The sequence below is a fragment of the Bradyrhizobium sp. LA6.1 genome, assembly GCF_040547805.1.
Taxonomy (GTDB): domain Bacteria; phylum Pseudomonadota; class Alphaproteobacteria; order Rhizobiales; family Xanthobacteraceae; genus Bradyrhizobium; species Bradyrhizobium barranii.
Map to the genome: position 1 here is coordinate 221,610 of NZ_JBEPQK010000004.1, position 56,049 is coordinate 277,658.

Genomic DNA, 56,049 nt, shown 5'->3' on the forward strand with positions numbered 1-56,049 from the left:
GGAAACAGCGCGTAGCTCTGGAACACGATGCCGAGCCCGCGCTTCGCGGGATGGATCGCGGTCAGGTCCTTGCCCTCCAGGCGGATCGCGCCGCGTGTGGGATCGAGGAAACCCGCGATCATCTGCAGGGTCGTGGTTTTGCCGCAGCCGGACGGGCCGAGGAAGGAGATGAACTCCCCCTTCCCCACCGACAGACTGAAGTCTTCGACCACAGTCTGCGCGCCGAACTGTTTTGCGACCCGATCGAGCTCGAGATAGGCCATGCGCTGTCTCCGCAACGATCAGATCAACGCTCGACCTCGCGATTCCAGCGCTTGGTCCACTCCTCGCGCTTCTCGTTGATCACAGTCCAGTCCGGATTATAGAGCTTTGCCGCGCGCTCGCCGATCGGCGCCATCTTGCCGAGCTCCGGCGGTACCACCAGTGATTTCAGCACCGGGCCGTAGCCGTAGTCCTTCAGCATCACGAGCTGGATTTTTGGATCGAGCAGCATCTTGACGAAGTTCGATGCAAGCGGCGAGGCATTCGGCTTGGTGATCGGACACGCCGTCGTCAGCAGCGTCGCCGCGCCTTCCTTCGGATAGACGAAGTCGACGGGGAAGCCGGTGTTGGCGAAGCTCTGCACGCGGCCCGTGCCCCACACCGCGATCACGGCCTGGCCGGACTGGAACAGCTCGGTCATCTTGCCCGGCGACGGCTCATAGGCCAGCACGTTCGGATTGATCTGCTCCTTGAAGATCTTGAAGCCGGAATCGACGTTGGTCTCGCCGCCGCCGTTCATCTTCGACAGCATCACCAGCGCTTCGAGGCCGTAGGTGTTGTTGATCGGCGGGATCACGAGCTGCTTGGCGTATTTCGTGTCCTTCAGATCGTTCCACGAAGTGGGTGGCGCCCAGCCTTTCTCGGCGAACACCTTGGTGTTGTACATCAGGCCAGTCGCGACGATGCCGATCGCAACGGCGCGATCGTCCTTGAAGCGGGCGGTGTCATAGAGATCGGCGGCCGGCAAGCCTTCGAGCTTGCCGCAGAAGCCGAGCTGGATCGCCTGGTACATCGGGCCGTCGTCGACGATGGCAACGTCGATCTGCTGGTTGCCCTTCTGCGCCTGAAGCTTGGCCAGCGTATCGGTGGAATTGCCGGCGACGTACTCGACCTTGACCCCGTTCTCCTTCTCGAAGGCCGGGATCACCTCGTCGCGGATGGTCTTCTCGAACGAGCCACCGTAACCGGCGACATAGAGCGTTTTCTGCTGGGCCGAGGCGGCAGACGGGACGGCGATGAGCGCTGCGATGCTGACCGCGGTCAGAAGGCTGAGAGTCTTCATATGGACCGATCTCCAATACCGGGATGAGGTGACGTGCCGAAAAATCTCTGACTGAGGCGCCTTCCGCATTTCCTTCCGCGCCAACCCTCTCCGGACAGGGCTCCGGCCCCTGTTCGGTAGGTTTTGGCGCGATTCGGAGGTTTGAACCCCTCCAATCTGCCGAAAAAGCGGGCTGTCTCCAGTCCTGATGAAAAAGATCGCAAACCCGAGCTTCCATCGTCCAATGAATAATGGCACCCTCTGCATGCATAAATGTTATGGATGGAATTGGGGATGGCGCGGATCAATTCGCGGCAGGTGGAGGCCTTCCGCGCGACGATGCTGACGGGCAGCGTGACTGAGGCGGCGGCGCTGATGACCGTGACGCAGCCGGCGGTCAGCCGGCTGCTGCGCGACCTCCAGGCGCTGCTGAAAATGGAGCTGTTCGAGCGGCGCGGCACTGGCCTCGTGCCGACCGCCGCGGCGATGGCGCTCTATACCGAGGTGGAGCGCTCCTTCGTCGGGCTCGAACGCATCACGGCGGCCGCCGAGGAAATCCGTGGCCGCCGCACCGGCTCGCTGCGCATCGCCGCGCTGCCGGCGCTGTCGAACGGCTATCTGCCGCGGCTCGCCGGACATTTCCTGAAAGAACGGCCCAACCTCAACCTCGCCTTCTTCGGCGTGATCTCGCCGATCGTGGTCGATTGGGTGCTCAACAATCAATGCGACATCGGCTTTGCCGAGGTGCCGATCGCCCATTCCGGCCTGCCGAGCCAGCGGCTGCCCGCTTTGGCGCGCGTCGCGGTGCTGCCGACCGGTCATCGCCTCGCGGAGAAGCAAGTTCTGGAGCCGCGCGATTTCGAGGGCGAGACGTTCATCTCGCTGTCGGCGGGATCGTCGAGCCGGCATCTCGTCGACCAGGTCTTCCATCGCCACGACGTCCGCCGTGTGCTCAGGGTCGAGACCACGCTGTCGGAGATCATGTGCGGCATGGTGTCGTCGGGATTAGGCGTCGCGATCTGCGATCCCTTCACCGCGCAGGAATTTTCCACCCGCGGCGTCGTCGTGCGCCGCTTCCTGCCGCGCATCGACTTCGAATTCTCCGCCGTTTTTCCGGCGCAGCGCAGCCCCTCGCCGGTGGCGCTCGATCTCGTCGAGACCATGCGCAAGGCGCTCGTTGAATTCGAGGACGACGCAACGCTCAGCCGTTGAACGCGGCCTGCGCCTCCGGCAGGTCCCAGATCTTGCCGATCGCCGCACTGCCCGCCGCCGTGATCGCCGCTTCATCGGCGCCGAGATAGCCACCCTCATCGACCAGCATGCGGCCGTCCACCATGACCTGATCGATGTTGGCGCGGTTGGCGAGCGCGATCAGCGCGCGGCGTGGGTCGAACAGCGGTTGAAGATGCGGATGGGTGAGATCGACGACGGTGAGATCGGCGGTCGCGCCGGGCTCGATCCGGCCGAGATCAGGCCGATTGATGACGTCGGCGGCGACTGCCGTATTCGCTTCGATCAGCTCCGGCGAGCTCGCGACATCGGCGCGGGCTGAGGTGACCTTGGAGATCAGCGACGCCGCATTGAGCTCGCCGAGCAGGTCCATGTTGTAGCCGTCGGTGCCGACCACGGTGCGCACGCCGTGCTCGGCGAAGCGGCTGAACGCCGCGGTGACGCCGGCGCGCGCGAACACGCGCGGGCAATTCAGCACGGTCATACCGCGCGCGGCCATCAGCTTGAGATCGTCGTCGGTGCTGAACATGCAGTGCGCGGCCATCAGGTCGGGCGCGAGCAGGCCGAGCCAGTCCAGATATTGCGCCGGCGTGCGGCCGCCATAGCGCTTGCCGATGGTCTCGACCTCGGCACGGCTCTGCGCCATGTGCGTCGTGATGGGCACGCCAAGCTCGCGCGCCCGTGCGGCGCAGGCCTTCAGCAGATCGGGGCCACAGGTGTCCGTGGCGTGCGGGCTCATCGCAAGACTGATGCGGCCGTCGCCGCGATTATTCCAGCGCTGATAGAGCGCGTCCCACGTTGCCATGTCGGCGGTGCCGTCGTCGCCGGAATAATGCACCACGCCGTCAGGTCCCGCCTTGGCGTCCGACGTCGAGAACAGATACGGCGCGCCATAGAAGCGGATGCCCATCTCTTCGGCGGCATCGAACATCTCCGGGATCGAATTGCGGAACGGCTCCATCACGGTGGTGGCGCCGCCCTTGAGGAGCTGGAGGATGCCGAGCCGCGCGACCGCGATGCGCTCTTCCGCCGACAGGATATCGGCACCGCGCTTGGTCAGCGGCAAGAGCACCGTATAGACAATGCTCTGGTTGTTCTTGCGGCCGTTGCCGTCCTCGGTATGGCTGCGCGCCACCGCTTCGGAGAAGCAGTGATTGTGCAGATTCAAGAGACCGGGCAGCACGAAGCGGCCGGGGCGATCGTAGATCTCGTCCGCGCGCGGCCTGTCGCGCGTGACCGCGGCAATCTTTTTGCCTTCGATCAGGACCCAATGGTCGCGCAACACGTCCTGCGCGCCGTCTTTCCGTGACAGCACATAGCTGCCGAAAATTGCTGTGGTGCTCATGCGGGGCGCACGTTCCAGAAGACGGCGGTGCCGTCGAGAATGCCGGTGATGGCTTTGCGATAGGCGGTCGGCTGCTTGTACAGGCCGATCGGAATATAGGGGATTTCGTCGAACGCGACCGTCTGGATTTCGCGGCAGATGCGCTGCTGCTCGGCAAGCTCGGAGGCGGCCAGCCACTGGCTGCGCAAGGGCCCCATCCTCTCGCTCGCGTACCAGCCGGCGACCTTGCCTTCGCCGCGGATGTTGGTGTTGCCGGCCGGATTGAGCCAGTCGATGCCCTGCCAGTTGCCGACCGCGGCGCTCCAGCCGCCCTGCCCGATCGGGTCCTTCTTGAGCTGGCGCTGCAACACGACGGCGAAATCGAGCCCGGCATATTCGACGTTCATGCCGGCCTTGCGCAAGCTGTCGACCGCGATCTCGCCCAGCGGCTTCTGCGCCAGCGAGTTGGTGGGGACCAGCACTACGATCTTCTCGCCATTGTAGCCCGCGGCCTTCAGCTCGGCCTTGACCTTGGCGTAGTCGCGCGGCCCGCGGAACACGTCGAGGCCGACGTCGCTCGCCATCGGGGTATCAGGCGCGAAATAGCCGATCGGCGAGACCTGGAACGCCGGATCGGTACCGGCCACGGCCGTCATGAACGCGGATTGATCGATCGCACCCAGCAGCGCGCGGCGCACGGCAGGATTGTCGAAGGGCGGCTGCAGATGATTGAGGCGCAGCATGCAGGCGTAGCCTCTGGGGTCAAGGATGCGCGTCTCGATATCGCCGGCGGCCTTGATGATCGGCAGCAGATCGTGCGGCGTGGTCTCCTGCCAGTCCTGCTCGCCGGTCTGGAGCGCGGCGACGCCGGTGCCGGCATCGGGCGTGGTGGTCCAGACCACGCGGTCGTAATGCACGATCTTCGGACCCGCGGTCCAATCCGGTTTGCCGTCGGTGCGCGGCTGGTAGCGCTCGAATTTGGCATAGGCGTTGCGGGCACCCTGCACGCGCTCGTCGGCGAGATAGCGGAACGGGCCACTGCCGATCACCTCGGTCAGCGGCTTGAACGGGTCCTGGCTCGCCAGCCGCTCCGGCATCATGAAGCAGGGATTGATCGCCGCTTTGCCGAGCGCCTGCGGCAGCAGCGGGAACGGACGCTTGAGGCGGAAGCGGATGGTGCGGTCGTCGGCGGCCGAGAGCTCGGCGGTCGCCTCCAGCAGCTCGCCGCCAAAGCCGTCGCGCGCCGCCCAGCGGCGGATGCTGGCGACGCAGTCGCGGGCCAGCACACGTTCGCCATCGTGCCAGAACAGGCCATCGCGCAAGCTGAGGTCCCACTGCAGCAAGTCAGCGGAGATGGCGTGGCCCGACAGCATCTGCGGCGAGACCTGGAGCGAGGAGCTCATGCCGTAGAGCGTGTCGTAGACCATGAAACCATGGTTTCGCGACACCTGCGCGGTCGAATAGATGGGGTCGACGAAGGCGAGGTCGATGACGGGAATGAAGCGCAAGGTGCTCTGCGCTTCGGCGCGGACGATGCCCGGCAGCGACAGCGCCGGCATTGCTGCGGCAGCCTTGAGGAGCGAGCGGCGGGAGATCGGCATGACAAAAGGCTCCTGAAGGATCTTACGTGTTCAACAACACCGCGCCGATTGCAGCGGCGACCGCCTGCTGCGCCGGCTCGATCACGGGCACACCGATCGCATCCGCGATCGCCGCGCGGTGCGAGGCCATGCCGGCGCACCCCATCACCACGACATCGGCGCGGCATTGAGTGACCAGCGCGCGGCCGGCATCGACCAAGCGGCCGCGGATATCGGCGCCTGCCGTTTCCGCCGCACTCGCGCCGACCGACCAGCTTCCGGCGTAACGGCTATCGACGCCCATCACCCGCGCCATGCGTTGCTGGCGGCGGATGCTCGACGGCGACAGCGCGATGATGCCGAAGCGTTCGCCCAGCATCAGCGCGCGAAAGATTCCGCATTCGGCGATGCCCAGCACCGGGCGTCCGCCGGCGGCCTCACGCACCGCATGCAGGCCGGGATCGCTGAAGCAGGCGAGCACGAAGGCATCCGCATCGTCACGCGTGACGCGGTTGACCAGCGGCATGACCACGCTATCGGCATCGCGCTGCGAGCTGATGCCCGGCGGTCCTTCGGCGAGGCCAACCACCTCGATGTCAGGCCCGCCGGCAATGCGCAGCGGCGCGACCGCCTCGTCGATCGCCGCCGTCACCGACGCCGAGGAGTTGGGGTTGATGACGAGGATGCGACGACGGGTCATGGTGCTGCTCAGCGACTACCGGCTTCGTGGCGCAGGAAGTTTTCCGCGATCTTCTCGCCGGTTGTGATCCAGACATCCGGGCACGACTTTGCGTAGGTCAGGAACTCGCGCAACAGGCGCAGCCGCATCGGGCGGCCGCTACATTGCGGATGCAGCACGGTCGTCACCATGGCGCCCCAGTCCCTGGTTTCGTCGAGCTCGTCCTTCCAGATCGAGAGCACATGCTCCTTGGGGAAGATCGAGCGCGGGCTGAAGCGGGCGGAGAGGCCGTGCATCCAGTCGTCATAACTCGCTGTGACCGGCAGCTCGATCGTGCCGGGCTTGCCGTCGGCCAGACGATGGCGATAAGGCCGCACGTCGTCGCGGAACGACGACGTGTAGACGATGCCGTGACGTACGAGTGCTGCGCGCAGCTCCTCGGTGAACTCGCCATAGGGCGCGCGATAGCCGGTCGGCCTGACGCCGAGCCGGCGCTTCAGCGCCTCGAAGCCGCGCTCCAGCTCCTCCTCGATCCAGGGATCGCCGGGATCGGGCAGCAGATGGTGATAGCCGTGATGGCCGATCTCGTGGCCGGCCTTGAGGATCGACTCGGCCATCGCCGGATGCGCGTCGACCGACCATCCCGTGACGAAGAAGGTCGCCTTGAGATCGAGCTGGTCGAGCAGCTCCAACAGCTTCGGCGTGCCGACGCGCGCCTCATAGCCGCCATAGCTCATGGTGATGAGCCGCTGCGCGTGCACCGCGTCCTTGCTGGTCCACGCACTCTCCGCGTCGACGTCGAAGGAGAGGAACATCGCCGAAGTGTAGGGTTTCGGCCAGGGATATTCCGGCGCGGGATCGGCGGTGTTGGCCGGAACGAGCGGGATGCTCTTGAGTGCCTTACTGTCCAGCATTGATGGTCGCCTTCTCTAATCCGTTGTCGTTCAGTTTCCACTTGGCAAGCAGGGTCTTGTAGGTGCCGTCGGCGATCAGCGCATCGACCGCTTCGAGAATGGCCTGCTGCAGTGCCTTTTCCTTGACCGGCAGGGCGATGCCGGTGAATTGCTGCGCGATGGGCTCGCCCACGGGCGCATAGGCGCCGGGTTCGAGATCCATAATGTAGGGCAGCGTCTCGTTGCCCTGGGCCGCGGCATCGATGCGGCCCTGCCTCAGCTGGGTGCGGGCGTCGGCCGAGCCGTCGGTGCCGATGAACTGGATCGGATTGCTGCCGCAATTCTTCTCGCTCCACGCCGCGATCTGCGCCGGGAACATGGTGCGGCGGCTGGCGCCGACCTTCTTGCCGCAGAGCGATGCCGCGTCCTTGAACTCCGCCTTGCGCGACTGCTGCACGAAGAACTGCGGACCGCTCCTGAGATAATCGACGAAGGACGCGATGTCGTGACGGCTCGCGTAGTCCGTGAAACCGGACAGGATGGCGTCCACCCGCCCGGTCGAGATCGACGGCATGAACTCGGCAAAGCTCGTCTCCTGCCATTCGATCTTGACGCCGAGCTTGCGGCCGATGGCTTCGCCGAGATCGATGTCGAAGCCGGATAGCGCGTTGGTAGCGGGATCGCGGAATTCCATCGGCGGATAGTTCGGCACCAGCGCCACCTTGAGGCTGCCGCGCTTGGCGATCTCCGCCGGCAGCTCGATCGCCAATGCCGAAACGGTCATGACGCCGAAAAGCGCCGCCGCAACCCAAAGTCTCTTCATCAACACGCCCCCATCTCAGATCACCGCCGAAAGAAATGCCCTGGTGCGCTCCTCGCGCGGCGCACCCAATACGTCCGAGGCGCGCCCCTGCTCGACGATCGCGCCCTGGTCCATGTAGACGACGCGGTCGGCGACCTCGCGCGCGAAGCCGAGCTCGTGCGTCACCACCATCATGGTCATGCCGCTCTTCGCCAGCTCCTTTATGACCGCGAGAACCTCGCCGACGAGTTCCGGATCGAGCGCGCTGGTCGGCTCGTCGAACAGCATCAGCATCGGCTTCATGGCGAGCGCACGCGCAATCGCCACGCGCTGCTGCTGGCCGCCGGAGAGCTGCGCGGGATACCAGTCCGCCTTGGCGGACAATCCGACGCGCCGGAGCAGTTCGAGCGCCTCCGCGCGCACCTCGTCGGACTTGCGCCCCTGCACCTGAAGTGGACCTTCGATGATATTCTCCAGCGCGGTCTTGTGCGGAAACAGGTTGAAGCGCTGGAACACCATGCCAGTCTTCAGCCGCTGCCGCCCGATCTCCCGCTCGCTGAGACGGTAGAGCTTGCCGCTTTGCTCGCGCACGCCAAGCAGCTCGCCGTCGAGCCAGATGCCGCCGGCATCGATCGCGGCAAGCTGGTTGATGCAGCGGAGCAGCGTGGTCTTGCCGGAGCCGGAGGCGCCGATCAAACACATCACCTCGCCGGGCCAGACGTCGAGCGAGACGCTTCTGAGAGCCTGGAACTCTCCAAAGCTCTTGCTGACGGTGCGGATCGCGACGAGGGGGTTTGTCATCGCGCCAGCCGCAATGTGCCGCGGGCAAAACGGCGTTCGAGCAGCATCTGGAGCGGCGTCAGGATCGAGACCACGAGCAGGTACCAGAGCCCGGCAACGATCAGCAGCTCGATCACGCGCGAATTGGCGTAGTAGATGTTTTCGGCGTTGTGCAGCAGTTCCGGATACTGGATGACGCTCGCGAGCGAGGTCGCCTTCACCATGCCGATGAACTCGTTGCCGAGCGGCGGGATCACGACGCGCATCGCCTGCGGCAGGATGATCCGGCGCAGCGCGCGCAGCCGCCCCATGCCGATCGCCTGTGCCGCCTCGTATTGCCCGATGTCGACCGACAGCATGCCGGCACGCATCACCTCGGACGTATAGGCGCCCTGGTTGATGCCGAGCCCGAGCAGCGCGGCAAGGAACGGCGTCATGACGTCGACCGCGCGCGCAGACCACAGGCCGGGAATGCCGATGGTCGGAAACACCAGCGCGAGGTTGAACCACAACAGCAGTTGCAGGATCAGCGGCGTGCCACGGAACAGCCAGGTGTAGCCGGCCGCGACCGTCTTCAGCACCGGATTGGGCGACAGCCGCATGACCGCGACGACGACGCCGAGGACAATGCCGAGCGCCATCGCCAGCACCGCCATCACCATCGTGTTGACGATGCCTTCGAGAATGACTTTTGCGGTCAGGAAGCGGCTGACATAGGACCATTCGATCTGACCGCCGGCGAAGGCGCGCACGATCACCGCCAGCACGAGGACGATCAGCGCCGCGCTGAGCCAGCGAAACCAGTGCGGCTCGCGCGCGACCCGCATCCCCGACAGATCAGGGAAACCCTCCGCGAGTGCCGGCACCGGCTTCATTGCGGCGCCGCATTCAGCATGGGCTGGGCCACCGCGTTGGCCCCCAGGCCCCATTTGTCGAGAACGGCCTTGTAGGTGCCGTCGGCGATCATCGCCGTGAGCTTCTCCGTCACCACCTCGCGCAAAGCCGCATCGTCCTTGCGGAACATGATGCCCTGGTAGCCTTTGGCGAAGGGCTCGCCGACGACGCGATATTTGCCGGGCTCCTGCGTCTGCGCGTAAGGCAGCGTCTCGCTGCCCTGCACTGCGGCGTCGATGCGGCCCTGCTTGAGCTGGTTGCGGACGTCGATCGAGTTCTCGCCGGGGACGTACTGAATGGCCGGCTTGCCGGCCGGCTCGCAGTTCTGCTTGCTCCACTTCTCGATCTCGACCGGGAAGCTGGTGCTGCGGGTGGTGCCGACCTTCTTGCCGCAGAGATCGGTCGCGTCCTTGGCCGCATTGTCCGCCATCACGAAGAACTGCGGGCCGGTCGCGAGGTAGTCGACGAAATCGGCGGTCTCGCGCCGTGAGGCGCGGTCGGAGATGCCGGAGATGATGAAGTCCGCGCGCCTGGTCTGGAGCGACGGGATCAGCTCGGCGAACGGCGTCTCGCTCCAGACGATTTTTACGCCAAGCCGCTTCGCAAGTTCGTTGGCCAGATCGACGTCGAGCCCGACGAGCTCGTTGGTGGCGGGATCGCGGTACTCCATCGGCGCGTAGGTGGAGTTGACCGTGAGCTTCAACGCGCCCGCCTGCTTGATCTCCGCGGGAAGCTCCGCCGCTTGCGCCGACGTTACGGTAGCCAGTACTGCGAGACCGAGAGAGAGCGAGAGGCGTATCATGTCAGCTCCTTTGCCAACGTTTTGCTTTGAGTCCTTTGCCAGCGCCGTGCCAGTCAGTCCGCGTCGAGAACGGCCGGCTCGATGACGCCAGCGCGTTCGGTGATCACCCTGTATTGCTCCGGCCGCCGGTGGGCGGCGAAGTTGAACATCTTGTCCTTGCCCTGGCGGCAGAGATCGAGATCGATGTCGGCGACGATCACCTCGTCGGCCAAAGTCTGGGCTTGCGCAACGATGCGGCCATTGGGATCGACGATGCAGGAGCCGCCGATCAACCCGGAGCCGTCCTCCTCACCCGCCTTCGCCACCGAGATCGCCCAGGTCGCGTTCATGTAGGCGTTGGCCTGCGTCACCAGCGTCGAGTGGAAGGTGCGCAAGGACGCGTCTTCGGTGACGCCGCCATTGGGATCGTAGGCGGCCGAATTGTAGCCGATGCAGACCAGTTCAACGCCTTGCAGGCCGAGCACGCGCCAGGATTCCGGCCAGCGGCGGTCGTTGCAGATCATCATGCCCATGATGGCGTGGGCCCAGGCTGATCCGGCGCGGAAGGCGGGGAAGCCGAGGTCGCCATATTCGAAATAGCGCTTCTCGAGCTGCTGGTAGCGCGCGCCTTCGCGCGGCTCGACCGAGCCCGGCAGATGCACCTTGCGATAGCGGCCGAGGATCTCGCCGTCGCGATCGACCAGGATCGCGCAATTGTAGCGGCGGCCGTCCGGCGTCAGCTCGGCATAGCCGACATAGAAGCCGACACGCAGCGCGCGCGCACGGTCGAACAGCTTTGCCACCGCCGGGTTCGGCATGCCGCGCTCGAAGTAATGGTCGAGCGCGGCGCCTTCGAGCAGCCAGCGCGGGAAGAAGGTGGTGAAGGCAAGCTCGGGAAACACCACGAGGCTGGCGCCGCGGCCGGCGGCCTCCTCCAGCATGTCGAGCATTCGCGCCAGCGTATGCTCGCGCGTATCGGCTTTTTGCGTCGGCCCCATCTGTGCGGCGGCGGCGCGAAGGACACGAACCAAGATTGCCTCCAATATGTGCGCAGTGCTGCCTCAATGGGCGAATGAACCCTTTGATGCGACGTGCAAATCCGCAGCCATTACGCGGAAGCGGGGCTGCAAAATCAATTCGTTCTGCTATGATGTTTTGGCCCAGAGTATAATCGGCAGTGATATGAACCTGCGTCAGCTCGAGATCCTGCGTGCCGTCATCCGCCATCGCACCACGGTGGCGGCGGCGGACGAACTGGCGCTGTCGCAGCCCGCGGTCAGCAACGCGCTGAAAACGATGGAGACGCAGGCGGGCTTTGCGCTGTTCGAGCGCGTCAACAACCGGCTGTTTCCGACCGCGGAGGCGATGGCGCTCTACAAGGAGAGCGAAGCGATTTTCGCGCTGCACGCCAAGCTCGAGAACCGCGTCCGCGATCTGCGCGAGAACCGCTCCGGCCATCTCGCTCTCGTCGCGACGCCGCCGCTGGCCTACAGCATCATCCCGTCGGCGCTCTCAAGCTTCCTTCGCCGCCGCCCGGAGACGCGGGTGTTCTTCGACGTGCGGCGCTATGAGGGCATCATCGAGGGGGTGCTCAGCCGCGTCGCCGAGCTCGGCTTCGCGCTGGGGCTGACGCATCATCCCGGCATCGCGCATGAGGTGGTGCACACCGGCGAGATGGTCTGCGTGCTGCCGCCGCGGCATCCGCTTGCCGACAAGCCGGTGATCTCGGCCGCCGATCTCTCCGGCATGCCCTTCATCGGGCTCGAGCGCGGTACGCGCCTCGGTGAGGCCGTGCGCGACAGCTTTGCCCGCGCCGGTGCGCCGTTCCAGCCGACCGTCGAGGTCCGCTACTGCAACACGGCTTGCGTGCTCGCCGCCGCCGGCGTCGGCGCCGCCGTGGTCGATCCGTTCTCGCCGCGACAGAACGGCGGCAGCGGCCTCGTGGTGCGGCCGTTCACGCCCACGACGCACGCCGTCGCCTATATGCTATGGTCGGAAGCCGAGCCGCTGTCGCGCCTGGCCAAGGCGTTTCTCAACGAGGTCCGGAAAGAGAGCGCACTGCTGGCGCGCCCAGCGCCACACCAGCAACATGGGGCAGAAAGCGACTGAGCTTCGCAACCTTTTGACCCGGGGGGCACATGGCACGCATCACCATCATCGAGACCGGACAGGTCCCGCAGAAGTACCGCGAGCAGCACGGCTCGTTTCCCGACATGTTCGAGCGCATGGTCCGCGCCGAGGATCCGACCGCCACGGTGGACGTCGTCAGCATCCCCAATGGCGACGCACTCCCCGACCCGAGCAAGCTCGAGGCCGTGCTGATCACCGGTGCTGCCGCCGGTGTCTATGACGGGCTCGACTGGATCGCGCCGCTGGAAGATTTCGTGCGCACGGCTTACGCCAACAAGACGCCGATGGTCGGTGTCTGCTTCGGCCATCAGCTGATCGCGCAGGCGCTCGGCGGCACCGTGCAGAAGTCGGAGAAGGGCTGGGGCATCGGCCGCCACGTCTATCAGGTGCTGCCGGAGAACGGCGTCGTCGACGGCAAAGCGGTTGCGATCGCCGCCTCGCATCAGGACCAGGTGGTCGAGCCGCCCAGCGATGCGCTGACGATCCTCTCGTCCGAATTCACCCCGCATGCCGGCCTGCTCTACGCCAACGGCACCACGCTGACCGTGCAGCCGCATCCGGAATTCGACGTGGAGTTTGCGCAAGTGTGCTGCGAGCTCCGCGACGGCAAGGCGCCGGAGGATGTCGTTGCGACCGCGAGGGAGTCGCTGGCGGAGCCGATGGACAACGCGAAGCTGGGTGGGGCAATCACGCGGTTTTTGGCGCGGCGCGCGGCGCCTTAATTCAAGGTCCTCGCCACGCGCACCTCTTCCCTTCTCCCCTTGCGGGAGAAGGTGGCGCGAAGCGCCGGATGAGGGGTTGCCTCAGCGCACTCAATAAGAGTCGGACTCGCGGAGGGAGACCCCTCACCCGTCTCGCCGCTGCGCGGCGAGCCACCCTCTCCCACGGGGGGAGAGGGTGCAGCGTGCTCGCTGCACTATCTCCGCAAGCCTCAGAACGGATCCGTCCCCAGCCCCGGCACATCCGCCGGCCGCGGTCCCGGCGCCGGCCAGTGAAACCGGCGGTCCTTCTCGGCAATCGCGATATCGTTGATCGACGCCTCGCGCCGCCGCATCAGCCCGTGCTCGTCGAACTCCCACTGCTCGTTGCCGTAGGAGCGATACCACTGGCCGCCCGCATCGTGCCATTCGTACTGGAAGCGTACCGCGATGTGGTTGCCGTCGAAGGCCCAGAGGTCCTTGATCAGGCGGTAGTCGTGCTCCTTCTCCCATTTGCGGGTGAGGAACGCGACGATGGCCTCCCGGCCCTGAAAGACCTCGGAGCGGTTGCGCCAGCGGCTGTCCTCGGTATAGGCGAGCGAGACTTTCACCGGATCGCGCGAATTCCACGCGTCCTCGGCCATGCGCGCCTTTTGCGCGGCGGTCTCACGGGTGAAGGGTGGAAGTGGCGGGCGCGACATGGTGGCCTCATCGGTTGGTCCGGGCCGCAATCTATCGCTGCAATTGCTGGAGTCGATAGGCCATCACCTATCGGCCGATCACTTATCGGGTGATCAGGAAATCAGATCGGCCCTCATCAATGACCGGATCGATTTCGGGATCGGCTGGGCGCGGCCGCCGCTGATGAAGGCGACGCGCACCTCGGCCTTCACCAGCACGTCCTCGGCTCGCCGCACCTCCTGCGCCAGCATGATGGAGGCGCCCTTCACCGCAACCGGCCACGTCACGACGTCGAGCACGTCGTCCATCCGCGCGGGCTTCAGAAAGTCCAGATGCATCGAGCGCACCACGAAGGCAAAGCCCGCGCCCTCTGTTTCGACCTGGTCGAACAGCGCCTGCTGCTCGGCGCCCATCAGCCGCAGATGGTTGGTGCGCCCGCGCTCCATGTATCGGAGATAATTGGCGTGATAGACGATGCCGGAGAAGTCCGTATCCTCGTAGTAGACGCGGACCTGCATGTGATGGCGGCCGTCGCGGATCTCGCCGTCGAGATGGGCTGTCACGTCGCGAGCCTCTTCGCTTTTTGCAACCGGTCCGTTTTGCGCAAAAACAGCCGGCCGCGCAAGCGCAGGTTATGCCACGGCCGGCGTCCTTCCCAGCGTCACCTCGACGATTTCCGGCGGCACGCCGACGCGGACCGGCATGATGCTGCAACCGAGGCCGCCGGAGACGATGACGTCGCATTTCAGCCGGAAGTGACCATAGGCGAGCCGCAGGCCGTGCTGAGGCGAAACAGCCGGCGACCAGCCGAACAGGCGGACCTGGCCGCCATGGGTATGGCCGGACAGTTGCAGCGCGACGCGCGCGGGTACGAGCGGCGCGATATTGGGCTCGTGCGCGAGCAAGATGACCGGCGCATCGTCGGTGACCTTCGCCAGCGTACCCGCGAGATCGTCGGCGCCAAGCCGGTGCACGCGGCCATAGCGCTTCGCGGGATAGTAGGCGAGCTGATCGCCGAGGCCCGCGAGCCAGAAGGAGCGTCCGTCCTTGGTGAGACGCACGACGTCGTTCTCGTAGACGGGAATACCGGCCGCCTCCAGCGCGCGATGGGCGGCTGTCGGCCCGTGCCCGGCCTGCTGCACGGCCCTGTCCACCCAATAGTCGTGATTGCCCATGACGGCATGGACGCCGAGCGGTGCCTTGAGGCCCGCGAGCACCTTGGCCCATTCGCTCGACGGAATGATGCGCGTGACCTGGTGAACACCCGCGACATAGTCGCCGAGCAACACGATGACATCGGCGTTGAGCGCATTGGTGCGATCGACGATGCCCTCGATCCGCTCCAGCGACATCCAGGGATCGCAGGCATGAATGTCGGTGACGATGGCGATCTTGAGCGGAAAATCCGCCGGCCATTGCCGCGGGGTCGGGTGATAGCGGGTGACGCGGAGCCGCAGCGGCTCGATGCCGACGCCATAGGCCGCGGTCGAGACGCCGAGCGCGGACAGGCCGCCGATGGAATGGATGAGATGACGACGCGTGATCATGGAAGCCCGATGGTGATGCACCTTTGTGATGCGGTCCGATTGGAGCGGAATTGGGGTCCGCTCGTGCAGACGGCCTGCATTCGCGTGCAGACCGTTTGCACAAAGGTTACCGGAAGTTCATGACAACCGACGCACCTTGCATCACCGCAATCAGTCGTCGCTCTCATCCGTGCCGAACAGGCCGAACTGTGCCGCGGCATCGCGCGAGGGCTCGGCGATGCCGAGATGGCGGAAGGCGTGCGAGGTGAGCAGGCGGCCGCGCGGGGTGCGCTGGAGATAGCCGCACTGAATGAGATAAGGCTCGATGATGTCCTCGATCGCATCGCGCGGCTCGGACAAGGCGGCGGCCATCGTCTCGACGCCGACCGGGCCGCCGCCATAGTTCTGCGCGATGGTCGTGAGGTAGCGGCGGTCCATGGCGTCGAGGCCGGCGGCGTCGACCTCGAGCGCGCTCAGCGCATGATCGGCGATCTTGCGGTCGATCGAGGCGGCATCGGCGGCGGAGGCGAAATCGCGCACGCGCCGTAGCAGACGGCCGGCGATGCGCGGCGTGCCGCGGGCGCGACGCGCGATCTCGTTGGCACCGTCGGCGCTCATGCCGACACTGAGCACGCGCGCGCCGCGGGTGACGATGCTTTCCAGCTCTTCGATGGTGTAAAAATTGAGCCGGACCGGGATGCCGAAGCGGTCGCGCAAGGGATTGGTGAGGAGGCCGGCGCGCGTGGTAGCGCCGACGAGCGTGAATTTCGACAGCTCGATCTTGACCGAGCGTGCTGCCGGGCCCTCGCCGATGATCAGGTCGAGCTGAAAGTCCTCCATCGCGGGATAGAGCACTTCTTCCACCGCCGGGCTCAGGCGATGGATCTCGTCGATGAAGAGCACGTCGCGCTCTTCGAGGTTGGTGAGGAGTGCGGCGAGATCGCCGGCCTTGGCGATCACCGGACCCGAGGTGGCGCGAAAGCCGACGCCGAGCTCCTTGGCGACGATCTGCGCCAGCGTGGTCTTGCCGAGGCCGGGGGGACCTACGAACAGCACGTGATCAAGCGCCTCGCCGCGCTTGCGCGCCGCCTCGATGAAGATCGAGAGGTTCTTGCGCGCCTGCTGCTGGCCGACGAAGTCGGACAGCGATTGCGGACGTAGCGCGGTGTCGCCGACGTCATCGGAGCGGCGCTCGGGCGTGACGATGCGTGGGGGAGTGGTCATGCGGGCAGGATAACACGATGCAGCGGTTTCGCGAGCCACCAGCACAGGCTGGCCGGAATGACGGCGACGACGGCGAGCATCGCCGAAAGCTTCAGCGCCTCGGGCGCGGAACGGACACTCGGCACGATCACCGCCGAGGTTTCGGAGGGCACGACGAACATGCCAACCATGACGAAGCCGGCCGCGCCCACCGCCGCGGCGAGCCACGCCATCCAGATCATATTGAGATCGGCGTAGACCGCCGCCAACGCAAATATCAGGCCGGCGACGACTGCAGGAAGGAACGCGGCGAGAATCGTGACGATGGCCAACAGCACGACCGCGATCGAAACCAGGGCACGCAGTGCTTCCAGTTCGAGGAACACGAGAAACATCTGCAGCACCGCGGCGCCGAGCGCCGTTACCGTCACAGCAACCAACGCGGCGGTCGTCAGCGGCCCGACAATGGAGAAAATCACGACGATACCGGCCACGCGCGAAAGGCGACGAAACAGGGCGGCGACGGGATTGGCGTGGGCCGCGCTCACTTCGACAGCTCCTTCAGGCCTAGCCGGATGAGTTGCGCGGTCTCGGCGCTCTCGCCCGCGCTGCGCGATGCGGATGCAATAGCGGCAGCCGCCTGCGGCTGGCCGTAGCCGAGATTGACCAGCGCAGAGATCGCATCTGCCACCGGGCGCGGCGCGCGCTGGTCGTCGACGGCGCCGGCGAGATGCACGACGGCGGGATCGACATTGGCGAAAGCAGGCGCCTTGTCCTTCAGCTCGGTAACGATGCGCTCGGCAACCTTGGGGCCGACGCCCGGCGTGCGTGCCACCGCGGCCTTGTCGCGCAGCGCGATCGCGTTGGCGAGATCGGAAGGCGCCAGCGTGCCGAGCACGGCTAGCGCGACTTTTGCACCGACACCCTGCACGGTCTGGAGCAGGCGAAACCATTCGCGCTCCTGGTCGGTGCGGAAGCCGAACAGTTTTATTTGATCCTCGCGGACATAGGTCTCGATCGACAGCACCGCGGCCTCGCCGGGCGAGGGTAGATGCTGCAGCGTGCGGGCCGAGCAATGCACCTGATAGCCAACGCCGCCGACGTCGAGGAGCACATAATCCTCGCCGTAGGAATCGATCAGGCCCTTGAGCTTGCCGATCATAAGCCCACCACCTTTAGCCTGAGCGCCGTGCTCTGGCGGTGATGGGCGTGGGTGATGGCGATGGCGAGCGCGTCGGCAGCGTCCGCGGACGGCGGCTCGGCTTTCGGCAGCAATATCTTCAGCATCATCGCGATCTGGTGCTTGTCGGCGTGGCCGGCGCCGACCACTGTCTTCTTGACCTGGTTCGGCGCGTATTCGGCGACAGTAATGCCGAACATCGCGGGCGCCAGCATGGCGACGCCGCGGGCCTGGCCGAGCTTCAGCGTCGCGACGCCGTCCTTGTTCACAAAGGTCTGCTCGACCGCGGCTTCCATCGGCTTGTGACCGGACAGGACGGCGGCAAGCCCCTCATGGATCGCGAGCAGCCGGCTCGCCAGCGGCAAATCGTCCGGTGGTTCCACCGAGCCGCAGGCGACGTAGATCAAACGATTGCCCTCGGCCTCGATCACGCCCCAGCCGGTGCGGCGCAGGCCGGGGTCGATGCCGATGATGCGAACGGGGCCACGAATCGGGAGCGCAGTCATGGGCCAGTGATAGCGGCTGGCTGCGGTGGGGGAAACAGAAACAGAACGGAAGTAACAGGGGAAGTGGGGTGTCGCGATTGGGTGCCCGCGATGACGACCACAAGACACGCGGTCATACCCCGCGAAAGCGGGGTATCCAGTATGCCGCGGCTTCTCCGTTTCCCTCAGACGTCTCTGGAATACTGGGTCGCCCGGTCAAGCCGGGCGACGACAGCGGAATCCGGGGCTGGTGGCGACCTCAGCCGCCCATCTTCGCCATCAGCGCGTCCGACACCTCGAAATTGGCGTAGACGTGCTGGACGTCGTCGTGCTCGTTGAGCAGGTCCATCAGCTTCAAAAGCTTCTCGCCGGTCTCGTCGTCGACCGCGACCGTATTCTGCGGCTTCCAGATCAGCGTGGCCTTGCGCGGCTCGCCGAACTTGGCTTCCAGTGCCTTGGCGACGTCGCGATAGCCTTCGGTCGAGGCGTAGATCTCGTGTCCGCCTTCGCTCGATACCACGTCGTCGGCGCCGGCCTCGATCGCGGCATCCAGCACCGCGTCGTCGGAGGCGACGCTGCGGTCGTATTCGATGATGCCGGTGCGGTCGAACATGAAGGAGACCGAGCCGGTTTCGCCGAGATTGCCGCCCGACTTGGTGAAGAAGGAGCGGATGTCGGAGGCGGCGCGGTTGCGGTTGTCGGTCAGCGCCTCGACGATGACGGCGACGCCGCCGGGGCCGTAACCCTCGTAGCGGATCTCGTCATAGTTCTCGCCCTCATTGCCGAGCGCCTTCTTGACGGCGCGCTCGATATTGTCCTTCGGCATGTTCTCCTGGCGCGCCGCGATGATGGCGGCACGCAGGCGCGGGTTCATGTTGGGATCGGGCGTGCCCAGCTTGGCCGCGACGGTGATTTCCCGCGCCAGCTTGCCGAACAGCTTCGACTTCTGGGCATCCTGCCGCCCCTTGCGGTGCATGATGTTCTTGAATTGGGAATGTCCGGCCATGCGTGTCTCGTCAGGAATCGTGCGCCAAAGGTGAGCGTGGGAAGCGCGGCCTTATAGGCCGCCAACCCACCGGAATGAAAGAGGCTCTACGACTTTAAGGTAATACCGTAGTGCCCCGTGCCTAGGAGTCAGGCACCGTTAACCCTGATTTCATTCCGGCCTGCGAAAATAGCAACCGCCCGTTCCCCGACAAGAGTGACCTGATGGCGTTCGCATTGTTTCGGAAGCGTCTGCCCGACTTGTCCGCGCCCGTGGCACCCCCGCAGGCCGCGCCGTCGTCGGTCGATCCCGGGCTCGCCCCGGCTGCCGAGGGCGATTCCGCCCGGGAAATCCTGGAACTGCTGGAACTCGAGCTCGGCGCCATGATCCGCCAGCTCGAGCGGGCCGCCAACTCGGTCGCCGGCGGCGCGGAGGCGACCGCGGCAACACTCGCGGATATTCGCGAGCGCACCGACGCCCTCACCGGCCGCACCAATGCAGCGCAATCGACCGCCTCCACCTTTGCCCATGCCGCCGACAAATTCACCCAGTCCGCGCAAGACATCGGCGCGCAGGTGCGCGAGGCCGGCAAGCTCGCCGACGAAGCCAGCGCCGCGGCGCAGGAAGCCCGCGCCAATGTCGACCGCCTGCGCGAATCCTCCGCCGCCATCGGCAATGTCGTCAATCTGATTGCGCAGATCGCACGGCAGACGACGCTGCTCGCGCTGAACTCCACCATCGAGGCCGCGCGTGCGGGTGCGGCCGGCAAGGGCTTTGCGGTCGTCGCCACCGAAGTGAAGGCTCTCGCGGTACAGACCCAGGGTGCGACGGAGGAGATCACCAGGAAGATCGACGCGCTCCAGCGCGACGCCGCCGGCTCGGCCGACGCCGTGCACCGCATCGCGCAGGCGATCGAGGCGATCCGCCCGGTGTTCGACACCGTCAACGGGGCGGTCGCCGAGCAGAATGCCACCACCAGCGAGGTCTCCGGCAACGCGGCCAGCGCGTCGCAGTTCATCATCTCGGTCGGCGAGAGCGCGGCCGAGATCGATGCCGCGACCAAGGCGGCCGAGACCCACGGCGAGAACGTCGCCAGCGCCGGCAAGGCCGTCACCACCTTCGCGCGCAAGCTGAAATCGCGCTGTGCCGTGCTGCTGCGCCAGAGCGAGCACGACGACCGTCGCAAGACCGAGCGGCTGCCCTGCCATCTCAAGTTCGAAACCGTGCGCGGCGTGTTGCAGGTCTACGAGATCGCGATGGACGGCGTGCTGATCGGCGGCGCGGAGGCGGCGAAGCTTGCCACGCAGGCCGTCGTCGACGGCACCCTCGAAGGTGTCGGGCCCTGCCGCCTGCGCGTGATCGAGCAGACCAAGACCGGCGCCCGCGCGCAGTTCGTCAACCCCAACGCCGATCTCAGCGAGAAGATCGAAGACAGGCTCTGGTCGATCCACGAGGAGAACACCGAGTTCGTCACCCGCGCCATGGAAGCCGGCACCGCGCTGACCCGGATCTTCGAGCAGGCGGTCGCACGCGGCGAGGTCAGGATCGACGACCTCTTCGACACCGATTATGCGGAGATCGCCGGCACCAATCCGCAGCAATACCGCACGAAATATCTGGACTGGGCCGACCGCACGCTGCCGCCGTTCCAGGAAGCCTTTCTCGCCAAGGAACCGCGCATGGCGTTCTGCGCCATGGTCGACCGCAACGGCTTCCTGCCGGTGCACAACAAGATCTATTCGCATCCGCAGCGGCCGGGCGACACCGCCTGGAACACCGCCAACAGCCGCAACCGGCGGATCTTCAACGATCCGGCAGGGCTCGCCGCCGCCCGCAACCTGCGCTCGTACCTGGTCCAGAGCTATGCCCGCGACATGGGCAACGGCAACACCGTGATGATGCGCGAGATCGACGTTCCGATCCGCGTCCAGGGCCGGCACTGGGGCGGATTCCGCACGGCTTACAAGCTGTAGTGCACGCTCAGGCAAGACGCCGGCCGCGAATCATCCTTTAAGGCTGGAATTGGAATTGGAATGGGAATGCCGCGGGGAGCCGGCGCACGGCTCTGACTGGAGGACTCTCAAAACATGTCCGTCGCACAATTTGCAGTCCTCGACACCGGCTCCAACCGGACACTTGCCGAACGTCTGATCGACCAGCTCGCCGACCGCATCGGCGGCCTCGGGGTCGAGCTCGCCGACATCGCCGGTAACGTCCAGGAAGTCGCAAACCGTGTCGCGAACCAGTCCGAACGGTTCCATCACCTCCAAGAGACGGCCGAGACGATGGTCTCGGCCAACCATGACATCGCCAATGCATCGCAGGCGGTGCAATCGACCGCATCGGCGGCGGTCGGCGAGATCGCGCAGTCGCGCGGCGCGGTCGACACCGCGGTCAGCCACATCTCCGAGCTCGTCGCGGCGGTGGAGCGGATCGAGGCGCGCTTGAGCGCCGTCGGCTCGGCGCTGGCGCAGGTGGCAAAAGTGTCCGGCTCGATCGAGGCGATCGCCAAGCAGACCAATTTGCTCGCGCTCAATGCCACCATCGAAGCGGCCCGCGCCGGCAATGCCGGCCGCGGTTTTGCGGTGGTCGCAAGCGAGGTGAAAAACCTTGCGGAGGCTACCCGTGCGGCCACGCATCAGATCTCCGACACCGTACGCGATCTCGACGGCCAGATCGAAGGCCTGATCGGCGAGAGCAGCGACGCCTCGCAACGCGCCAAGACCGCCGGCGAAGGCGCCCAGCAGATCTCCGGCATCATCTCGCGGGTCCAGCAGGGTTTTGCCTCGGTGGAAGCGGAGATCGACAGCGTCACGCGCGCCGCGACCTCCAACCTCGGCCATTGCGACACGGTCATCAGCGAGCTCAACGAGCTCGCCAAGGGCGTCGACCTGTCCTCGCGCGATCTCAAGAACGCCGATCAGCGCGTAACAAAACTGCTCGACACCTCCGAAGCGCTGATCGCAATGATCGCCGACAGCGGCGTGGAGACATCGGATGCGCCGCTGATCCGCGCCGTCGTCGAGACCGCAAAGCGGATCTCGGACGAGTTCGAGGCCGCAATCGACCGCGGCGAGATCACGCTCGACCAGCTCATGGACGAGAACTACCGGGAGATCCCCGGCACCGATCCCAAGCAATACAAGACCAACTACGTCGACTTCACCGACCGCGCGCTGCCCGCCATCCAGGACCCGATCCAGAAGTCAGACCCCCGCATCGTGTTCTGCGTCGCCTGGGCCAAGGGCGGCTATCTGCCGACCCACAATCCGAACTACCGCCTGCCGCAGGGCAAGGACCCCATCTGGAATAACGCCAATTGCCGCAACCGCCGCCTGTTCAGCGACCGCGCGGTGAAGAAGGTCGCGGCCAACACAAAACCGTTCCTGCTCCAGACCTATCGCCGCGACATGGGCGGCGGACAGTTCGTGCTGATGAAGGACCTGTCCTCGCCGATCGTGATCCGCGGCAAGCACTGGGGCGCCTTCCGGATGGGTTTTCGGCAGAGCTGACGCCCGCCGCGACGGCCGCGCCTACGACCCTGAATCAAAAATCTGGAAAACAACCCCATGCACTGTAGCCGGGGCGTGGAGAATCAATGGCTTTCGCCGGCAGGCCAGGACGCAGTTTGAGACGCAGTTTGACTCGTCGGGCAAAACAGAGGCATAATACTATTATTCCGAAATTTCCATCTCCTCCTCTTCCCTTCTCCCCTTGTGGGAGAAGGTGGCGCGAAGCGCCGGATGAGGGGTCTCTATCGGCGGGCAAAGCTGCTTCGGAATGAGAGGATCATACGCGGAGACGGACCCCTCACCCGAGTGAGTCTGCGTCTACCGGCGTCGCTGCCCTCTCCCACAAGGGGAGAGGGCACAACAATGAGCCGTTGCAATTGATCCCGTGCCCGCGCTCGCCACGGCCCGACTTTCCCAATCGCACGAATTTCGTCATCGCACGAGTTTCCGCATTCGCACGACCATTTGCGGCGATCAACGATGTCTGCGACGAAAATGCGTCAAAACATGACGGTTGTCATATCAATTAGCCCAATTCCGCTGCAGCGATCGCCGCACAAATTCGTGAACGTCATGGCCTGAGGCGTCGGCAGCGCAAATATGCATCGCCAGAAATTCTGGCGCTTCATCGTTTCGCATCAGTATGATTATTGTCGCGCACGAATTCGCCGACGAGATCGCCGCAAGCGATCAAGCGAGCAAGGGGATGCTTATGGCAACAACTCTCACCATCAACGGCGAAACCAAATCGTTCGACGCGCCGCCGGAAATGCCGCTGCTGTGGGTGCTGCGCGACATCCTCGGAATGACCGGCACCAAATTCGGCTGCGGCATCGCGCAATGCGGCGCCTGCACGGTGCATGTCGACGGCAAGGCCGTGCGCTCCTGCGTCCTGCCGGTCAGCGCGGTTGCGAACCGCGCCATCACCACCATCGAACATGTCGGCAATACGCCCGCAGGCGCGAAGGTGCAGAAAGCCTGGCTCGATCTCGAGGTGGTCCAGTGCGGCTATTGCCAATCCGGCCAGATCATGGCGGCCGCCGCTCTACTGGCAACCACCTCTCATCCGGATGATTCCGACATCGACGCCGCGATGGCTGGCAACATCTGCCGCTGCGGCACCTATGTCCGCATCCGCGAGGCCATCAAGCAGGCCGCCAACGGCCGTCAGTCGTGAGGTCCGCCATGAATGCACACAACAGCCTCTCCCGCCGCACGCTTCTGACCAGCGGTCTCGCAACCGGTTTCCTGCTCGCCTTTCACCTGCCCCTACGGGCCGCCGTCAACGAGCCGGAGCAGCCGAAGGATACGACCGACGGCAAGTTCGCGCCCAACGCCTTCATCCGTATCGACGAGACCGGCCAGACCACGCTGATCATGCCGCAGGTGGAGATGGGCCAGGGCATCTACACCTCGATCTCGATGGTTCTGGCCGAAGAGCTCGACGCCGATTGGGCAAAGGTCGGGGCGTTGCACGCGCCGCCAAACGACAAGTTCTACGCCAATCCCGCCTTCGGACTGCAGGCGACGGGTGGTTCGACGTCGATCCGCGCCTGGTGGAAGCCGCTACGCGAAGCGGGTGCCAGCGCGCGCGCGATGCTGGTGCAGGCCGCCGCCGCGCAATGGCAGGTCGAGCCCGCGAGTTGCACGACGTCCAAGGGCGAAGTCATTCATGCGGCAAGCGGCCGCAAGCTCGGCTATGGTGAGCTCGCGCTGGCGGCACAGAGCCAGACACCGCCGAAGGATGTCCCGGTCAAGGACCCCAAGGACTTCGTCCTCATAGGCCAACCGCTGAAGCGGCTGGATACACCGGACAAGGTCAACGGCAAGGTCGTCTACGGCATCGACGCGATCCTGCCCAACATGAAGATTGCCGCGATCGCCAATTGCCCGGTGTTCGGCGGCAAGGTCGGCAAGGTCGATGACAGCGCAGCGATGAAAGTCGCCGGCGTGCGCAAGGTCGTCGTGCTCGACGACGCCGTCGCCGTGATCGGCGATCACATGTGGGCGGCCAAGAAGGGTCTCGAAGCGCTCAAGATCGAGTGGAACGAAGGACCGAACGCCAAGATCTCCACCAAGGACATCTGGGACGATTTACGCAAGGCCAGCGAGAAGGATGGCGCGATCGCGAAATCCGTCGGCGACATCGCCAAGGGGCTTGCCAGCGGAGACAAGTTCGAGGCGAGCTTCGAACTGCCGTTCCTCGCGCATGCCTCGATGGAGCCGATCAACGCCACCGTTCACGTCAGGCCGGATGCCTGCGAGATCTGGACCGGCACACAAATCATGACGCGCGTGCAGTCGGAGGCGGCGAAGGCCGCCGGCCTTCCCGTCGAGAAGGTGATCGTCAACCAGCACCTGCTCGGCGGCGGTTTCGGCCGCAAGCTCGAACCCGACATGGTGGTTGCGGCGGTCAAGATCGCCAAGCAGGTCGACTATCCCGTCAAGGTGGTATGGACCCGCGAGGAGGACATCCAGCACGACGTCTACCGCCCGGTCTATCGCGACCAGGTCAATGCGACCCTGGTCGACGGCAAGGTGGCGGCCTGGAAGTACAAGATCGCAGGTTCTGCGGTGATTGCCCGCTGGCTGCCGCCAGCGTTCCAGAAGGGCGTCGATATCGACGCGGTCGACGCCGCCGTGGAGACGCCCTACGACTTTCCCAACTTCCACGTCGAATATGTCCGTGCCGAGCCACCGGCTGTGCCGACCGGCTTCTGGCGCGGAGTCGGCCCGAACAACAATGTGTTCGCGTTCGAATGCGCGCTGGACGAACTTGCGCGCAAGGCCGGCAAGGATCCGGTCGAATTCCGAAGGTCGATGCTGACCAAGACTCCGCGTGCGCTCGCGGTGCTCAACCTTGCCGCGGAGAAATCCGGCTGGGGCCAACCGCTGCCGGCCCGCGTTGGCCGTGGCGTCTGCCTGCAGCCATCGTTTGCGAGCTTCCTCGCAACGGTTGTGGAAGCCGAGATCGACGACATCGGCGAGATCACGCTGCGCCGCATCACCTCGGTGGTCGACACCGGCATTGCGGTCAACCCCGATACGATCAAGGCGCAGATCGAGGGCGGGCTGATCTTCGGCCTCACCGCCGCGCTCTATGGCGAGATCACCATCGACAAGGGCCGCGTACAGCAGTCGAACTTCCACGACTACCGCATGATGCGCATCAACGAGACGCCGAAGGTCGAGGTCATCGTGGTCAAGAGCGGCGAGGCGCCCGGCGGCATCGGCGAGGCCGGCGTCAACGCCGGACCGCCGGCGCTGCGCAACGCGATTTATGCTGCAACCGGCGTGGCGCTGCGGCGCCTGCCGATCGATCGGAAACTGCTGGCTGCGGGGAAGAAGACATGAGCGGCAAGATGCGTATTCTCGCTGGCATCGTCGTGATCGGCATTGTGGTCGCGGCGCTTGGCGTCTGGATCATCCGGGGGCCCGGTCCGCTCGACTTCGCCGGCGGCACCAAGGTGGCGCTGGCGGATTATCGCGAAGGCAAGCCCACGGGCGTGCCGGCAAAGCTCGAGAAGGCAAGCCTGGTCGAGCGCGGCGAGTATCTCGCGAAGGCGGCCGACTGCATGGTCTGCCACACCAAGCCCGGCGAGAAGGAATATTCCGGTGGGCTCGGCTTCAAGCTGCCGTTCGGCACGCTCTATTCGACCAACATCACGCCGGACAAGGACACCGGCATCGGCAATTACAGCGACCAAGATTTCCTCAACGCGGTCCAGCGCGGCACGCGTCATGACGGCGCGCGGCTCTATCCGGCCATGCCCTACACGTCCTACACCTACATGACGGACGAGGACGTGCTGGCGGTGAAGGCCTATCTGTTCAGCCTGCCGGCAGTGCGCGCGAAAGCGCCCGACAACACGCTGTCGTTCCCGTTCAACCAGCGCTGGGCGATGATCTTCTGGTCGGCCGTGTTCAATCCGGACACGCGCTTCACGCCGGATACCTCGAAGAGCCCGGAATGGAACAGAGGTGCGTATCTCGCCGAAGCGCTGGCGCATTGCGGCGAGTGCCACACGCCGCGCAATCTCGGCTTTGCGCTCGACAACCGCAAGAAGTTCGGCGGCGCGATCACGGCGGGCTGGCGCGCTTTCAACATCTCCTCCGACAAGGCCACCGGCCTCGGCAATTGGCGCGACGAGGACCTGATCTCGTATCTCTCGCTCGGCCACGCGCCGGGCCACGGCTCGGCCTCGGGTCCCATGGGCGAAGCGGTCGATCGCAGCTTCAGCCAGTTCGCTCCCGAAGACATCCGCGCGGTCGTCGCCTATCTGCGCAGCGTGCCGCCGGTGGCCTCGCCCGACCTGCCTGCGACCACGGCGCCGGTCGCGCCCGCCTCGCACAAGGACGGCGTCACGGCCGACGCACGCGGCAAGATGGTGTTCGCCAGCGCCTGCGCCAGCTGCCACGGCTGGAGCGGCGAGAGCCCGGTCTCGCCGATGGCGACGCTGACCGGCACCTGGGCCGTCAACGACCCCGCCGCCACCAACGTCGCGCAGATCGTGCTCTCGGGCACCAAGCGGCATACGCCCGACGGCGCGCTCTCGATGCCGGCGTTCGGCGATGCGTATAGCGACGACGAGATCGCGGCGGTGGCGAACTACGTCACGGCACGGTTCGGCACCAAGGGCTCGAAGCTGACGGCGAAGGATGTTGCGGAGCTGCGGGAGCAGACGGCGGAGTAGTGTACGACGAGATTGACGCGTGATCGCGCGCCAATCTCCGCCGTCGTCCCGGACAAGCGAAGCGCAGATCCGGGACCCATACCCACAGGGCGGGGTTTGGCGAAGATTCGGTGTGGGAGCTGTGCCCCACTCTACTCCCTGGGGTTATGGGTCCCCGCCCCCGTGCGCAATTGAGCACTAGGCGGGGACGACGGCGAGTGTGTGGCAACGCTTTCAGCCCAACCAAAACTTCGGCGTGGGCTTCCCTCACCCACGCCGATGCGTATCGTCACGTAATCGCAATCGGGCAGCCGTTGCTGCCCGTTGCGCCCTTGATTGGGGCCGGGGTGAAGGAATAGACAAACTGGTATTTCTTGTCGGCGATCAGATCGTCGAAGATCAGGTTCTCGTGGTTGTGGATGCCGTGCTTGGTCTGCAGCTCGGCGTGGACCACGAAAGCGAGCGACTTGTCGGGATTGGGCACCACCTCGACCGCCCAGGTGTCGGCGCCGGTCAGCGCAAGATCCTTTTCGACCACCCACTTCGCAGCATCGAGGCCGATGCCCGGCTCGCCGCTGTTGAAGCGATCGTTGTTCTTCATCCACAGCGAGCCCCAGCCGGTGTGGAACATGATCGCGTCGCCAGGCTTGATGTCGCTCTCGGGGATGTTCTGCTTCGCCAGCGCCGCTTTGATGTCAGCCGAGGTGATCTCCTGCCCCGCATCCATCATGCCGCCCTTGAGCGCGACCATGTCGAGCAGATGCGCGCGGGTGAAGATCGGCTTAAGCTTCTCGACGCCAAGCTTCTTGAGCCCGTATGCGTCGCTAATTTCTGCGGCTGTGAAGCCATTGTAGAATCGCATCTCGCTCTTGTCGCCGTCCTTGCCCATCTGGATGCCGATATGGCCGAGGCCGTCGAACTGCGTACCGGTCTGGCCGATCTCGGTGGCCAGGAATTCGTCGTGATAGACCATCTTATTGTCACCGAACGGGCCGCCGGTCGGGCTGCCGGGAATGCGCAGTGCGAATATACGCGCACCAAACAACGGCATGGCGGCTTCGTAGACGCGGCCGATCTTGTAGATCTTGCCGTCCTTGATCCATTTCGCCGCGTCGAGGACCTTCGCCGGGGTCATGTGGTTGGATGCGCCGGACTCGTCATCCTTACCCCATTTCGATGGCCACCAGGGCTTGTCGGTACCCTTGGGCATGGAGGTTGCAGTCTGCGCCTGGGCCTCACTGATCGGTGCAAGCGCGAACTTGCCGTGCATCGAGCCGGCGAGCGCGGCTCCAGCAACGCCGGCGATGCCTGCGGTGCGGAGCAGGGTCCGGCGATCCGTCGTGGAGCCGCCGCCGTCTTGATCTACGTTATTGATCTCGTTAGACATTCCACCCTCCCAGGCTGTGGTCAGAACAATGTCTGACTCTAAAATTGTTTCCGCTAGCCTCCTCCTCCGCTACGCTGCTGTCCAGCGACAAAAATAAGACGGCCGACGCGAGAGCTTCCCATGGGCCTGTTCGAAAGCGATAAATCCGCGCAGCGACTTCCGGTATCGCTGATCACCGGCTTTCTCGGCAGCGGCAAGACCACGCTGCTCAATCGCTTGCTGCGCCACGACGGCATGAAAGACAGCGCCGTCATCATCAACGAGTACGGCGAAGTCAGCCTCGACCATCTCCTGGTCGAACGCGTCGACGGCGAAGTCGCCGTGCTTGCGAGCGGATGCATCTGCTGCACCATCCGCAGCGACCTGGAGCAGACGCTGCGAGACCTTCTGGTGAAGCGGGACCGCGGCGAGATTCCGCCGTTCCGCCGTATCCTGGTCGAGACCGCCGGGCTCGCCGACCCCGCGCCGATCGTGCAGCTCCTGCTCAACAATCCGCTCGTCTCGCACTTCCTGCGGCTCGACACGGTCGTGACCACGGTCGATGCGGTCAACGCGCCGCATCAGCTCGACCGGCAGTATGAGGCGGTGAAACAGGTAGCGTTGGCCGACCGGCTGTTGATCACCAAGAGTGACCTGGTCGAGGACATCGCGGCGCTTGAGCTGCGTCTGCGGCGGCTCAATCCCGGCGCCAGAATCGAAAGCGTCAGTCACGGCGAGATCGATCCCGCGCAGCTATTCGGCGCCGGCCTGATCGATCCCGAGCTGAAAAGGATAGACGTTGAGCGCTGGCTCAACGAGCGAGCCTTCGCGGAACCAGATGCGCACGCCGGCCATGCGCATCACGATCATCACGCGCACCATGATCATGGCCATCATGATCACGATGCGTCGATCGCGAGCTTCATGCTGGCGTTCGACGAGCCGCTCGACTGGATGGCCGTGACGCACTGGCTTGCGCATTTACGCAACGCGCGCGGCCAGGATCTGCTGCGGGTGAAGGGGATCCTCAATCTCCGTGACGAACCGGCGCCGATCGTGATCCATGGCGTGCATCACGTCTTCCATCCGCCGGTCGCGCTCAGCGGCTGGCCCGACAGCGATCGCCGCTCGCGCATCGTCTTCATCACGCGCGGGATCTTGCGGGCGGACGTGCTTGAGCTCTGGCAGGCGGTTCTCGCGGCGGCCTGAGGCGCGTCGAAATGAGCGACGCTGCTCTTACCCTCCCCTGGAGGGGGAGGGTGGCCAATACCGTGAGACTTCAGCTCAACCAGAATTTCGGCGTCGCTGGCTCCAGCCGGCCGCCGACGCGCACCGGCGCAATCTTTAGCGCAAGGCCCGTGGCATCATCCGTCTCGACCACAACGCCGCTCAGCGTCGCGACGCCGGCCGCCGGCTCGAACCGGCCGGATGGAATCCCTGACGTGAAGCGCCGCAGCGGTTCTTCCTTCTGCATGCCGATGATGGAATCGTAATCGCCGGTCATGCCGGCGTCGGTCATGTAGGCCGTGCCGCCCGACAGGATCTGGTGGTCGGCGGTCGGCACATGAGTGTGGGTGCCGACGACGAGGCTGGCGCGGCCGTCGCAGAAGAAGCCGATGCCCTGCTTCTCGCTGGTCGCCTCGCAATGGAAGTCGACGACGATGGCGTCGGCGGCAACGCCGAGCGGACAGGCACCAAGCTCGCGCTCGAGCGCGGCAAAGGGATCGTCGAACGGGGTCATGAAAACGCGGCCGAGCGCATTGACGACGAGCGCATGCTTGCCGTTCTTGGTTTCCACCAGCGCGGCGCCGCGGCCGGGCGTGCCGCGCGGGTAGTTCGTCGGCCGCACCAGGCGTTCGGCGCGCTCGATGAACACCAGGGCTTCACGCTGGTCCCAGGAGTGATTGCCGAGCGTCACCGCGTCGGCCCCGGCATCGAGAAACTCCTGATAGATCGCTTCCGTGATGCCGAAGCCGCCGGCGGAATTCTCACCGTTGACGACGACGAAATCGAGCGACCAGTCCTTGACCATGCCGGGCAGATATTCGGCGATGGCGTTGCGGCCGCTACGGCCGACGACATCACCCACGAAGAGAATGCGCAACTTCAGAACTCCGGAAATCGAACACGTCCGATTCCGTTAGCACATAATCCAGCGCGACGTCGTGCGATAGTGCCGGAACCGCCTTGATCTCCTGGGCTGCAAAAGCAAGCCCGATGCCGACGATCTGCTTGGTCTTGCGCAGATGCGCGAAGGTGTGGTCGTAGTGCCCCGCGCCATAGCCGATGCGATGGCCGAGACGGTCGAAGGCCGCGAGCGGCGTCAGCATGATGTCGGGGATGACTTCGGCCGCGGCCGGCGACGGCTCGGGAATGCCGAGCGGGCCGAGCATCAGGCGGTCGTTCGGATGGAAAATGCGGAAGATCAGCGACTGGCCGCGGGCGGTGACGCAGGGCAGCGCGAGCTTTGCGCCCGCCTCGGCGAGTGCCTTCATCAGCGGCAGCGGATCGATCTCGCTGCGGATCGGGGAATAGCCGGAGACGATGCTGCCGGGCAAAAGCGGGAACGGCAGCCCGCGCTTGGCGAGCTTTGCGGCGGCGGCGGCGCGCTTCTTCTCGCTCAGCGCGTCGCGCGCCGCGAGGGCTTTGGCACGGAGTTCGGCTTTCGAATTGGACATGCGCTTTGGTCCCCCACGTCATCACCCACCTTGTGCGCCCTTGCGCACCGGGACGGGTGATCCAGCATTCCAGAGGCGGTGGTGATTCACACAGAGGCCGCGGCGTACTGAATGCCCCGGGCGAGCCGGAGCACGACATCTACCGAACTGGCCGCAGTTGTTTCGACAAGCACAAACCAAGCAAACAAAAGTGCGAAGCCGCGAACGCCGTTGAAGCACTCGATCCCGGAGTTCCCTACGAAAGTAGGTGGGCACCATATGTCCGAGCCCACGGGCCCGGCCAGGGACAGTTCCCTAAAGGATCGATAAGGCCCCGGGGATATATGGCTCCTGACGCACGTCGCAGCCTCGCCCGCGCAATGTAACAACGATACTGACGAACCGCCAGCCCAACGGGCGGTCCGCCCAAAATCAGCCGATCGCGATCCCGTTGCCCACCGTCCGGTTCAGGACCTGGGTCGACTTCTCGATGCGCTCGGCGGCGGCGTTGAGCGCATTCACCACGGCGGTCTGGGTCATCCGGGCGCGCTCGACGGCGGCATTGCGGAAATCCCTGAGCTCAGTCAGCTCCTGCTCCATGGTGCGGACGCGGTTGCCGACGTCGACCAGTTCGTCGCAGACGGTCAGCGCCGCCATCACGGTGAGCCTGGCATCACCGATCTCGCCGAATTTTCCGCGCAGCGACTGAATCCGCGTCTCCAGGCTTTCGGCGAGCTTGAGCAGCCGCACCTCCTGCCCCTCCTCGCAGGCCATGCGATACTGCCGGCCGTTGATGGTGACGTTGATGTGGCTCATCCGTCCTCTCCGGTATCGAGCACCGAGCGTATCGTGACGATCGCGGAATCCAGCCGATCGGAGATTTCGCGATTGGTGCGCTCGAGCTTGCGCGCCTTCACCAGCGCGCCGTCGAGTTCATCGGCAAGCCGCGAGCGATCCGTCCCCAGTGCCTGGATCCGCGCCGCGAGCTCGTTCTCGTCGCGATCGGCATCGCGCCGCCGCTCCACCGCGCTTTCGAGCGCGTCGAGCGCCGCCATGAGTCTGCGGGTCGCGATCTCGATCTCGACGGCCGAGGACTCCGTCATGGCAGAGCTGTTTGAAACGCGATCGTTCATGCAGTCAGCGGCGGAACCTGTGGCCTTGCCCGTGGGGCTTGCCGTCCGGCAAAAGACTCGGTTCGGCAAACGGTTAGAAGCAGAAATTTACGTGGCAAGCTAGCGGAGCGCAACGCCGCCGCGAAACTATGCACTGCTAAGCAACTTTTACGGCCAAACCGACGTTTGATTGCCTTGGACTCCCGGAACCGAGGTGCTATCCCAGCCCAACCTTCCGTGGCCGCCAGGCTTCCCCCACGCGGCCCGCACCACTGCCAAGCGCCTCATTTCAGACGGATTTCAGACATGACGCAAGTCGACCACAACCGCATGGCCAACGCGATCCGTGGCCTCTCGATGGACGCTGTCGAGAAGGCGAAATCGGGCCATCCCGGCCTGCCGATGGGCGCCGCCGACGTCGCCACGGTGCTGTTCACGCAATTCCTGAAATTCGACGCCACTGCCACCGACTGGCCCGACCGCGACCGCTTCGTGCTCTCGGCCGGCCACGGTTCGATGCTGCTCTATTCGCTGCTGTATCTGACCGGCAATGCCGACATGACGCTGGATCAGCTCAAGCAGTTCCGCCAGCTCGGCGGCTTGACCCCGGGGCATCCCGAGAACTTCCACACCAAGGGCATCGAGACCACCACCGGTCCGCTCGGCCAGGGCATCTCGACCGCGGTCGGCATGGCGCTCGCCGAGAAGATGCTGGCCGCCGAGTTCGGCAAGAAGATCGTCGACCACCACACCTATGTGCTCGCCTCCGACGGCGACCTGATGGAAGGCGTGTCGCAGGAAGCGATCGCGATGGCCGGGCACTGGAAGCTCGGCAAGCTGATCGTGCTCTACGACGACAACGGCATCTCGATCGACGGCCCGACCTCGATCTCCGATTCCGTCGACCAGGTGAAGCGCTTCAAGTCCGCGGGCTGGGCCGCCGAAAAGATCGACGGCCATGACCAGGCCGCCATCGCCGCTGCGATCACCCGCGCGCAAAAATCCAACAAGCCGACGCTGATCGCCTGCCGCACCACCATCGGCTTTGGCGCGCCGCACAAGGCCGGCACCGCGAAGGCGCATGGCGAGGCGCTCGGCGCCGACGAGCTCAAGGCCGCCAAGGAAAATCTCGGCATCTCGCTCGAGCCGTTCTCGGTGCCGGATGACGTGCTGAAGGCCTGGCGCGCAGCCGGCAGCCGCGGCGCGGCGGCACGGCAGGAATGGGAAGGACGGCTCGGTGAGCTCGGCAGCCGCAAGCGCGCCGAGTTCGAGCGCCGTCTGCGTCATGAGCGTCCGGCCTCGCTCGCGAAGGCCGTGCGCGCGTACAAGAAGGAGCTGCTGGAAAAGCCGATGACTGCGGCGACCCGCAAATCCTCGGAAGCGGTGATCGAAGTCATCGCCGGCGCGATGCCGATGGAATTCCTCGCAGGCTCCGCCGACCTCACCGGCTCCAACAACAACAAGGCGAAGTCGGCCACCGCCTTCTCGGCCAAGACGCCGAAGGGCCGCTTCATTCACTACGGCATCCGCGAGCACGGCATGGCGGCTGCAATGAACGGCATCTTCCTGCATGGCGGCTTCGCGCCGAACGGTGCGACCTTCCTGGTCTTCACGGATTACGCGCGGCCCGCGATGCGCCTTGCCGCGTTGATGGGCGCCGGCGTCGTCTACGTGATGACGCACGATTCCATCGGCCTCGGCGAAGACGGCCCGACCCACCAGCCGGTCGAGCATCTCGCCGCACTTCGCGCCATCCCGAACATGCGCGTGTTCCGCCCCGCCGACTCCATCGAGGTCGCCGAGTGCTGGGAGCTTGCGCTCAATCGTATCGACGGCCCGACCGTGCTGGCGCTGACGCGGCAGAACCTGCCGCAGCTCCGCACCAATGCGCCGAACGACATTCCCTGCGCGGCCGGCGCCTACGAGCTGGTCGCCGCCCAGGGCGAAGCCAAGGCAACGCTGTTCGCTTCCGGCTCCGAGGTCGAGATCGCGGTCGCCGCCCAGAAGCAGCTCGCCGAGCGCGGCATCGCGTCACGGGTGGTCTCGGTGCCCTCGCTTGAGCTTTTGTTAGCGCAACCAGAAGCCAAGCGTGCCGAGATCATCGGCAACGCGCCGGTGAAGGTCGCGATCGAGGCCGCAGTGCGCTGGGGCTGGGATGCCGTGATCGGCCAGGATGGCGATTTTATCGGCATGCATTCGTTCGGCGCGAGCGCGCCAGCGAAGGATCTTTACAAGCATTTCGGCATTACCGCCGAGGCTGCGGTTAACGCTGTGCTGAAGCGCGTTAGCTGAGAGTTGAGCTTGCCAAAAAAAAGGACTACGTAGTCTCTCATATGATCAAGCATCGCCCGGCCGAACCGGGCGTCCGCCCTAAAAAACCCTCGCAGGCGCGCTAAGCGCGTTGTGCGGGATAATTGGGGTTATCGAACACGTCATTGAACGGTCATAAGGAGATGAAACATGGCAGTCCGCGTCGGAATTAACGGTTTTGGCCGCATCGGCCGCAACATCCTGCGGGCTATTGCCGAGTCCGGCCGCAAGGACATCGAGGTCGTCGGCATCAACGACCTCGGCCCGGTCGAGACCAACGCGCATCTCCTTCGCTTCGACAGCGTCCATGGCCGCTTCCCCGGCACCGTGACCGTCGATGGCGACTCCATCAACCTCGGCGGCGGCAAGATCAAGGTGACCGCCGAGCGCGATCCCTCGAAGCTGCCCTGGAAGGATCTCGGCGTCGACATCGCGATGGAATGCACCGGCATCTTCACCGCGAAGGACAAGGCGTCCGCGCATCTCACCGCCGGCGCCAAGCGCGTTCTCGTTTCCGCGCCCGCCGACGGCGCCGACGCCACCATCGTCTACGGCGTCAACCACGACACGCTGACCAAGGATCACCTGGTCGTCTCCAACGGCTCCTGCACCACCAACTGCCTCGCGCCAGTCGCCAAGGTGCTGAACGACCTGGTCGGCATCGAGACCGGCTTCATGACCACGATCCACGCCTACACCGGCGACCAGCCGACGCTGGACACGCTACACAAGGATCTCTACCGCGGCCGTGCGGCGGCGATGTCGATGATCCCGACCTCGACCGGCGCGGCGAAGGCAATCGGCCTCGTGCTCCCGGAACTCAAGGGCAAGCTCGACGGCGTCTCGATCCGCGTGCCGTCCCCGAACGTCTCGGTCATCGACCTCAAGATCGTCGCCAAGCGCGCCACCGACGCCAAGGAAATCAACGCGGCGATGAAGCGGGCCTCCGAGCAGCAGCTCAAGGGCATTCTCGGCTACACCAACGCGCCGAACGTCTCGATCGACTTCAACCACGATCCGCACTCCTCGACCTTCCACGAGGACCAGACCAAGGTGCAGAACGGCACGCTGGTGCGTGTGATGTCCTGGTACGACAACGAGTGGGGCTTCTCGAACCGCATGGCGGACACCGCCGTCGCGTTCGCGAAGGTGATCTAACTCCGCTCTCGTGTCCCGGACGCGATGTAGCGTGAAACGCTGCGTCGCAGATCCGGGACCCATGTCCCTCCAGCGTAGGTCCCGGTTCTGCATAGCGGCACTCCGCGCCGCTATGCGCCCGGGACAAGAGAGTGTCCGATGACCAACAAATTCCGCACCCTCGACGAAGTCGATGTGAAGGGCAAGCGCGTGCTGCTGCGCGTCGATCTCAACGTGCCCATGGACAACGGGCGTGTCAGCGACGCGACCCGGCTCGAGCGCGTCGCGCCGACCATCACCGAAATTTCGGACAAGGGCGGCAAGGTCATCCTGCTCGCGCATTTCGGCCGGCCGAAGGGACGCGACCCCAAGGAGTCGCTCAAGCCGGTTGCCGAAGCGCTGTCGAAGGTCGTGAACAGGCCCGTCGCCTTCGCCGACGACTGTGTCGGCGAGCCCGCGGCCACGGCCGTGGCGGCGCTGAAAGATGGCGACATCCTGTGCCTGGAAAATACCCGCTTCCACAAGGAAGAGGAAAAGAACGATCCCGCCTTCGTCGCGGAGTTGGCGAAACTCGGCGACATCTGGGTCAATGACGCCTTCTCGGCCGCGCACCGCGCCCATGCCACGACCGAAGGCCTCGGCCACAAGCTGCCGGCCTATGCCGGCCGCACCATGCAGGCCGAGCTCGTCGCGCTGGAGAAGGCGCTGGGCTCGCCGACCAAGCCCGTCATCGCGATCATCGGCGGCGCCAAGGTCTCGACCAAGATCGATCTGCTCGAAAACCTCGTCACCAAGGTCGACGCGCTCGTGATCGGCGGCGGCATGGCCAACACCTTCCTGCACGCCCAGGGCGTCGGGATCGGCAAGTCGCTGGCCGAGAAGGATCTCGCCGCGACGGCGATCCGCATCATGGAGAAGGCGGAAGCCGCCAATTGCGCGATCATCCTGCCGGTCGACGCCACCGTCGCCTATCATTTCGCGGCGAACGCGCCCTCGCATGCCTACGGGCTCGATGCGATCCCGGCCGACGGCATGATCCTCGACGTCGGCCCGCAATCGATCGCGCGTGTCCACGCCGCCATCGACGACGCCGCCACGCTGGTCTGGAACGGACCGCTCGGCGCCTTCGAGATGCAGCCGTTCGACCGCGGAACCGTGGCGGCCGCCAAGCATGCCGCCGAGCGCACCAAGGCGAAAAAGCTGATCTCGATCGCGGGCGGCGGCGACACGGTCGCGGCTCTCAACCAGGCCCATGTGGCCGGTCAATTCACCTATGTCTCGACCGCCGGTGGCGCATTTCTTGAATGGATGGAAGGCAAGCCCCTTCCCGGCGTCGAAGTTCTGCGCACCAAGTAATCAGTCGGCCTTTTAAGTCGGCCTTGCAGGCCCAAACCGGAGAAAAAGACAGATGGCTCGGATCACGTTACGTCAATTGCTCGACCATGCAGCGGAGAACGATTACGGCGTACCGGCCTTCAACATCAACAACATGGAGCAGGCGCTGGCGATCATGGACGCGGCCAACACGGTCGACGCGCCCGTCATCATCCAGGCCTCGCGCGGCGCGCGCTCCTACGCCAACGACATCATGCTCAAGCACATGATGGACGCGGTCACCGAGATCTATCCGCACATCCCGGTCTGCGTGCATCTCGACCACGGCAACGAGGCTGCGACCTGCATGACCGCGATCCAGGCCGGCTTCACCTCCGTCATGATGGACGGCTCGCTCAAGGCCGACGGCAAGAGCCCGGCCGACTGGACCTACAATGTCGGCGTCACCAAGACCGTGACCGACATGGCCCATCTCGGCGGCATCTCGGTCGAGGGTGAGCTCGGCGTGCTCGGCTCGCTCGAAACAGGCATGGGCGACAAGGAAGACGGCCACGGCGCCGAAGGCAAGCTGAGCCACGACCAGCTCCTGACCAATCCGGACGAGGCCGTGAAGTTCGTCCAGGAGACCAAGGTGGACGCGCTCGCGATCGCGATGGGCACCTCGCATGGCGCCTACAAATTCACCCGCAAGCCCGACGGCGACATCCTCGCCATGAAGGTGATCGAGGAGATCCACCGCAAGCTGCCGAACACGCATCTGGTGATGCACGGCTCCTCGTCGGTGCCGCAGGACCTCCAGGACATCATCAACGAGTTCGGCGGCAAGATGAAGCCGACCTGGGGCGTGCCGGTCGCCGAGATCCAGCGCGGCATCAAGAACGGCGTGCGCAAGATCAACATCGACACCGACAACCGCATGGCCATGACCGGCCAGATCCGCAAGGTGTTCAAGGAGCACCCGGAAGAGTTCGATCCGCGCAAGTACCTGAAGCCCGCCATGGAAGCCATGACCAAGCTGTGCAAGCAGCGGCTCCAGGAGTTCAACACCGCAGGCCAGGCCTCCAAGTTCAAGAAGGTCCTGACCCCCGCCGAGATGGCCAAGCGCTACGCCAAGGGCGAGCTCGACCCGAAGGTGGCGTAAGGCCTTCAGCCACATCCTCCCGTCATTCCGGGACACGCGAAGCGTGGGCTATGATGCGCAATTGCGCATCTGAGAATCCATAACCACAGCCTGGGGTTATGGATTCCGGGCCTGCGCCTTTCGGCGCATCCCGGAATGACAGAGGGCCCCCCTTTACCCTGCGACGAACGTTAACTCGGCAATTGCCCGAGAACGGTCTATTTTCACAGGCAAGGGCAGAATCGTTTTGGGAGGACCTCTCGATGAATCTGACTGAGCTCAACAGGATCGCGACCGCCATGGTCGCGCCCGGCAAGGGCATCCTTGCCGCCGACGAATCCTCCGGCACCATCAAGAAGCGCTTTGACGCGATCGGGGTGGAATCGACGGAAGGCAACCGCCGCGACTATCGCGAGATGCTGTTCCGCTCCAGGGAGGCCATGAGCCAGTGCATCTCCGGCGTGATCCTCTATGACGAGACGATCTGGCAGGATGCGAAGGACGGCACGCCCCTGGTCAAGCTGATCGAACAGAGCGGCGCCATCCCCGGCATCAAGGTCGACGAGGGCACGCAAGCCCTGCCGATGTGCCCGGGCGAGCTCGTCACCGTCGGGCTCGACAAGCTCGCCGAGCGCCTGAAGAAATATTACGAGCGCGGCGCCCGCTTCGCCAAATGGCGCGCGGTGATCGATATCGGCAGCGGCATTCCCTCGATGACCGCGATCGGCGTCAACGCCCATGCGCTGGCCCGCTACGCAGCGCTGTGCCAGGCCGCGCAGATCGTGCCGATCGTCGAGCCGGAAGTGCTGATGGACGGCGATCACGACATCGACCGCTGCTATGAAGTGACGACCCGCGTGCTCAACAAGACCTTCCAGGAATTGCGCGTGCAGCGCGTCGCGCTCGAAGGCATGGTGCTGAAGCCGAACATGGCGATCTCTGGCAAGAAATGCGCGAAGCAGGCTCCCGTCGAGGAAGTCGCGGAGAAGACGATTCGGCTGCTGAAGGCCTGCGTGCCCGCGGCCGTGCCCGGCATCGCCTTCCTCTCCGGCGGCCAGTCGGACGAAGAGGCGACTGCGCATCTCAATGCCATGCACAAGCTCGGCCCGCTGCCCTGGGGCCTGACCTTCTCCTACGGCCGCGCGCTGCAGGCCGCGCCGCAGAAGGCCTGGTCCGGCAAGGCCGAGAATGTCGCAGCCGGCCAAAGTGCATTCAGCCATCGCGCCCGGATGAATGGTCTGGCGTCCAAGGGCGAATGGCAAAGCAGCCTGGAAAAGAAAGCAGCCTAGATCTTGTCGAACAAATCGCCTCCGCCGCGCCCGGCGCCGCGTCTCTATCTCGCGACGCCTGCCATCGATGATCCCGCTGCGTTCGTCGCCGAGCTGCCGGGCCTGCTCGCTGCCGCCGACGTCGCGGCCGTGCTGCTGCGGCTGAAGGAGACCGACCAGCGCACCATGATCACGCGCATCAAGGCGCTGGCCCCGCCGGTCCAGAAGGCGGGCGCCGCGCTGCTCGTTGAAGGTCATGCCGAACTGGTCGCACGTGGCGGCGCCGACGGCGCGCACCTGCCCGGCATCGCCGCGCTGAAAGAGGCGCTGCCATCGCTCAAGCCCGATCGCATCGCCGGCGTCGGCGGGCTGACGACGCGGCACCATTCCATGGATGCGGGCGAGATAGGCGCGGACTACGTGCTGTTCGGCGAACCTGATGCAAAGGGCCAACGCCCGTCGTCCCAGGCGATCGCCGAGCGGCTGGACTGGTGGGCCGAGCTGTTCGAGCCGCCCTGCGTCGGCTTTGCCACCTCGCTCGAAGAGGCGCACGACTTCGCCGCCAGCGGCGCCGATTTCGTGCTGGTCGGCGATTTCGTCTGGTCCGATCCGCGCGGTCCCAAGGCCGCGCTGATCGAGGTCGACGTTGAGATCAAGAAGGCCCATGCGGCTGCGCTTGCGGGTCAGGAGCACGGCTAGCGCCCGACATGAAGCTCCCGCGCATCACCATCCTGGCCGCGCTGCTGCTGACGGCGCCCGCGGCCGCGCAGCTCCAGATCACGCCGCCGGTGGCCACGCCGAGCGCTGTGCCTGAGAAACAGAAGCCCAAGCCGCCTCCGGCCGCCAAGAAGAAGGAGGCCGCGCCGGCGCCAAAACCTTCGGCCTCGCCCAAGCCGGCCGCCTCGCCCAAGCCGGCGCTGCCCGCAACCGTGATCCCCGCACCGGCAACCGACAATCCCAATGTCGATCTGGTGTTCGGCGCCTATCAGCGCGGCCAGTACAAGACGGCGTTCGATCTCGCCACCGCCCGCGCACAAGCGGGCGATCCCAAGGCGATGACCATGCTCGGCGAGCTCTATTCCAACGCCATGGGCATCCGCCGCGACTACGCCAAGGCGCTGGAATGGTACAAGCGCGCCTCCGATGCCGGCGACCGCGAGGCGATGTTCGCGCTCGCCATGCTGCGAATTTCCGGCCGCGGCGGCTCGGTCGACAAAGGCGAGGCGGTGAAGCTGATGGCTTCCGCCGCCAAGCTCGGCGAGCCCAAGGCGGCCTATAACCTCGCGCTGCTCTACCTCGACGGCCAGACCCTGCCGCAGGACGTCAAGCGGTCCGCCGAGCTGCTGCGTCAGGCCGCCGACGCCGGCCTGCCCGAGGCGCAATACGCGCTGGCGACCTTCTACAAGGAAGGCACCGGCGTGCCGAAGGACCCGGAACGCGCGGTGCGGCTGCTCCAGGCGGCTTCCCTGGCGGACAATGTCGATGCCGAGGTCGAATATGCCATCGCCATGTTCAACGGCACCGGCACGGTGAAGAACCAGCCGGCCGCCGTCGCGTTGCTCCGCAAGGCCTCCCGCCAGGGCAGCGCGATCGCGCAGAACCGCCTAGCCTGGGTGCTGATCAACGGCATGGGCACGTCCGTGGACAAGGTCGAGGGCTTTAAATGGCACCTGGTGGCGAAAACCTCCGGCAAGGGCGATCCGGAGCTCGACAAGCAATTGTCCGACCTGCCGGCCGAGGACCGGGGCAAGGCCGAGGCCGCCGCCAGAAAATGGCTCGGGACCAAATGACTTGACGCAAAGGCCCTCGCAGGGCACCCCATCCTTCAAACAGGCGCGGTTTCGCGCCATTTCCCCCGATCAAGACCAGAGCACATGCTGTATTCCGCCACTATCAACGTCATGGTCAAGGCCGCGCGCCGCGCCGGCCGCAGCCTCAAGCGCGACCTCGGCGAGATCGAGCATCTCCAGGTCTCGCTGAAGGGGCCGGCCAATTTCGTCTCGCTCGCCGACAAGCGCGCCGAGGAGATCCTCTACCAGGACCTCGCCAAGGCCCGCCCCGGCTACGGCTTCATCGGCGAGGAAGGCGGCACCCGCGAAGGCAGCGACAAGAGCCACACCTGGATCGTCGACCCGCTGGACGGCACCACCAACTTCCTGCACGGCATCCCGCAATTCGCGATCTCGATCGGCCTCGTGCGCGAGGGCACGATCATTGCGGGCGTGATCTACAACCCCGCCAATGACGAGCTCTACATCGCCGAGCGCGGCAAGGGCGCCTTCCTCAACGACCAGCGCCTGCGCGTGGCCGGCCGCCGCCAGCTCAACGAATGCGTGGTGGCCTGCGGCCTGCCCCATATCGGCCGCGGCGACCACGAGGAATTCCGCCGCGAGATGACCGCGATCCAGGACCGCGTCGCGGGCCTGCGCCGTTTCGGCGCCGCCTCGCTCGACCTGGCCTTCGTCGCCGCCGGCCGCCTCGACGGCTACTGGGAGCGCAATCTGCAATCCTGGGACATCGCCGCCGGCATGATCATGGTGCGCGAGGCCGGTGGCACGGTGAGCGACATCGCAACGCCGGGTGACGCGCTGGTGACCGGGCATGTCGTGTGCGGCAATGAGTTCGTGCACGGAGAGCTGGTGAAGATCTTGCGGAAGTAGGCTTAGGGCGCCCCCTACGCTTCACACTCCGCCGTCATCACCCGCCTTGTGCGCACTTGCGCACTGGAGCGGGTGATCCAGTATTCCAGAGACGTTTGTTGGATACGGAAGGGCCGCGGCGTACTGGATGCCCCGCCTGCGCGGGGCATGACAGCTCGCCTTATGGCTTGACCGGCGCGGGCGGCCCATACGTCTCGCCGTCCTGCGCGGCCTTCGGCTCCCGGTCCCCTGCGAGCACGCGCTGCACCGAGACGAAGAACACCGGCACCATCAGCAGCGCCAGGATCACCACCGCGATCATGCCGCCCATCACGATGCTGCCGAGCGCTTGCTGGCTGGCGCCGCCGGCGCCGTGCGCAATCGCCATCGGCAGCACGCCGCAGATGAAGGCAAGGCCGGTCATCAGGATCGGGCGGAAGCGCAGGCGGCAGGCCTCGATGGTGGCGTCCACCAGCGGCTTGCCTTCTTTCCGCAGATCCTTGGCGAACTCGATGATCAGGATCGCGTCCTTTGCCGCGAGGCCGATGATGGTGATCAGGCCGACGGTGAAATAGACGTCGTTGGGCAGGCCGCGCAGCATCGCCGCGGCCACCGCGCCGACGATGCCGAGCGGCACCGTGAGCAGCACCGCGAGCGGAATGGTCCAGCTCTCGTAGAGCGCGGCAAGACACAGGAACACCACGAACACCGACAGCGCCAGCAGGAACGGCGCCTGCGAGCCCGACAGTTTTTCCTGGAGCGACTGTCCGGTCCATTCATAGCCGAAGCCGCGCGGCAATTTGCCGGCAAGCCGCTCCATCTCGGCGATCGCGTCGCCCGAGGTGAAGCCGGGTTTCGCCTCGCCGGAGATGCGCACAGCGGGATAATAATTGAAGCCCGCGATCTGCGTCGGGCCGCGCGCCCATTCGACCGTGGCGAAGGAGGAGAACGGCACGAGCTGGCCGCGGCTGTTCTTGACGTTGTAGTTGAGGATGTCCTCGGTCCGCATGCGGTCGCGGGCATCCGCCTGCACCACGACGCGCTGCATGCGGCCGCGGTTCGGGAAGTCGTTGATGTAGTTCGAGCCGAGATTGGTCGAGATCGTGTTGTTGATGTCCTCGAAGGTGACGCCGAAGGCCCCGGCCTTCTCGCGGTCGATCACGAGATTGACCACGCCGGCCTCAGGCAGGCCCTCGATATAGACCTTCTGCAGCACCGGGCTGGCATTGGCCTCCGCGATCAGCTGGTCGGCGGCGCGCATCAATGCCGGATAGCCTTTCTGGCCGCGGTCCTGGAGGCGGAACGAGAAGCCCGAGGAGTTGCCGAGATTGTCGATCGGCGGCGGCTGGAGCGCGGAGATCTTTGCATCGCGGATCGACGACGACAGATCGCGGTTGATGTCGTTGACGATCGCGGCGGCAGAGTCCTTCGGCCCGCGCTCCGACCAGTCCTTCAGCGTGATGAAGGCCTGCGCGGTGTTCATGCCCTGACCGGAGAAGCTGAAGCCGGTGAGGAAGGTGACATCCTTCACACCCGGCCGCTCGGCGAGATATTTCTCGACCTTCTCGATGACGGCCTCGGTGCGGGGATACGACGAATCCGACGGCGTCTGCACGTCGGTGGTGACGAAGCCCTGGTCATCGATCGGCAGGAAGCCGCCGGGCAGGCTGACGAAGGCCCAGGAGAGACCAACCAGCAGCGCGACATAGACCAGCATCAGGCGGCCGGTCCGCTTCAGCGAGAAGCCGACGGTGCGGGAATAGCCCTCCTTGCCGCCTTCGAGCATGCGGTTGAACCAGCCGAACACGCCCCGCTTCGCATGGCCGTGGCCGGCCGCAACGGGCTTCAGAATCGTCGCGCACAGCGCCGGCGTCAGCGACAGCGCGAGGAAGGCGGAGAAGCCGATCGCGGCGACCATGGTCACCGAGAACTGGCGGTAGATGATGCCGACCGAGCCGGGGAAGAACGCCATCGGCACGAACACCGCCATCAGCACCAGCGTGATGCCGATGATGGCGCCCGATATCTGCGCCATCGCCTTCCGCGTCGCTTCCTTCGGCGGCAGGCCTTCCTCGGACATGATGCGCTCGACGTTCTCGACCACGACGATGGCGTCGTCGACGAGGATGCCGACCGCGAGCACCATGCCGAACATCGAGAGCATGTTGATGGAATAGCCGGCGAGCAGCAGCGTGGTGCAGGCGCCCAAGAGCGCCACGGGCACCACGATGGTCGGGATGATGGTGTAGCGGATGTTCTGCAGGAACAGGAACATCACCACGAACACCAGCACCACGGCTTCGACCAGCGTCGTCAGCACCTTCTTGATCGAGGCCTCGACCACGGGCGTGATGTTGTAGGGGATCTCGTAGGAGATGTTGGCCGGGAAGAAGCGCGACAGCTCCTTCATCTTCTCCTCGACCGCGCTCGCGGTCGCCAGCGCGTTGCCGGTCGGCGACATCAGCACGGAGAGGCCCGCGGTCGGCTTGCCGTTCAGGCGCGTGTTGAACTGGTAGCTGAGGCCGCCGACCTCGATGCGTGCGACGTCGCGCAACCGCACGGTCGAACCGTCGGCATTGGCGCGCAGGATGATGGAACCGAATTCGTCCGGCGACGAGAGCTGGCCCTTGACCAGCACCAGCGAGGAGGTGCGCTGGCTCGAGGTCGACGGCTCGGCGCCGATGCTGCCCGAAGCGACCTGTGCGTTCTGCGCGGCGATCGCCTTGTTGACGTCGTCGGCGGTCAGCCCGTAGCCGACCAGCTTTGCCGGATCGACCCAGACGCGCAAGCTGCGCTCGGTCGAATAGAGCGTGGCGCGGCCGACGCCGGGGATGCGGCGGATCTCGCCGAGCACGTTGCGGATCATGAAGTCGCCGAGGCCGACTTCGTCGAGGCTGCCGTCGGTCGAGTTCAGCGTGATGATCTGGAGCACGGCGCTCGAGGCTTCCTCGATCAGGATGCCCTGCTGGATCACCGCGCGCGGCAGCCGCGCCTCGACGCGCTTGATGCGGTTCTGCACCTCGACGGAGGCGGCGCTGGTATCGGTGCCCGGCTGGAAATTGGCGATGATCTCGACCTGGCCGAGCGAGTCGCTGGTCGATTCGAAATTGAGGATGCCGGAGGCGCCGTTGAGCTCCTCCTCGATCAGCCGGGTGACGCTGTTGTAGAGGTTTTCGGGCGAGGCGCCGGGATAGCTGGTCGAGATCGAGATCGAGGGCGGCGCGATGATCGGATATTGCGCGATCGGCAGCAGCGGGACCGCGATCGCGCCGATCAAGCAGATGAACAGCGCGACCACCCAGGCGAAGATCGGCCTGTCGATGAAGAAACTCGCCATGGCGCGTTACCGCGTCAGCTTCTGGGCGTGCCGATTGTCCGCGGTGGCGTCCGCTTCCGACCAGGATTGCGGCTTCACCTTGTCGCCGGCCGCGAACTTCTGGAAGCCTTCGACCACGACCTTGTCGCCGGCCTTCAGGCCCTCGGTCACGAACCAGAGTCCGTCCTGCACCGACCCCGTGCGCACCGGCTGCACGGCGATGTGGTTGTCGTCCTTGACGACGAACACCTCGCTGCCGCCGCCGCCATTGCGCTGGATCGCCTGCTGCGGCACCGCGATCGCATCGCTATCGAGACCCTGGTCGATCCGGACGCGGACATACATGCCCGGCAGCAGCTCGCGCTTGGGATTGCGGAACTCGCCGCGCAAGGTCACCTGGCCGGTATGGGCATCGACCTTGGCATCCGAGAACAGCAGCTTGCCGTCGAGCGAATAAAGGGTGTTGTCGTCGAGCACGAGGCGCACCTTGGCGGCATCGGCCGCGATGCGCTCGAGGTCGCCGCTCTCGAAGGCGCGGCGGAGCTGGTTGAGCTCGGTCACCGACTGGGTGAAGTCGGCATAGATCGGATCGAGCTGCTGGATGCTGGCGAGGTTGGTCTCGTTCTGCACCGCGAGCGCACCCTCGCTGACCAGCGCCGCACCGACGACGCCGTCGATCGGCGCGCGCACGGTGGCATAGTCGAGATTGAGTTTTGCGCGCGCGAGTTCGGCCTTGCGGCCTTCGACCTCGGCATGGGCCTGGCGCTCGGCCGCGATCGCCTTCTCGTTCTCGGCTTCCGGGGCAGCGCGGTCCTTGGTGAGGGTGGCGATGCGGTGCGCCTGCTGTCTCGCCTGCATCAACCCAGCCTCGGCCTTGGCGACGGCGGCCTCGGTGGCCATCACCTCGACCTCGAACGGACGCGGATCGATGCGGTAGAGCGCATCGCCAGCCTTCACTTCGCTGCCCTGACGGAACAGGCGCTCGACGACGATGCCGGAGATACGCGGCCGCACGTCGGAGACGCGCGTCGGCGCGATGCGGCCCGGCAGCTCGCGTACCACGGCGCGCGGCTGCGGCTTGACGATGACGATGCTGACGTCAGGGTCGGCGGGCTGGGCAGCGGACACCGCAGAGACGGATTCGTCGCAGCCCGCCAGCAGCGGCGTAAAGGCCGCGAGCATGATTGCAACGCATGCCGATCGCGCGCGAAGTCCTGACATGAAGTTAAGTGCCCCGATGTTGTTGAAACTGAAATCACGCTCCGCGCGAGCCCGTTCTGGACGATTCCATGCGGCTGATGCCGTCAAGATAGAAGGTACTTGCTGCGACGCAACGCATTGCGCGGGCGGCTCAATGCCACATGACCTATCGTGTTGAGTTCAGGGCGCTTTTCGGGGCTCACTGGATTGTGAGTCGGGTTCCATCACCGCTAGCTGCGACAGAAGATCGCAACGGAACGTTACGAGGGTGTGTACAAGCGTTACTGCGCGTGATCCGAAGCCGACCTCACCCGCGAGAGCAACGCTCGCTCGACTAATGTCGGCCGGCTTCAGCCTCCTGCTCTAACTGCAAGATCCGTGCTCGTAGCGTGTCAAAGGTTTCTTCGGCAGCCTCGCTAAACAGCGGGTCCTCATGATTGATTGAAGCAGAAGCGATCTCGGTCCAATCCTGAGGCTCTAAAGCCTTGAGGGCGGCAGGAAAGAAATCACGATCTTCCATCATGATGTGACGCCGCTCGCTCTCTATGAAATCGCGAACGACCTTGTCCACATTTTGCCGCAGGATTTCACGATTCGCGAGGACGTAATCGACCGCTTGAGCGACGCGGCGCAAACGCTCGGTCCCCTTCTGGTGCTCAAGTGTGAGGTTACCGATCTTTGCAGCCGCAGCGGGATCGCGACGTTTTAGCTTGGCAAAGACCAGCTCCTCAAGAGGATGATGGTACATCTCGGGATAGAGTTCGAAATAGCTGATAACCGCGCGAATAACTTCGTAGTCAGGGCGGTCCCCGCGATCGAAAATTTCCAGCTCGCGCTCGAGGACGGCGAGCAGTGTCTCGATATTGCGATGTTCTCGGGACAAGCGCTCAATGATCATTGCAGCCTCCAATGAAGTCATTGAGAAAAAATTACATTAGCGTGAAAACATCTCAGCGCTTTGCGCTAGATCAAACCCGGGCCGGAAAGGGAAAAGACGTTATGTCATTGACCAGGGGTCAGTGGGTCACAATGGCTTTCCTGAGGCATTCAGATGTGTTGGCGCCGCGCAGCCTCATCACATTCACCCGCCTTTTGGACCCAACCCGGACCTCTGGCGAGGTCCGCTATCGCGCCTATCAGGGGCGCCGCGAACCTCATACCCTTCCCTGATCTTCGGCGCGAAATTGACGTGTACGCGCCCTAACCCGCCTTCATCCGGTAGTGGCTGACACCCCATTCGCTGCCATCGGCGTAGCCGAACAGTCCTGATGTCGCGAGGAAGAACCAGCGCCAGCGTCGCATCCACAAAGCGGTCTCCTCGCCATGGACGCTGCGCAGGGACGCTTCGATCGTGTCGCGATGCGCATCGAAATTGGCGAGCCAGTCGTTCGCGGTGCGCTGATAGTGTGTACCGCTCCAGCACCATTCCTTCTCGATCCTGAAGACGTCGCCGAATTGCCTGACGAGGTGATGGCTCGGCATCAATCCATCCATGAAGACATGCTGCGCGATCCAGTCCTCGCGATTGGCGCGGTCGAACAGGTGTGAGCCGGAGCGATGGGTGACGATGTGCATGAAGAAGCGCCCGTCAGGCGCGAGCCAGGACCGCACGCGCGTCATCAGCTTGCGCCAGTTCATCATCTGCTCGAACATCTCGACCGAGACGATGCGGTCGAACTGCCCATCGGGCGCGAACACGTTCATGTCCGCGGCGACCACGCGCAGGTTCAACAGCCCGCGCAGCCGCGCCTGCTCCTCGACATGGGCGCGCTGGGTCTGCGAGTTCGACACCGCCGTCACCTTCGCGTGCGGGAACCGCCGCGCCATCCACAGCGACAACGAGCCCCAGCCGCAGCCGAGCTCGAGGATGGTCTGGCCATCGGCGAGACCGGCGTGCTCGACGGTCTGGCGCAGCGCCTCCTCCTCCGCCTCCTGCAGCGTGCTCGCATCGGACTTGTAGAAGCAGGACGAATATTTGCGGTTGGGGCCGAGCACCTCCGCAAAGAACGCCGCGGGCACCTCGTCATGCCCGGCATTGACGGCATCCGCGTCCCCGGCGATCGGCCGCAGGATCATCCGCCCGGCGAAGGCGGCATCGTCGGCGGCGCCCAACGCGGACATGCGCGTCGCCGTGCGTGAGCACAGGCGCTGGATCGCGGCGCGGATCACGACGTCCGGCAGCGGCACGCGTTCGGCAGTCCCGAAGATCGCGGAAACGACGCTCATGCGATCACTCCGTTGATCAGGTCTCGTTGTGGCGGCGGCGGAAGGAACGGGCAGGTTCGGGCGTTGCCACCCGCCCGGCGGGCTCTGAGGTCCAGACAGGATCGACCGCGCCGCAGATGCCGCCGCGCCACCCAGGCGAGCGCCATCCGGACCGCGAGCAAGAGCGCGATGACGGCCACTCCCCAGGATTCGTCACCATGCAAAAAATCCGACCTAAGCCTGCGGAATGCCGAAGTTTTGCAAATTGCGCCTCTATCAAAGCGCGGTTTCAGCTTTGGGTTCCGAGAGCTCTCCACGAAATCGGCACATCCGGCGCTTTTTTTGGGCTACCGCTGTGCCATAGTGCGCCCCGCAAGCAAGTTCGTAACGGATGATACCGGCCATGCCGCCAGGCGCCTCGCACCGCTCCCCCATCGATATCGAATATACCAAGCTATCCTCACCCAGCGTTTTCCTGGTGCGGATGCTGGTCTTTCTGGTGCTGTGCACCCTGGTCGGCGTGGTGCTCTACAAGCAGATCATCCTGGCCTTCTTCGCCAATCCCGGCCTCAATGCCCTGATCGGCGGCGTGCTGTTCATCGGCATCATCCTGGCTTTCCGGCAGGTGATCCGGCTCTACCCCGAAGTCTCCTGGGTCAACAATTTCCGCATCGCCGATCCCGGCCTGGCGCCGTCCCGGCACCCGAAACTGCTGGCGCCGATGGCCATGATCCTCGGCGGTGAGCGCACCGGGCGGATGACGATCACCCAGACCACCATGCGGCACCTGCTCGATTCGATCGCGACCCGCCTGGACGAGGCCCGGGACATCTCCCGCTACATGACCGGCTTGCTGGTCTTCCTCGGCCTGCTCGGCACCTTCTGGGGCCTGATCGAGACGGTCGGCTCGGTCGGCAAGGTGATCGACGGGCTCAAGGTCGGGGGCGATTCCGGCGCCCTGTTCGACACGCTGAAGGAGGGCCTCGCCGCCCCGCTCGGCGGCATGGGCATCTCGTTCTCGAGCTCGCTGTTCGGCCTCGCCGGCTCGCTGATCCTCGGCTTCCTCGATCTGCAATCGAGCCAGGCCCAGAACCGCTTCTACACCGACCTCGAAGACTGGCTCGCCACCACCGTGCGCGAATATGGCCACGGCGAGGTTGCGGTCGCAGCCGCCGGTGGCGGCGGCGGCGTTGCCAGCGGCGAGCTCCAGGCCGCCGTCGAGCGCTTACGCTCCGTGCTCGAGGAAGGCAGCGCCAGCCGCGGCACCACGGCGGCAATGGCGAGCCTTGCCGAAGCCATCCAGGCGCTGGTCTCGCACATGCGGACCGAGCAGCAGATGATCCGCGAATGGGCCGACGGCCAGGGCGAGCAGAACCGTGAGATCCGCCGCCTGCTGGAGCGCATCGCGCGCCAGCCGGAGAAGGGTTAGCGACACGACGAAGGTTTCGTGCCCCGGACGCGATGCGGCACGAAGTGGTGCATCGCGTCCGGGGCCCAGAGCCTTCACCGAGACAAATAGGTCCCGGCTCTGCGCAGCAGCGTTGCACGCTGCAGCGCGTCCGGGACACGAGAGAACGGAGACGACAATGGCTCTAGCCCGCGGCCGCCGCAGCGAAGCCGGCTTCAACTACTGGCCCGGATTCGTCGACGCGCTGTCGACGCTGGTGCTGTCGATCGTGTTCCTGCTGTCGGTGTTCCTGGTCGTGCAGTTCTTCCTGTCGCAGGAGGTCACCGGCAAGGACAAGGCGCTGGAGCAGCTCAACGCCAAGATCGCCCAGCTCAACGAGCTCTTGTCGCTGGAGAAGCTCGGCAAGCTCACGCTCGACGACCAGGTCTCGCAATTGAAAGCGGGCCTCGCCTCGGCCGAGACCGAGCGAGATCGCATCAAGGGCCTCTATGACGGCCTCGCCGCTGCCGGCAACGACGCCCAGGGCAAGTCCACTGAGCTCGGCAAGGCGCTGGACTCGGAGAAGTCAGTCTCGGCGCGGGCGCTGGCGCAGATCGAGGTGCTGAACCAGCAGATCAGCGCGCTGCGCCGGCAACTGGCAGCGTTGGAGGAGGCGCTCGACGCCAGCGAGAAGCGCGACAAGGAATCGCAGAACCGCATCGCCGATCTCGGGTCTCGCCTGAATGTTGCCTTGGCGCAGCGCGTGCAGGAATTGTCTCGTTATCGCTCGGAGTTCTTCGGCCGCCTGCGCACCATTCTGGGCAATCGCCCTGACATCCGCATCGTCGGCGACCGCTTCGTGTTCCAGTCCGAAGTGTTCTTCGACACCGGCCAGGCGACACTTCTGCCCGAGGGCCGCGCCGAGCTCGACACATTGGCGACCGCGCTGATCGATCTCGACAAGAAGATCCCGAACGAAATCCCCTGGGTGCTGCGCGTCGACGGCCACACCGACGTGCGCCCGGTCAGCGGTGCGAACTTCAAGTCGAACTGGGACCTGTCCGCGGCGCGCTCGATCTCGGTGGTGCAATATCTGATCTCGCTCGGTGTGCCTGCCCAGCGCCTGGTCGCCGCCGGCTTCGGCGAATTCCAGCCGCTCGACACCTCCAACACGGAAGAGGCCTACAAGCGCAACCGCCGCATCGAGCTGAAGCTGACGGAGCGGTAGTGAGCGCCCTCCACCTCCGCCCCTACCGGCCCGAGGACGAAGCCGCCTCGATCGATCTCTGGCATCGCTCCTGGCAGCAGGCCTATCCGCAGATCGATTTCGCCGCGCGGCTGGACTGGTGGCGCGAGCGCTGGCGCAAGGATCTGGTGCCGAAAGCCTCGATCGTGGTCGCGGAAGCGGACGGCGTGCTGACCGGCTTCGTCACCATCGACGGCGAAGGCTATCTCGACCAGCTCGTGGTCGATCCCGCGCACTGGGGCTCGGATGCGGCCAGGCTGCTGGTGGATGAGGCCAAGCGCCTGTCACCGTCAGGCGTCACGCTGCTCGTCAACAAGGACAATGCCCGCGCCATCCGATTCTACGAGCGCAACGGCTTCGCGCATGCCGGCGAGGATTTGAACCCGACCTCGGGACGGCCAGTGCTGAAGATGACTTGGCGGGCGTGACGAGGTTTGCTGCCGACCCCCCTCAGCTGTCATGCCCCGGCTTGCCGCCTTCGCTGAAGCTTCGGCGTGCCGAGCGCTCGTGTGGGCCTCGGCGTAGCCTTGGCGGAGCCGGGACCGGGGCATCCAGTACGCCGCGACTTCTCCGAATCTCACTGCTGTCTCTGGAATACTGGATCGCCCGCTTTCGCGGGCGATGACACCGTGAATGAGGCAACAGGCGGGACGCCTCACGCGCCCTCGAACTGCAGCCTCGCCAGCCTCGCGTAGAGCCCGTTCGCAGCAACGAGCTCGGCATGCGTGCCCTGCTCGACGATCTTGCCCTGGTCCATCACCAGGATGCGGTCGCAGGACAGCACGGTGGCGAGACGATGTGCGATCACCAGCGTGGTGCGGTGGCGCATCAGCTCTTCCAGCGCGGTCTGGACCAGCGTCTCGCTTTCGGCATCGAGCGCGGAGGTGGCTTCATCGAGCAGCAAGAGCGGCGCATCGCGCAGGATCGCGCGCGCGATGGCGATGCGCTGGCGCTGGCCGCCGGAGAGCGTGACGCCGCGCTCGCCGAGCGGGGTCTCGAAACCTTCGGGCAGGCGGCGAATGAACTCGGCGGCATGCGCGAGCTCGGCGGCACGCTCGACCTCGGCATCGGTCGCATCGGGCCGGCCGAAGCGGATGTTCTCGCGGGCGCTCGCGGCAAACACGTTGGATTCCTGCGGCACCAGCGCGATGCGCAAGCGGAAATCGCGCGGGTCCGCGGATTTGACCGGCACGCCGTCGAGGGAGATCGCGCCGCCCCGCGGGTCGTAGAAGCGCAGCAGGAGATGAAAGATGGTGCTCTTGCCGGCGCCTGAGGGGCCGACGATCGCGACCTTCTCGCCGGGGCGCACGGTGAACGACACGGCATCGAGCACATTGACGTGAGGCCGCGCCGGATAAGCGAAGCTGACCTGGTCGAAGCCGACCTCGCCGCGCGCCGGCACCGGCAACGCGCGCGGGGACGCCGGCGCGGTGATCTCGGGCTGCACATGCAGGATCTCGAACAGGCGCTCGGCGGCGCCGGAGGCGGCCGAGACCTCGCCCCAGACCTCGCTGAGCTGGCCGAGGCCAGCCGCGGCGAAGGCCGCATAGAGCACGAACTGGCCGAGCCGACCCGGCGAGATCGTACCGATCAGGACGTCATGCGAGCCGATCCAGAGGATCGCGACCACGCTTGCGAACACGATGAAGATGATGATGGCGGTGAGCACGGCGCGGGCCTGCGTGGAGGTGCGCGCGGCTTCATAGGCCTGCTCGACCTCGCCGCCAAAACGCTTCTCGGCTAGCCCTTCGCTGGTATAGGCCTGCACAGTGCGGATGGCGCTGACCAGCTCGCCCGCATAGGCGGAGGCTTCGGCGAGCGTGTCCTGCGCATTGCGCGACAGACGCCGCACCCAGCGCCCGAACGCGACCAGCGGCAGCACGATCAGGGGAATGGCGAGCAGCACGAAGCCGGAGAGGCGCGGGCTGGTGATCACCATCATCGCCGCCGCACCGAAGAACATCATGAGATTGCGCAGCGCGATCGAGACGGAGGCACCGACCGCGGACTTGATCTGGGTGGTGTCGGCCGTGAGCCGAGACACCAGCTCACCGCTGCGCGCGGAATCGAAGAAGGCCGGCGAGAGCGAGAGCAGATGCGCGAAGACGTCGCGCCGCAGGTCGGCGACGATGCGCTCGCCGATCGTCATCACGAGGTAGTATCGCGAGGCGCTGGCAAGCGCGAGCACGGCGACCACCGCGATCATCACCGAGAAGTAGCTGTTGATCAGCGCGATGCCTTCCGGCGTCAGGCCGAAATCGATCATCCGCCTCACAGCGATGGGCACCAGCAGCGTGGTCAGCGCCGCGACCGTGAGCGCGACGAAGGCGAGCGCCGCGCGGCCGCGATAGCGCGCCACATAGGGCGCGAGTGCCAGCAACGGCCGCAGCTTGGCGCGGCTCTTCGCCGGCGTCTCGATCAACTCGGCTTCGATCGACGGGGCCTCAGGCCCGGCGCGCTCGTCGCGGTACTGGTCGTCAAGCCGTTCCACAGCGCTCATGAGATCGGACCCAAGGAGACATATTAGCTCCACATAGGCCGCTGCGGGGGGAGTGGCAAATCCGGGATGTCCCTTAGGGGACGGCCCGGTTCTCCTTTGCCCACAATGGCTTGTTTTAAAGGGGCCTGTGGGGTATAGACCCCGCCAAATCCGTCATTCGATAGCCACTCAAGACAGGCGCCGGGCGCCGAGGAATTGCCATGAAAGCCGAAATTCATCCGAATTATCATACGATTAAGGTCGTGATGACCGACGGAACCGAGTACCTGACCCGCTCCACCTGGGGCAAGGAAGGCGACACGCTGAATCTCGACATCGACCCGAAGTCGCACCCGGCCTGGACCGGCGGCAACGCCCAGCTGATGGATCGCGGCGGCCGCGTCTCGCGCTTCCAGAAGAAGTTTTCGGGCTTTCTCAAAAAGGATTGATCCCGCCCGCAAGGCTGGACACGAAAAACGCCCCCGGTCAGACCGGGGGCGTTTTTGTTTGTGGCGAGACCTGTAGGGTGGGCAAAGAGAAGCGTGCCCACCATTCCTTCTACGATCCGGAAAGCAAAGTGGTGGGCACGGCGCTTTGCGCCTTTGCCCACCCTACGAGACCTGTGACTACGGCACTTGGGTGCTTACCGCTCGAACGCGGCCTTCAGCGCGTTGAGCTGCGGCACCAGCGGGTTGCCGATCGCCACGTATTCGACCGGCGGGGTGTGGATGGTGGTGTCGAGGCGGCGCACGCGGGTCTGAAGGCTCATCGAGCGATGGATCAGATCCTGGAGCTGCGAGGGCAGCTTCTCGACGGTATCGGACGGGCCGGGATCGGCGGCGCTGAGCTTGACCTTGGTCTTCTCGCGATTGGCCTGGCTCAGCGTCATCTCGCCTTCCTTCACCGCGCGGTGCAGCAGCAGCCACGAGGCAAGCTGCATCAGGCGGGTGGTCAGGCGCATGCTCTCGGTCGCATAGGTGAGGCTGACGGCGCGATCGAGCGCCTTGGCCTCGGTGCGGCCGGCGCCATCGAGATAGGCGGCGGTCTCTTCCACCAGGTCCATGCCCTCACGGAACAGGACGCCGAACGCCGCAGAATTGGTGAACCGCTCGCTGAGTTGAACGAGAGCACCTTCGGCTTGCAAACGTTCCATGGTTAACGCCCCTTACGCAACTGTCTGACTGTCCGGCTTTGGCGCCGGGTTATGATGAACAAATCATTGCGCGGGCGGGACGCGGAGTCCAGCGGCAAGCGCGGATATGGTTTCCGCGCGTCTTTCCTCGGAATTCAACCGGAACGGGACCCAAAAAGGCAAAAAAAGAGCCGCCGGAGACCGGCGGCTTTGAAAGTTGATAACAGGGAGGCGTCAAACAGAGTGGACAGGAGCCACTCGGTGTCCAAACGAGGACAGCTCCAGTCATAAACCCGAAAGCTTAATTGGAAGTAAACGAGCTAATTTTTTGAGAGTTCGTTAGCCATGTCGGTCACTGGCCGAGGGGGCGGCGGAACAAACTCGGCACTCGTCATTCCGGGGCGCCACGAAGTCGCGAGCTTTGATGCGCAATTGCGCATCTGAGAATCCATAGCCACAGGCGGATGCGGTGGCCCGGCTCAGCCTGCCCGTTTCAACTGCCCGTGGTTATGGATTCCGGGCTCGGCGCTGCGCGCCGCCCCGGAATGACGACGCGAGATAGTTTTGCGCGAAGCATGGGTCCCGGCTCTGCGGAGCAGCGCTACGCGCTGCACCGCGTCCGGGACACAAGAGGTGAGCGCTGGGCTCTACTTCTTGAAAAAACTATCCGCCGCATCGCGCGAGGCGCGCTTCTTGGTGGCGGCTTCCTCGAGCCTTGCGATCTCGGTGTTGAGCAGCGCCACGCGTTCCGTCAGTTCCTCCACTGACAAGAGCGAGAGATCCTGTCCGATTTCATGGCTG

Annotated in this window: 53 protein-coding genes and 1 other RNA gene (2 of these 54 running past the window's edge); 22 read left to right on the plus strand and 32 right to left on the minus strand. The window is 65.2% G+C overall.

Annotated features, from left to right (window positions below; genetic code table 11):
- Together ABIB99_RS11640 and ABIB99_RS11645 are read right to left on the minus strand one after the other, a co-directional pair.
- On the minus strand, positions 1–263 hold the 5' end (the start) of the coding sequence (locus ABIB99_RS11640) for an ABC transporter ATP-binding protein (protein WP_063981055.1). The gene continues 778 nt to the left of window position 1, outside the view; the window shows 263 of its 1,041 coding nt (coding positions 1–263); it begins with the start codon at positions 261–263; its stop codon lies off the left edge, out of view.
- A 23-nt stretch (positions 264–286) separates the two neighbouring features.
- Positions 287–1,324 (minus strand): ABC transporter substrate-binding protein, encoded by a 1,038-nt coding sequence (locus tag ABIB99_RS11645; RefSeq protein ID WP_063981054.1) that lies wholly within the window; start codon positions 1,322–1,324, stop codon positions 287–289.
- A 273-nt stretch (positions 1,325–1,597) separates the two neighbouring features.
- Here ABIB99_RS11645 and ABIB99_RS11650 point away from each other — a divergent pair, with 273 nt between their 5' ends.
- Positions 1,598–2,515, plus strand: coding sequence for a LysR substrate-binding domain-containing protein (locus ABIB99_RS11650; protein ID WP_028161125.1), 918 nt, complete (start codon positions 1,598–1,600; stop codon positions 2,513–2,515).
- On the opposite strand, the gene ABIB99_RS11655 is transcribed toward ABIB99_RS11650, so the two are convergent.
- From ABIB99_RS11655 to ABIB99_RS11695, 9 genes are read right to left on the minus strand one after another with little or no spacing between them, the layout of a single operon-like run.
- Positions 2,505–3,878 carry an amidohydrolase family protein gene (locus ABIB99_RS11655; protein ID WP_063981052.1) on the minus strand — a complete coding sequence of 458 codons (1,374 nt, stop codon included), beginning with the start codon at positions 3,876–3,878 and terminating at the stop codon, positions 2,505–2,507. The two genes, ABIB99_RS11650 and ABIB99_RS11655, sit on opposite strands and share 11 nt — an antisense overlap.
- A complete protein-coding gene (locus ABIB99_RS11660) occupies positions 3,875–5,458 on the minus strand; it encodes an ABC transporter substrate-binding protein (RefSeq protein WP_063981051.1) in 1,584 nt (527 codons plus the stop codon). Before ABIB99_RS11660 ends, ABIB99_RS11655 begins: the two co-directional genes overlap by 4 nt.
- A 22-nt stretch (positions 5,459–5,480) precedes the next feature.
- On the minus strand, positions 5,481–6,137 hold the full coding sequence (locus ABIB99_RS11665; RefSeq protein ID WP_063981050.1) for an aspartate/glutamate racemase family protein: 657 nt from the start codon (positions 6,135–6,137) through the stop codon (positions 5,481–5,483).
- Between the two features lie 8 nt (positions 6,138–6,145).
- Entirely contained in the window at positions 6,146–7,030 is an 885-nt protein-coding gene (locus ABIB99_RS11670; protein ID WP_063981049.1) for a polysaccharide deacetylase family protein, read from the minus strand.
- On the minus strand, positions 7,017–7,832 hold the full coding sequence (locus ABIB99_RS11675; protein WP_063981048.1) for an ABC transporter substrate-binding protein: 816 nt from the start codon (positions 7,830–7,832) through the stop codon (positions 7,017–7,019). The genes ABIB99_RS11670 and ABIB99_RS11675 overlap by 14 nt, the downstream gene beginning before the upstream one ends.
- Before the next feature lie 15 nt (positions 7,833–7,847).
- A complete protein-coding gene (locus tag ABIB99_RS11680; protein WP_063981047.1) occupies positions 7,848–8,612 on the minus strand; it encodes an amino acid ABC transporter ATP-binding protein in 765 nt (254 codons plus the stop codon).
- Positions 8,609–9,466 carry an amino acid ABC transporter permease gene (locus tag ABIB99_RS11685; protein ID WP_063981046.1) on the minus strand — a complete coding sequence of 286 codons (858 nt, stop codon included), beginning with the start codon at positions 9,464–9,466 and terminating at the stop codon, positions 8,609–8,611. Before ABIB99_RS11685 ends, ABIB99_RS11680 begins: the two co-directional genes overlap by 4 nt.
- Positions 9,463–10,287, minus strand: coding sequence for an ABC transporter substrate-binding protein (locus ABIB99_RS11690; protein WP_063981045.1), 825 nt, complete (start codon positions 10,285–10,287; stop codon positions 9,463–9,465). Before ABIB99_RS11690 ends, ABIB99_RS11685 begins: the two co-directional genes overlap by 4 nt.
- 53 nt (positions 10,288–10,340) lie before the next feature.
- Positions 10,341–11,297: an N-carbamoyl-D-amino-acid hydrolase gene (locus ABIB99_RS11695; protein ID WP_135214723.1), complete on the minus strand. Its 957-nt coding sequence runs from the start codon at positions 11,295–11,297 to the stop codon at positions 10,341–10,343.
- Between the two features lie 151 nt (positions 11,298–11,448).
- Here ABIB99_RS11695 and ABIB99_RS11700 point away from each other — a divergent pair, with 151 nt between their 5' ends.
- Positions 11,449–12,375: a LysR family transcriptional regulator gene (locus ABIB99_RS11700; protein ID WP_354175874.1), complete on the plus strand. Its 927-nt coding sequence runs from the start codon at positions 11,449–11,451 to the stop codon at positions 12,373–12,375.
- 29 nt (positions 12,376–12,404) lie between these two features.
- Positions 12,405–13,118, plus strand: a complete 714-nt coding sequence (locus ABIB99_RS11705) for a type 1 glutamine amidotransferase (RefSeq protein ID WP_063981042.1) — start codon at positions 12,405–12,407, stop codon at positions 13,116–13,118.
- 209 nt (positions 13,119–13,327) lie between these two features.
- Here the strand turns inward: ABIB99_RS11705 and ABIB99_RS11710 are convergent, their stop codons facing one another.
- From ABIB99_RS11710 to ABIB99_RS11745, 8 genes are all read right to left on the minus strand, one after another.
- On the minus strand, positions 13,328–13,795 hold the full coding sequence (locus ABIB99_RS11710) for a nuclear transport factor 2 family protein (protein ID WP_085401797.1): 468 nt from the start codon (positions 13,793–13,795) through the stop codon (positions 13,328–13,330).
- A gap of 93 nt (positions 13,796–13,888) precedes the next feature.
- Positions 13,889–14,338: a tol-pal system-associated acyl-CoA thioesterase gene (gene ybgC, locus ABIB99_RS11715; protein WP_085401796.1), complete on the minus strand. Its 450-nt coding sequence runs from the start codon at positions 14,336–14,338 to the stop codon at positions 13,889–13,891.
- A 69-nt stretch (positions 14,339–14,407) separates the two neighbouring features.
- Complete coding sequence (locus ABIB99_RS11720) at positions 14,408–15,322, minus strand: metallophosphoesterase (RefSeq protein WP_354175878.1); 915 nt, start codon at positions 15,320–15,322, stop codon at positions 14,408–14,410.
- A 150-nt stretch (positions 15,323–15,472) separates the two neighbouring features.
- On the minus strand, positions 15,473–16,525 hold the full coding sequence (gene ruvB, locus ABIB99_RS11725) for a Holliday junction branch migration DNA helicase RuvB (protein ID WP_354175879.1): 1,053 nt from the start codon (positions 16,523–16,525) through the stop codon (positions 15,473–15,475).
- Positions 16,522–17,052, minus strand: a complete 531-nt coding sequence (locus ABIB99_RS11730; RefSeq protein ID WP_354175880.1) for a hypothetical protein — start codon at positions 17,050–17,052, stop codon at positions 16,522–16,524. The genes ruvB and ABIB99_RS11730 overlap by 4 nt, the downstream gene beginning before the upstream one ends.
- Positions 17,049–17,666: a Holliday junction branch migration protein RuvA gene (gene ruvA / locus ABIB99_RS11735; protein ID WP_063981036.1), complete on the minus strand. Its 618-nt coding sequence runs from the start codon at positions 17,664–17,666 to the stop codon at positions 17,049–17,051. Before ruvA ends, ABIB99_RS11730 begins: the two co-directional genes overlap by 4 nt.
- A complete protein-coding gene (gene ruvC / locus ABIB99_RS11740; RefSeq protein WP_247302305.1) occupies positions 17,663–18,190 on the minus strand; it encodes a crossover junction endodeoxyribonuclease RuvC in 528 nt (175 codons plus the stop codon). Before ruvC ends, ruvA begins: the two co-directional genes overlap by 4 nt.
- Before the next feature lie 238 nt (positions 18,191–18,428).
- Entirely contained in the window at positions 18,429–19,175 is a 747-nt protein-coding gene (locus ABIB99_RS11745; protein WP_354175881.1) for a YebC/PmpR family DNA-binding transcriptional regulator, read from the minus strand.
- A gap of 203 nt (positions 19,176–19,378) precedes the next feature.
- Here ABIB99_RS11745 and ABIB99_RS11750 point away from each other — a divergent pair, with 203 nt between their 5' ends.
- The 5 genes from ABIB99_RS11750 (at position 19,379) to ABIB99_RS11770 (ending at position 27,360) form a co-directional block, all read left to right on the plus strand.
- Positions 19,379–21,127, plus strand: a complete 1,749-nt coding sequence (locus ABIB99_RS11750) for a methyl-accepting chemotaxis protein (RefSeq protein ID WP_354175882.1) — start codon at positions 19,379–19,381, stop codon at positions 21,125–21,127.
- Positions 21,128–21,241: 114 nt separating this feature from the next.
- Complete coding sequence (locus ABIB99_RS11755) at positions 21,242–22,666, plus strand: methyl-accepting chemotaxis protein (protein ID WP_354175884.1); 1,425 nt, start codon at positions 21,242–21,244, stop codon at positions 22,664–22,666.
- 712 nt (positions 22,667–23,378) lie between these two features.
- Complete coding sequence (locus tag ABIB99_RS11760; RefSeq protein WP_175617995.1) at positions 23,379–23,843, plus strand: (2Fe-2S)-binding protein; 465 nt, start codon at positions 23,379–23,381, stop codon at positions 23,841–23,843.
- 8 nt (positions 23,844–23,851) lie between these two features.
- The gene (locus ABIB99_RS11765; protein WP_354175885.1) at positions 23,852–26,020 is read left to right on the plus strand and encodes a xanthine dehydrogenase family protein molybdopterin-binding subunit; all 2,169 of its coding nucleotides are present in this window, start codon (positions 23,852–23,854) and stop codon (positions 26,018–26,020) included.
- On the plus strand, positions 26,017–27,360 hold the full coding sequence (locus ABIB99_RS11770; protein WP_354175886.1) for a c-type cytochrome: 1,344 nt from the start codon (positions 26,017–26,019) through the stop codon (positions 27,358–27,360). The genes ABIB99_RS11765 and ABIB99_RS11770 overlap by 4 nt, the downstream gene beginning before the upstream one ends.
- A 268-nt stretch (positions 27,361–27,628) precedes the next feature.
- Here the strand turns inward: ABIB99_RS11770 and ABIB99_RS11775 are convergent, their stop codons facing one another.
- Positions 27,629–28,726 (minus strand): cyclase family protein, encoded by a 1,098-nt coding sequence (locus ABIB99_RS11775; RefSeq protein ID WP_354175888.1) that lies wholly within the window; start codon positions 28,724–28,726, stop codon positions 27,629–27,631.
- A gap of 120 nt (positions 28,727–28,846) precedes the next feature.
- Here ABIB99_RS11775 and ABIB99_RS11780 point away from each other — a divergent pair, with 120 nt between their 5' ends.
- Positions 28,847–29,914, plus strand: a complete 1,068-nt coding sequence (locus ABIB99_RS11780; RefSeq protein WP_354175890.1) for a CobW family GTP-binding protein — start codon at positions 28,847–28,849, stop codon at positions 29,912–29,914.
- A 70-nt stretch (positions 29,915–29,984) separates the two neighbouring features.
- On the opposite strand, the gene ABIB99_RS11785 is transcribed toward ABIB99_RS11780, so the two are convergent.
- The 5 genes from ABIB99_RS11785 to ABIB99_RS11805 all read right to left on the minus strand — a co-directional run bounded on the left by ABIB99_RS11785 (position 29,985) and on the right by ABIB99_RS11805 (position 32,495).
- Entirely contained in the window at positions 29,985–30,809 is an 825-nt protein-coding gene (locus ABIB99_RS11785; RefSeq protein ID WP_354175891.1) for a TIGR00282 family metallophosphoesterase, read from the minus strand.
- A complete protein-coding gene (locus tag ABIB99_RS11790) occupies positions 30,787–31,383 on the minus strand; it encodes a 5-formyltetrahydrofolate cyclo-ligase (RefSeq protein ID WP_259259106.1) in 597 nt (198 codons plus the stop codon). Before ABIB99_RS11790 ends, ABIB99_RS11785 begins: the two co-directional genes overlap by 23 nt.
- A gap of 191 nt (positions 31,384–31,574) precedes the next feature.
- Positions 31,575–31,735: non-coding RNA, 6S RNA (ssrS, locus tag ABIB99_RS11795), on the minus strand.
- A 59-nt stretch (positions 31,736–31,794) separates the two neighbouring features.
- Positions 31,795–32,178 (minus strand): cell division protein ZapA, encoded by a 384-nt coding sequence (locus ABIB99_RS11800; protein WP_028150902.1) that lies wholly within the window; start codon positions 32,176–32,178, stop codon positions 31,795–31,797.
- Entirely contained in the window at positions 32,175–32,495 is a 321-nt protein-coding gene (locus ABIB99_RS11805) for a DUF4164 domain-containing protein (RefSeq protein ID WP_166345095.1), read from the minus strand. Before ABIB99_RS11805 ends, ABIB99_RS11800 begins: the two co-directional genes overlap by 4 nt.
- Here ABIB99_RS11805 and ABIB99_RS11810 point away from each other — a divergent pair.
- The 9 genes from ABIB99_RS11810 to ABIB99_RS11850 all read left to right on the plus strand — a co-directional run bounded on the left by ABIB99_RS11810 (position 32,464) and on the right by ABIB99_RS11850 (position 42,304).
- Positions 32,464–32,598 carry a hypothetical protein gene (locus ABIB99_RS11810; protein WP_256376459.1) on the plus strand — a complete coding sequence of 45 codons (135 nt, stop codon included), beginning with the start codon at positions 32,464–32,466 and terminating at the stop codon, positions 32,596–32,598. The genes ABIB99_RS11805 and ABIB99_RS11810 overlap by 32 nt on opposite strands.
- Before the next feature lie 182 nt (positions 32,599–32,780).
- Positions 32,781–34,766, plus strand: a complete 1,986-nt coding sequence (gene tkt / locus ABIB99_RS11815; RefSeq protein ID WP_063981027.1) for a transketolase — start codon at positions 32,781–32,783, stop codon at positions 34,764–34,766.
- Positions 34,767–34,934: 168 nt separating this feature from the next.
- On the plus strand, positions 34,935–35,942 hold the full coding sequence (gene gap / locus ABIB99_RS11820) for a type I glyceraldehyde-3-phosphate dehydrogenase (protein ID WP_028150904.1): 1,008 nt from the start codon (positions 34,935–34,937) through the stop codon (positions 35,940–35,942).
- Positions 35,943–36,080: 138 nt separating this feature from the next.
- Positions 36,081–37,277, plus strand: a complete 1,197-nt coding sequence (locus tag ABIB99_RS11825) for a phosphoglycerate kinase (RefSeq protein WP_354175895.1) — start codon at positions 36,081–36,083, stop codon at positions 37,275–37,277.
- 52 nt (positions 37,278–37,329) lie between these two features.
- On the plus strand, positions 37,330–38,397 hold the full coding sequence (fba, locus tag ABIB99_RS11830; RefSeq protein ID WP_071916654.1) for a class II fructose-bisphosphate aldolase: 1,068 nt from the start codon (positions 37,330–37,332) through the stop codon (positions 38,395–38,397).
- A gap of 242 nt (positions 38,398–38,639) precedes the next feature.
- The gene (locus ABIB99_RS11835) at positions 38,640–39,665 is read left to right on the plus strand and encodes a class I fructose-bisphosphate aldolase (RefSeq protein WP_028150907.1); all 1,026 of its coding nucleotides are present in this window, start codon (positions 38,640–38,642) and stop codon (positions 39,663–39,665) included.
- A 3-nt stretch (positions 39,666–39,668) separates the two neighbouring features.
- Positions 39,669–40,343: a thiamine phosphate synthase gene (locus tag ABIB99_RS11840; protein ID WP_354175897.1), complete on the plus strand. Its 675-nt coding sequence runs from the start codon at positions 39,669–39,671 to the stop codon at positions 40,341–40,343.
- Positions 40,344–40,351: 8 nt separating this feature from the next.
- Complete coding sequence (locus tag ABIB99_RS11845) at positions 40,352–41,434, plus strand: tetratricopeptide repeat protein (RefSeq protein ID WP_354175898.1); 1,083 nt, start codon at positions 40,352–40,354, stop codon at positions 41,432–41,434.
- Between the two features lie 84 nt (positions 41,435–41,518).
- A complete protein-coding gene (locus tag ABIB99_RS11850; RefSeq protein ID WP_028150910.1) occupies positions 41,519–42,304 on the plus strand; it encodes an inositol monophosphatase family protein in 786 nt (261 codons plus the stop codon).
- Between the two features lie 160 nt (positions 42,305–42,464).
- Here the strand turns inward: ABIB99_RS11850 and ABIB99_RS11855 are convergent, their stop codons facing one another.
- From ABIB99_RS11855 to ABIB99_RS11870, 4 genes are all read right to left on the minus strand, one after another.
- Positions 42,465–45,620, minus strand: a complete 3,156-nt coding sequence (locus tag ABIB99_RS11855; RefSeq protein WP_354175899.1) for a multidrug efflux RND transporter permease subunit — start codon at positions 45,618–45,620, stop codon at positions 42,465–42,467.
- 6 nt (positions 45,621–45,626) lie between these two features.
- The gene (locus tag ABIB99_RS11860) at positions 45,627–46,820 is read right to left on the minus strand and encodes an efflux RND transporter periplasmic adaptor subunit (RefSeq protein ID WP_231143938.1); all 1,194 of its coding nucleotides are present in this window, start codon (positions 46,818–46,820) and stop codon (positions 45,627–45,629) included.
- Positions 46,821–47,133: 313 nt separating this feature from the next.
- Positions 47,134–47,697, minus strand: coding sequence for a hemerythrin domain-containing protein (locus ABIB99_RS11865; RefSeq protein WP_354175900.1), 564 nt, complete (start codon positions 47,695–47,697; stop codon positions 47,134–47,136).
- A 302-nt stretch (positions 47,698–47,999) separates the two neighbouring features.
- A complete protein-coding gene (locus ABIB99_RS11870; RefSeq protein WP_354175902.1) occupies positions 48,000–49,025 on the minus strand; it encodes an SAM-dependent methyltransferase in 1,026 nt (341 codons plus the stop codon).
- A gap of 382 nt (positions 49,026–49,407) precedes the next feature.
- On the opposite strand from ABIB99_RS11870, the gene ABIB99_RS11875 reads away from it, so the two are divergent.
- The 3 genes from ABIB99_RS11875 to ABIB99_RS11885 all read left to right on the plus strand — a co-directional run bounded on the left by ABIB99_RS11875 (position 49,408) and on the right by ABIB99_RS11885 (position 52,065).
- Complete coding sequence (locus ABIB99_RS11875) at positions 49,408–50,433, plus strand: flagellar motor protein MotA (protein ID WP_071916659.1); 1,026 nt, start codon at positions 49,408–49,410, stop codon at positions 50,431–50,433.
- A 157-nt stretch (positions 50,434–50,590) separates the two neighbouring features.
- On the plus strand, positions 50,591–51,619 hold the full coding sequence (locus tag ABIB99_RS11880) for a peptidoglycan -binding protein (protein ID WP_354175903.1): 1,029 nt from the start codon (positions 50,591–50,593) through the stop codon (positions 51,617–51,619).
- Positions 51,619–52,065 (plus strand): GNAT family N-acetyltransferase, encoded by a 447-nt coding sequence (locus ABIB99_RS11885; RefSeq protein ID WP_354175905.1) that lies wholly within the window; start codon positions 51,619–51,621, stop codon positions 52,063–52,065. Before ABIB99_RS11880 ends, ABIB99_RS11885 begins: the two co-directional genes overlap by 1 nt.
- 227 nt (positions 52,066–52,292) lie before the next feature.
- Here the strand turns inward: ABIB99_RS11885 and ABIB99_RS11890 are convergent, their stop codons facing one another.
- Positions 52,293–54,137 carry an ABC transporter ATP-binding protein/permease gene (locus ABIB99_RS11890; RefSeq protein ID WP_063981014.1) on the minus strand — a complete coding sequence of 615 codons (1,845 nt, stop codon included), beginning with the start codon at positions 54,135–54,137 and terminating at the stop codon, positions 52,293–52,295.
- A gap of 200 nt (positions 54,138–54,337) precedes the next feature.
- Here ABIB99_RS11890 and rpmE point away from each other — a divergent pair, with 200 nt between their 5' ends.
- The gene (gene rpmE / locus ABIB99_RS11895; RefSeq protein WP_007599895.1) at positions 54,338–54,565 is read left to right on the plus strand and encodes a 50S ribosomal protein L31; all 228 of its coding nucleotides are present in this window, start codon (positions 54,338–54,340) and stop codon (positions 54,563–54,565) included.
- Positions 54,566–54,759: 194 nt separating this feature from the next.
- Here rpmE and rcdA read toward each other — a convergent pair whose 3' ends face one another.
- Positions 54,760–55,269 (minus strand): protease adaptor protein RcdA, encoded by a 510-nt coding sequence (gene rcdA, locus ABIB99_RS11900; RefSeq protein WP_028148425.1) that lies wholly within the window; start codon positions 55,267–55,269, stop codon positions 54,760–54,762.
- A 626-nt stretch (positions 55,270–55,895) separates the two neighbouring features.
- Positions 55,896–56,049, minus strand: the 3' portion of a protein-coding gene (locus ABIB99_RS11905) for a DUF1192 domain-containing protein (protein WP_028148424.1). 38 nt of this gene lie beyond the right edge of the window; 154 of the gene's 192 nt are visible here — the last part of the coding sequence; its start codon lies beyond the right edge, outside the window; it ends in the stop codon at positions 55,896–55,898.

Excerpts from the sequence above, each read along its gene's own strand:
- ABIB99_RS11645 (WP_063981054.1), bottom strand. The coding sequence starts at position 1,324 with ATGAAGACTCTCAGCCTTCTGACCGCGGTCAGCATCGCAGCGCTCATC.
- ABIB99_RS11650 (WP_028161125.1), top strand. The coding sequence starts at position 1,598 with ATGGCGCGGATCAATTCGCGGCAGGTGGAGGCCTTCCGCGCGACGATG.
- ABIB99_RS11655 (WP_063981052.1), bottom strand. The coding sequence starts at position 3,878 with ATGAGCACCACAGCAATTTTCGGCAGCTATGTGCTGTCACGGAAAGAC.
- ABIB99_RS11660 (WP_063981051.1), bottom strand. The coding sequence starts at position 5,458 with ATGCCGATCTCCCGCCGCTCGCTCCTCAAGGCTGCCGCAGCAATGCCG.
- ABIB99_RS11665 (WP_063981050.1), bottom strand. The coding sequence starts at position 6,137 with ATGACCCGTCGTCGCATCCTCGTCATCAACCCCAACTCCTCGGCGTCG.
- ABIB99_RS11670 (WP_063981049.1), bottom strand. The coding sequence starts at position 7,030 with ATGCTGGACAGTAAGGCACTCAAGAGCATCCCGCTCGTTCCGGCCAAC.
- ABIB99_RS11675 (WP_063981048.1), bottom strand. The coding sequence starts at position 7,832 with ATGAAGAGACTTTGGGTTGCGGCGGCGCTTTTCGGCGTCATGACCGTT.
- ABIB99_RS11680 (WP_063981047.1), bottom strand. The coding sequence starts at position 8,612 with ATGACAAACCCCCTCGTCGCGATCCGCACCGTCAGCAAGAGCTTTGGA.
- ABIB99_RS11685 (WP_063981046.1), bottom strand. The coding sequence starts at position 9,466 with ATGAAGCCGGTGCCGGCACTCGCGGAGGGTTTCCCTGATCTGTCGGGG.
- ABIB99_RS11690 (WP_063981045.1), bottom strand. The coding sequence starts at position 10,287 with ATGATACGCCTCTCGCTCTCTCTCGGTCTCGCAGTACTGGCTACCGTA.
- ABIB99_RS11700 (WP_354175874.1), top strand. The coding sequence starts at position 11,449 with ATGAACCTGCGTCAGCTCGAGATCCTGCGTGCCGTCATCCGCCATCGC.
- ABIB99_RS11705 (WP_063981042.1), top strand. The coding sequence starts at position 12,405 with ATGGCACGCATCACCATCATCGAGACCGGACAGGTCCCGCAGAAGTAC.
- ABIB99_RS11710 (WP_085401797.1), bottom strand. The coding sequence starts at position 13,795 with ATGTCGCGCCCGCCACTTCCACCCTTCACCCGTGAGACCGCCGCGCAA.
- ABIB99_RS11720 (WP_354175878.1), bottom strand. The coding sequence starts at position 15,322 with ATGATCACGCGTCGTCATCTCATCCATTCCATCGGCGGCCTGTCCGCG.
- ruvB (WP_354175879.1), bottom strand. The coding sequence starts at position 16,525 with ATGACCACTCCCCCACGCATCGTCACGCCCGAGCGCCGCTCCGATGAC.
- ruvA (WP_063981036.1), bottom strand. The coding sequence starts at position 17,666 with ATGATCGGCAAGCTCAAGGGCCTGATCGATTCCTACGGCGAGGATTAT.
- ruvC (WP_247302305.1), bottom strand. The coding sequence starts at position 18,190 with ATGACTGCGCTCCCGATTCGTGGCCCCGTTCGCATCATCGGCATCGAC.
- ABIB99_RS11745 (WP_354175881.1), bottom strand. The coding sequence starts at position 19,175 with ATGGCCGGACATTCCCAATTCAAGAACATCATGCACCGCAAGGGGCGG.
- ABIB99_RS11750 (WP_354175882.1), top strand. The coding sequence starts at position 19,379 with ATGGCGTTCGCATTGTTTCGGAAGCGTCTGCCCGACTTGTCCGCGCCC.
- ABIB99_RS11755 (WP_354175884.1), top strand. The coding sequence starts at position 21,242 with ATGTCCGTCGCACAATTTGCAGTCCTCGACACCGGCTCCAACCGGACA.
- ABIB99_RS11760 (WP_175617995.1), top strand. The coding sequence starts at position 23,379 with ATGGCAACAACTCTCACCATCAACGGCGAAACCAAATCGTTCGACGCG.
- ABIB99_RS11765 (WP_354175885.1), top strand. The coding sequence starts at position 23,852 with ATGAATGCACACAACAGCCTCTCCCGCCGCACGCTTCTGACCAGCGGT.
- ABIB99_RS11770 (WP_354175886.1), top strand. The coding sequence starts at position 26,017 with ATGAGCGGCAAGATGCGTATTCTCGCTGGCATCGTCGTGATCGGCATT.
- ABIB99_RS11775 (WP_354175888.1), bottom strand. The coding sequence starts at position 28,726 with ATGTCTAACGAGATCAATAACGTAGATCAAGACGGCGGCGGCTCCACG.
- ABIB99_RS11780 (WP_354175890.1), top strand. The coding sequence starts at position 28,847 with ATGGGCCTGTTCGAAAGCGATAAATCCGCGCAGCGACTTCCGGTATCG.
- ABIB99_RS11790 (WP_259259106.1), bottom strand. The coding sequence starts at position 31,383 with ATGTCCAATTCGAAAGCCGAACTCCGTGCCAAAGCCCTCGCGGCGCGC.
- ABIB99_RS11800 (WP_028150902.1), bottom strand. The coding sequence starts at position 32,178 with ATGAGCCACATCAACGTCACCATCAACGGCCGGCAGTATCGCATGGCC.
- ABIB99_RS11810 (WP_256376459.1), top strand. The coding sequence starts at position 32,464 with ATGGCAGAGCTGTTTGAAACGCGATCGTTCATGCAGTCAGCGGCGGAA.
- ABIB99_RS11805 (WP_166345095.1), bottom strand. The coding sequence starts at position 32,495 with ATGAACGATCGCGTTTCAAACAGCTCTGCCATGACGGAGTCCTCGGCC.
- tkt (WP_063981027.1), top strand. The coding sequence starts at position 32,781 with ATGACGCAAGTCGACCACAACCGCATGGCCAACGCGATCCGTGGCCTC.
- gap (WP_028150904.1), top strand. The coding sequence starts at position 34,935 with ATGGCAGTCCGCGTCGGAATTAACGGTTTTGGCCGCATCGGCCGCAAC.
- ABIB99_RS11825 (WP_354175895.1), top strand. The coding sequence starts at position 36,081 with ATGACCAACAAATTCCGCACCCTCGACGAAGTCGATGTGAAGGGCAAG.
- fba (WP_071916654.1), top strand. The coding sequence starts at position 37,330 with ATGGCTCGGATCACGTTACGTCAATTGCTCGACCATGCAGCGGAGAAC.
- ABIB99_RS11835 (WP_028150907.1), top strand. The coding sequence starts at position 38,640 with ATGAATCTGACTGAGCTCAACAGGATCGCGACCGCCATGGTCGCGCCC.
- ABIB99_RS11845 (WP_354175898.1), top strand. The coding sequence starts at position 40,352 with ATGAAGCTCCCGCGCATCACCATCCTGGCCGCGCTGCTGCTGACGGCG.
- ABIB99_RS11850 (WP_028150910.1), top strand. The coding sequence starts at position 41,519 with ATGCTGTATTCCGCCACTATCAACGTCATGGTCAAGGCCGCGCGCCGC.
- ABIB99_RS11855 (WP_354175899.1), bottom strand. The coding sequence starts at position 45,620 with ATGGCGAGTTTCTTCATCGACAGGCCGATCTTCGCCTGGGTGGTCGCG.
- ABIB99_RS11860 (WP_231143938.1), bottom strand. The coding sequence starts at position 46,820 with ATGTCAGGACTTCGCGCGCGATCGGCATGCGTTGCAATCATGCTCGCG.
- ABIB99_RS11865 (WP_354175900.1), bottom strand. The coding sequence starts at position 47,697 with ATGATCATTGAGCGCTTGTCCCGAGAACATCGCAATATCGAGACACTG.
- ABIB99_RS11870 (WP_354175902.1), bottom strand. The coding sequence starts at position 49,025 with ATGAGCGTCGTTTCCGCGATCTTCGGGACTGCCGAACGCGTGCCGCTG.
- ABIB99_RS11875 (WP_071916659.1), top strand. The coding sequence starts at position 49,408 with ATGCCGCCAGGCGCCTCGCACCGCTCCCCCATCGATATCGAATATACC.
- ABIB99_RS11880 (WP_354175903.1), top strand. The coding sequence starts at position 50,591 with ATGGCTCTAGCCCGCGGCCGCCGCAGCGAAGCCGGCTTCAACTACTGG.
- ABIB99_RS11890 (WP_063981014.1), bottom strand. The coding sequence starts at position 54,137 with ATGAGCGCTGTGGAACGGCTTGACGACCAGTACCGCGACGAGCGCGCC.
- rpmE (WP_007599895.1), top strand. The coding sequence starts at position 54,338 with ATGAAAGCCGAAATTCATCCGAATTATCATACGATTAAGGTCGTGATG.
- rcdA (WP_028148425.1), bottom strand. The coding sequence starts at position 55,269 with ATGGAACGTTTGCAAGCCGAAGGTGCTCTCGTTCAACTCAGCGAGCGG.